The following is a 54705-nucleotide window of genomic DNA, read 5'->3' as shown; positions in this document are numbered from 1 at the left end:
AATAGGCCAGCCCGGCCTCTTCGACCTGCGTGGGTTCGTAGAGGTTGCGGCCGTCGAAGATCGCCGGCTCCTTCAGGGCAGCGCGGATGCGGGCGAAGTCCGGGCTGCGGAACGCCTTCCATTCGGTGACGATCGCCAGCACGTCGGCGCCCTCGAGCGCCTCGTACTTGCCCCCGCACAGCACCAGGTCGTCGCGCTCGCCGTAGAGGCGGCGAGTTTCCTCGCGCGCCTCCGGGTCGAAGGCGCGCACCTTGGCGCCAGCCTTCCACAGCGCCTCCATCAGGCGCCGGCTGGACGCCTCGCGCATGTCGTCGGTGTTCGGCTTGAAGGCCAGGCCCCACAGCGCCACCGTGCGCCCCTGCAACTCACCGCCGAAATGCCGCGCGATCAGGTCGTACAGGCGCGTCTTCTGGTCGAGGTTCACCGCCTCCACCGCGCCGAGCAGGCGCGCGTCGTAGCCGACGCCGCGCGCCGTGCGCTCCAGCGCCTGCACGTCCTTCGGGAAGCACGAGCCGCCGTAGCCCGCGCCCGGGTAGATGAAGTGGTAGCCGATGCGCGGGTCCGAACCGATGCCCTGGCGCACCAGTTCCACGTCGGCGCCCACGCGCTCGGCGATGTTGGCGATCTCGTTCATGAAGCTGATCTTGGTCGCCAGCATCGCGTTGGCCGCGTACTTGGTGAGCTCGGCCGAGCGCTCGTCCATCACCACGATGCGCTCGTGGTTGCGGTTGAACGGCGCGTACAGCTTGCGCAGCAGCGCCGTCGCGCGCTCGCTGGAACTGCCGATGACGATGCGGTCGGGACGCAGGCAGTCCTCCACCGCATCGCCTTCCTTGAGGAATTCGGGGTTGGAGACCACGTCGAACTCGAGCGCCGCGCCGCGCGCCGCCAACTCGCCCGCCACCGCCTCGCGCACGCGATCGGCGGTGCCCACCGGCACGGTGGATTTGTTCACCACCACGGTATAGCGGTCCAGGTGCTGGCCGATGGTGCGCGCCACGCCGAGCACGTACTTGAGGTCGGCGCTGCCGTCCTCGTCCGGCGGCGTGCCCACCGCGATGAAGAGGGTCTCGCCATGGGCGATGGCCGGCGCCGCCTCGGTGGTGAAGTCAAGCTGGCCGCTGGCGTGGTTGCGCCTGACGATCGGCTCCAGGCCCGGCTCGTAGATCGGAATCTCGCCGCGCTTGAGGCGTTCCACCTTGGCCGCGTCGATGTCGACGCAGACCACGTGGTTGCCCATCTCGGCCAGGCAGGCACCGGTGACCAGGCCGACATAGCCGGTGCCGAAAATGGTGACTTTCATGTCGATGCGGGTTCCGAAATCGGGTAATCGCCGATTCTAGCAGCGCCGCCGCGGACGGGCTGCAGCAGCGACGGGAAAAACGAAGGGGGCGAATCGCTTCGCCCCCTTCGCACGACCGATGGCGGAAAGCGCTTACTTGGCGCCGCCCTGCTGCGGCTGGCCGGCCGGGGTCGGGCCGGTCTTCACCAGGGTCACGTCGAAGATGATCGTCTGGTTCGGCGGGAAGCCGTTCTGCGGCTGCGCGCCGTAGGCCAGGTTCGACGGGATGAACAGCTTGTAGTGGCCGCCGGTCTGCATCAGCTGCAGGCCCTCGCGGAAGCCCGGGATGACGTTCGCCAGCGGGATCGGGGCCGGGCCGCCGCCCGGATGATCGGCCGAGGCGTCGAACTTCTCGCCGTTGATGAAGGTGCCGGTGTAGTTCACCTGCACGGTGTCGTTCGGGCCCGGGCGCGGGCCGGTGCCCTGGCTGATCACCTGGTACTGCAGGCCCGAGGCGGTGGTCTTCACGCCCGCCGCGCTCTTGTTCTTGGCGATGAAGGCGTCGCCCTCGGCCTTGTTCTTGGAGGCCGCCTGCGCGTACTCGGCCTTGGCACGAGCCTGCAACTGGGCCACGAAGGCCTCGCGCGTGGACTTGTACTCGGCCTCGCTCATGGTCGGCTTCTGGCCGGACAGGGCGGACTGCAGCGCGCGCGCCACGGTGGCCGGGTCCACTTCCTCGCGCACCAGCGGCGGCAGCGAGCTGGCCAGATCCCAACCGACCACGTAGCTGGCCTTGGCCTTGTCGACCGGAGCGGCCGCGGCACCCGACTTGGCGGCCTGGGCCTGAACGCCCGCGGCCATGCCCAGCGCGACAGCCATCGCGGCCGCCGTCAGCGTGGGACGAAGAACATGCTTCATTCGAAACTCCCTCGTGTTTGAATGTCCCGGCGAGGCCGGAGGTGGCCTCCCCTCGGAGGCAGGCAAGGCATTGTGAAGCCCTCTCCGTGTCTTTGGCAACGGCACCGGGATATGGGACAGCCCTTTGCGGCAAAGGTTCATCGACGCCGTCACGGAACGGCGCTTTCCGCGTCAAAACGTCCAGCGGGCTCATCAGGCATGGCCGTCGTGGGGGCTTCTGGGCTTATCCAGCGTGTCGCGCAAGGCCGCCTGCAGGCGCGCGTGCACCTGCACCAGCACCCGCCACAGCAGCCAGGTCAGCACCAGCCCGATCAGCACCAGCACGATCGCCACCTCGCGCGGCGGCAAGATGGTGGAGGCCAGCGCCGCCACCAGCAGCCCCAGCATCCACAGCACCGCCAGCGGGATGATGCGCGCCAGCACGCCGCGGATGCGGAAGTTGTACGTGCCGCCGATGCGCTCGGGAATGCCGAGCTCGGCCAGCACCATGCCCAGCGCGGCGGCCTTGCGGTAGGCGGCCACGATCATCGGCAGCGACAGCAGCGCGGCCAGCGACCAGGCCAGGCTGCGCCGTACCTGCGGATGCCCGTCCAGCACGTCGAACTGGAACATCCCGCGCCGGTGCAGGAAGGCCATGATGATGAACACCGCCACCACCAGCACCATGTTGATGATCACGTGCCACACCAGGCGGCGGATCATCTTCGCCACCGCCGCGCCCTGCCCGCTCAGGCTCAGGCTGCCCATCCAGTCGGTGTAGGCCCGCAGCGCACCGCCGACGCCGCGCGGCGTCGCCCGCCCCAACAGCCCGGCGAGAGGGTCCGAGAAACGGATCAGGTAGGGCGTGAGCAAGGTGGTGATCGAGGACACCGCCACCGCGACCGGATAGAGGAAATCCGAGGTGACCTTGAGGCTCAGGCCCAGCGAGGCGATCACGAAGGAGAACTCGCCGATCTGCGCCATGCCCATGCCCACCCGCAGCGACGTGCGCCCGTCGTTGCCGGAAACGAAGCTGCCGAAACTGCAGGTGACCACCTTGCCCAGCACCACGGCGACGGTCACCACCGTGATCGGCAGCGCGTAATCCACCAGCAGCCGGGGGTCGATCAGCATGCCGATGGCGACGAAGAAGATCGCGCTGAACATGTCGCGCACCGGCATCACGATGCGCTCGATGCGCACCAGGCTGTCCGCCTCGCCGACCATCGCGCCGATCATGAAGGCGCCCAGTGCCACGCTGTAGCCCAGCTCCGAGACCAGCAGGCAGAAGCCGAACAGCAAGCCCAGCACCGCCACCAGCAGCACGTCGTTGCGGCTGACCTTGGCGATGTAGTCCACCACCCGCGGCACCAGCAGCAGGCCCACCACCAGCGACACCACCAGGAACAGGGTCAGGCGGCCGACCGCGGCGAACGCCTGGCTGGCGTCCAGTCCGCCGGTGCTGGCGATGCCGGTGAGCAGCGCCATCAGCACGATGGCCAGCACGTCCTCCACGATCAGGATGCCGAAGATCAGCTGCGCGAAGCGTTCGCGCTTGAGGTCGAGCTCCTCCAGCGCCTTCATGATGATGGTGGTGGAGGAGATCGACAGCATCGCGCCGAGGAACAGCGCGTCCATCGGCCGCCAGCCGAAGAAGCGGCCGATCTCGTAGCCGAGCCACAGCATCAGCACGATCTCGCCGGTGGCCGCCACCAGCGCCGTGCTGCCCACCGCGCGCAGCTTCTTGATGCTGAACTCCAGGCCCAGCGCGAACAGCAGCAGGATCATGCCGAGTTCCGACAGCGTGCGGATGCTGTCCTCGTCGTGGATCGCCACCACCGGAAAGGTGTGCGGCCCGACCAGCACGCCCGCGATGATGTAGCCGAGCACCACCGGCTGGTGCAGGCGCTGGAAGATCACCGTGGTCAGGCCTGCAACCAGCATCACCGTGGCCAGGTCCTGGATGAATTGCAGCGCGTGCATGGGCGGCCCGCCGTGAATGGCATTCGGGACTATCAATAGCGCGAAGGCGGCCACGCTGCATCACGGCCCCGTGCAGATCGCTCCTTCGCCTCTGCCGAGCTCGCTCGCCGAGGAAGCCCGCATGCGCCGATGCGGAACCGGATCGATCAAAATTTTTGAAAATTTTCGCAACGAGCGCTTGACGGACCTGCAACCCCACCGTATTCTTTCGGGCTTCCAGAGGCACGGGGCCATAGCTCAGCTGGGAGAGCGCCTGCATGGCATGCAGGAGGTCGGCGGTTCGATCCCGCCTGGCTCCACCAATTAGACGTCCCCATCGTCTAGAGGCCTAGGACATCACCCTTTCACGGTGGCGACCGGGGTTCGAATCCCCGTGGGGACGCCAACATCGGAACATCGATGTCGGCAAGCTGGAACAACAATGCGGAGCGGTAGTTCAGCTGGTTAGAATGCTGGCCTGTCACGCCGGAGGTCGCGGGTTCGAGTCCCGTCCGCTCCGCCACTTTACGAAGGACCCGCGCAAGCGGGTTTTTTGTTGCCCGCGCGAAGCCGGCCAACACGACTCAGGGCTGGTCACGACTCAAGGCTGGTCGATCGCCCGGATCGCCGCCTCTTCCTCGCGCTCGAGCGTGCCGATCGAATGCCCCTGCTCGGCGAGGTATTCCAGCCAGCGCGAGAGAAAGCCGTTCATACGCAGCCGGTGCTGCAGCACGGTGTGCGCCGGCGGGAACGGCCCCAGCACCTGCCACAGGTGTCGCCCCGGATGGCAGTGCAACGCCTCGGCCACGTGCGCGTCCGTATACATGCGCAGCTGCGCCGACGGCGCACGCAGCCCGGTGTGCTCGTCCACCATGGCGTAGGTGAGTTCCAGCTCCAGCGTATAGGGATGGCGCTCCTGCACATGCAGATGTACGTCCAGCCCGTCGTCCACGCTCGACACGTAGCGCCCAGGCGCCAGCTGCGCCGGCGCGAACAGCCGCGCCAGCCGGTGGTAGTTCTCCGCGTACAGCCCCATCAGGAAACCGAAGCGGCCGGGCAACAGAGCACTGCGTTGGTCGAGCACGGCCCGCATGGACAGTCGCTGCCTCCTCAAACGAATAGGTTCAGAACATGGTCCGCTCGATGCCGAAGCGGTCGAGAATCTTGCTGGCGATTTCCTCGATCGACACGTGCGTGGTGTTGAGGCACGCAATCCCCGCCCGGCGCAACAGACGATCCGCCTGGTCCAACTCCCAGCGGCACTGCTGCAGCGTCGCATAACGGCTGCCCGGCCGCCGCTGTTCGCGGATCTGCGCCAGCCGTTCCGGGTCGATGGTGAGGCCGAACAGGCGATCCCGATAGGGGCGCAGGCGCGCTGGCAGTTCCAGCTTGTCGAGGTCATCGTCGGTCAGGGGATAGTTGGCGGCGCTCACCCCGTAATGCAAGGCCATGTACAGGCAGGTCGGCGTCTTGCCCGAGCGCGACACGCCGACCAGGATCAGGTCGGCCTGGGCATAGTCGACGTCGATGCCATCGTCGTGCGACAGCGCATAGTTGGTGGCGTTGATGCGCGCCTCGTACTTCTCGAAATCCACCAGCCCGTGCAGGCGGTTCACCGCGCCGGAGCGCTTGGTGCCGAGCTCTTCTTCCAGCCGGCCGATGAACGGCGCGAACACGTCCAGCATCAGCGCGCCGCTGGCGGCCACCGTCTCGCACAGGCCGCGGTCGGCCATGGTGTTGACCACGATCGGCCGCTCTCCGGTCTGGGCATAGCGGGTCTTGATGCGCAGGGCCGCGGCCTCCGCCTTCTGCACGGTGTCGATGAAGGGCAGCCGGTGACGGTCGAAGCCAACCAGGTCGAATTGCGCCAGGATGCTGTTCCCGATTGTCTCGGCGGTAATACCAGTGGAATCGGAGATGAAGAAGACCGTGCGCTGCATACGCTTTCCCAGCTGTCGGAATGGATTCCAGCTGCACCATAGCGCAACCGGAATGACCTGTCCTGGCTTGACTCTCGGCTGACTGGTATGCAGTTGGCACAGCTGCCGCACGCATTGGTCTTCTTGTGCCTTGCACCAGCGCAGGCGGACAATACCAATTTTCGCGGGCCTGATTTCCGGGCGCTTTCAGGCCGCCTCCCGCACGATTCATCACTACGCGTCTCCCGAAGGAGCTTCCCTTGAACGAGCTGGTGCTTTGGCTGGACCAATTGCGCATGACCGACCTGGGCAAGGTCGGCGGCAAGAACGCCTCGCTGGGCGAGATGATCGGCAACCTCGCCCGCTTGGGTGTCTCCGTGCCCGGCGGCTTCGCCACCACGGCCGAAGCCTTCCAGCACTACCTGGAGGAAAGCGGCCTGGCCCGGCGCATCGCCGGGCGGCTGGCGACGCTGGACGTCGATGACGTCGACGCCCTGGTCAAGGGCGGCAAGGAGATCCGTGGCTGGATCGTCGACACCGCCCTGCCCGCCGAACTGGAGCACGCGATCCGCGAGGCCTACGCCAAGCTGTGCCGCGATGCCGGCGCCGAGAACGTCGCCGTGGCAGTGCGCTCCTCCGCCACGGCAGAGGACCTGCCGGATGCGTCCTTCGCCGGCCAGCAGGAGACCTTCCTCAACGTGGTCGGCATCGAGGACGTGCTGCACAAGGTGAAGGAGGTCTTCGCCTCGCTGTACAACGACCGCGCCATCGCCTACCGCGTGCACCAGGGCTTCAAGCATGAGGATGTGTTCCTCTCCGCCGGCGTGCAGCTGATGGTGCGCTCGGACGTGGGCGCCGCCGGTGTGCTGTTCACGCTGGACACCGAATCGGGCTTCCGCGACGTGGTGTTCGTCACCGGCAGCTACGGCCTCGGCGAGATGGTCGTGCAGGGCGCGGTGAACCCGGACGAGTTCTACGTGTTCAAGCCCACGCTGAAGGCCGGCAAGCTGGCGGTGCTGCGCCGCAGCCTCGGCGCCAAGCAGCAGCGCATGGTGTATTCGGACCAGCCCGGCGAGCGCGTGAAGATCGAGGAGACGCCCGCCGCGGACCGCGGCCGCTTCTGCATCACCGACGAGGACGTGCAGGAGCTGTCCCGGCAGGCGCTCACCATCGAGCAGCACTACGGCCGCCCGATGGACATCGAATGGGCGAAGGACGGCCACACCGGCAAGCTCTACATCGTGCAGGCGCGCCCGGAGACGGTGAAGTCGCGCGCCCATGCCACCCAGCTCGAGCGCTTCCACCTCAGGCAGAAGGGCAAGGTGCTGGCCGAAGGCCGCGCGATCGGCCAGAAGATCGGCGCCGGCAAGGCGCGCCTGGTCAAATCGCTGGACCAGATGAACCAGTTCCAGCCCGGTGACGTGCTGGTGGCCGACATGACCGACCCCGACTGGGAGCCGATCATGAAACGCGCCTCGGCCATCGTCACCAACCGCGGCGGCCGCACCTGCCACGCCGCGATCATCGCCCGCGAGCTGGGCGTGCCGGCGGTGGTGGGCACCGGCAATGCGCTGCAGTCCATTCCGGACGGCGCCGAGGTCACCGTGTCCTGTGCCGAGGGCGACACCGGCTCGATCTACGAGGGCCGGCTCGACTTCGACCGCGTCACCGCCGACCTCGGCGCGATGCCCGAGGCCCCGCTCAAGATCATGATGAACGTGGCCAACCCGGACCGTGCCTTCGACTTCGGCCAGCTGCCCAACGCCGGCATCGGCCTGGCGCGGCTGGAGATGATCATCGCCAGCCACATCGGTGTGCACCCCAAGGCGCTGCTCGAATACGCCAAGCAGGATGCCGCCACCAAGGCCAGGATCGACGAGCGCATCGCCGGCTACGCCGACCCGGTGAGCTTCTACGTGGACCGCCTGGCCGAGGGCATCGCCACCATCGCCGCCTCGGTGTACCCCAAGCCCGTGATCGTGCGCCTGTCCGACTTCAAGTCGAACGAATACGCCAACCTGCTGGGTGGTGCACGCTACGAGCCGCACGAGGAGAACCCGATGATCGGCTACCGCGGCGCCAGCCGCTACGTCGACAAGGATTTCGCCGAGGCCTTCGCGCTGGAATGTCGCGCCACCAAGAAGGTGCGCGAGGCGATGGGCCTGGACAACGTGTGGGTGATGATCCCGTTCGTGCGCACCCTGGGCGAGGGCCGCAAGGTAATCGAGGCGCTGGCCAAGAACGGCCTCAAGCAGGGCGAGCGCGAGCTCAAGGTCATCATGATGTGCGAGGTGCCGTCCAACGCCCTGCTCGCCGACGAGTTCCTGGATATCTTCGACGGCTTCTCGATCGGCTCCAACGACCTCACCCAGCTCACCCTCGGCCTGGACCGCGATTCGAGCATCGTCGCCGGCCTGTTCGACGAGCGCGACCCGGCGGTGAAGAAACTGCTGGCGATGGCGATCAAGACCGCACGCGCCAGGGGCAAGTACGTGGGCATCTGCGGCCAGGGGCCGTCGGACCATCCGGACCTGGCCGAATGGCTGATGGAACAGGGCATCGAGTCGGTCTCGCTCAACCCCGACACGGTGGTCGACACCTGGCTGCGGCTGGCCAAGAAGAAGCTGGCGGCCTGAGCTTCCGGCGCGGCCTGCGGGGTGGAGCCACGCCACCCCGCGCCCCCCTCCCGCTTCCAGTTGTCACGGCCCTGCGCAGCACGTAGAATTGCCGGCTCGCGTGGACCACGCACCCTTTCGGAGAGGTGGCAGAGTGGTCGAATGTACCTGACTCGAAATCAGGCGTACGTGCAAGCGTACCGTGGGTTCGAATCCCACCCTCTCCGCCATTCAAGCAAAGCGCCCCCTCGGGGGCGTTTTGTTTAGGTGGAAACCCGTGCACCAGTCCGCCGGCATGGATGTGCAGGCCGGCACATCGCGCCTGACCTCGTCCGGCCAGCCTTCCTGCGGCACGCCGTACGTAAGGGCCGGTCGCCGGCATTCACTTTGCGCAACCCCGCCTCATCCATCATGCTGACCCGGCCCACCACTGCAAGCGCGTCATGATCGAATTCGGACACGGTACGCACGTCGGCCTGCGCCGCCAGCGCAACGAGGACACCTATTACGCCGACGCCTCGCTCGGCCTGTTCCTGGTCGCCGACGGCATGGGCGGCCACGAGCACGGCGAGCTGGCCTCGGCGCTGGCGCGCGACACGCTGGTGGAACTGGTGGCCCGTGGCCACGGCCTGGTCGAGGCCGTGCGCCGCGCCGACGAGCGCCTGATCGCCCACTCCCGCCAGGGCGACGACGCCCTGCCGATGGGCACCACGATCGCCGCGCTGCACGTGCAGGGCAACCGTTACGAGGTCGCCTGGGTGGGCGACAGCCGCGTGTATCTCTGGCACCGCGAGCTGCGCCAGGTCAGCCACGACCATTCGCTGGTGCAGTCGCTGGTGCAGTCGGGCCAGCTCGACCCCGCCCTGGCCTCGCACCATCCCCGGCGCAACGTGCTGACGCAGGCGCTGGGCATCACGCAGCCCGAAGCGCTGCACATCGGCATGGCGCGCGGCAGCTGCCAGCCCGGCATGACCTTCCTGCTGTGCAGCGACGGCCTCACCGGCCCGCTGGACGACGCCGCCATCGGCGGCATCGTCGCCCGCAGGGAACTGGCCGCGCAGGAATGCGTCGACCACCTCCTGCTGGGCGCGCTGGACCACGGCGCCGACGACAACGTGACGGCGGTGCTCGCCCGCTTCAGCTGACCGCGGCGGCCGGCTCCTCTTCCGTCCGCCGCCACAGGCTGCCGCCCGCCGCGGACTTGTCCAGCGCATCCAGCCGCGCCTCGTGCGCCGCCGTTTCCGCCTCGCTGGCCCGCAGCACACGCGGGCGGCGCGTCAGCACCGCCGGCATCACCACCGCCGTGGCCCGCTCTTCCGCCGCGCCCTCGAAGCCGAGGTCCAGCGCGACCTGGCCGGAGGTCATGGCCAGGTACACCTCGGCCAGCAGCTGGGCGTCGATCAGGCCGCCGTGCAGGTCGCGGGCGGAGTTGTCCACGCCCAGGCGCTTGCACAGCGCGTCCAGGTTGTTGCGCTGGCCGGGATAGCGCTCGCGCGCCATGGCCAGGGTGTCGAGCACGCTGCAGCGGTCGGCGATGCGGCCGGCATCGACGCGGCCCAGCTCGGCGTCGAGGAAGCCCACGTCGAAGCTCGCGTTGTGGATGATCAGCTCGGCGCCGTCGATGAAAGCGAGGAACTCCTCCACCACGTCGGCGAAGCGCGGCTTGTCGAGCAGGAACTCGTCCTCGATGCCGGTGACCTGCTTGGCACCCTCGTCGATCGCGCGGTCGGGGTTCAAGTAAGTCTGGTAGTGCCGCCCGGAAGGACGGCGCTCGATCATCTCGACGCAGGCGATTTCGATCAGGCGATGGCCCTGGCGCACTTCCAGGCCGGTGGTCTCGGTATCTAGGACGATCTGCCTCACGCCTTGCTCCTGTACTGTTCGGCCTGCGCGCGCGCGGCCTGGTCGACGCGCTCGTTCTCCGGGTGGCCATTGTGGCCGCGCACCCATTGCCAGCGCACCACATGCGGGTCGACCGCGGCGGCGAGGCGCTGCCACAGGTCCTGGTTCTTCACCGGCTTCTTGTCGGCGGTGCGCCAGCCGTTGGCGCGCCACTTGGGCACCCATTCCTCGATGCCCTGCATCACGTAGCGCGAATCGGTCACCAGCGACACGCGGCAGGGGCGCTTGAGCGCTTCCAGCGCGCCGATCGCCGCCATCAGCTCCATGCGGTTGTTGGTGGTCGCCGGCTCGCCGCCGGCCAGCATTCGCTCGACACCCTTGGATCGCAACAGGGCGGCCCAGCCGCCGGGGCCGGGATTGCCCAGGCAAGCCCCATCGGTAAACGCTTCGACTTCAGTCATGATTGCTCTTGCAGAAAAAAATCCATCGGCTCAGGCCGCGGCGCTGCGCCGCGCGCCCGGCGCGAGCCCGGCGCCGACCGGGTCGGGCACGGCCCTGGGCCGGATACGGATGAGCGGCCTCGCGAGCTGGCGCTTGCGCGCCAGTAGGAGGTAGGCGCCGCCGAGCGAGGACGCGGCAAAGCCGGGCCTTGCCGCGCCGGGCCAGCCGCGGCCGACGCGCTGCACGCGCTCGATCGAAAGATCGGCCCCGCGCAGCCAGCTCTCCAGCAGCAACGGCGCACGCAGGGTCGGACGGCGCGAACGGCTGCGCCACAGCCACCACGGCAACCAGCCGCTCAGGGGGTGCATGCCGGTCAGCACCAGAAGGCCGCCGGGCGCCAGCACCCGCGCCGCTTCCTCGAGCACCCGCTGCGGCGCCGGCACGACTTCCAGCACGTGGCGCAGCAGGATCAGGTCGAAGGTGTCGGGCAGGAACGGCAGCGGCTCGTCCAGGCGCGCGGCCAGGTCACCGCCGTAGCGCGTCGCCCCCACGTGCAGGTTCACCCAGCCGCGCAAGGTAGGCAGGCTCGGCGTCGGGTCCACGCTGGCGGCGGAGACCTGCAGGGCCCAGGTACCGGCGCTGCGGCGCAACTCCGGCGTCAACGCGGCGGTCTCGTCCGCCAGCAGCCTCCGCATGGGCTGGCTGGCGTAGATGTCGTGGTCGCGCTTGAGCATGTCGCGCCGAATCGTCCTTAAGGAACCTAAGGTGGCAGTGTAATCGCTATGGGCGCCACGTCGGTCACGCCGTGGCCGTGAACGCCCGCACGCGGTCTGAATGCCGCACCGCTATTAACGACCATCTAACGAACTCGCCACCCCCTCCCCCTATAGTCGGACAATTCGCGCACGCATGGATGCCTGCGTCAGTCGATACGAAAACGCTGCGGAGCGCTCCTTGCACGTCGTACCGGTACCGGCGCTAGCCGACAATTACATCTGGCTGCTGCACGACGATGGGGGCCACGCCATCGTGGTCGACCCCGGCGAGGCCGAGCCGGTCGAACGCGCACTGGCCGCCCGCGGACTCGCCCTGCGGGCGATCCTGCTCACCCATCATCACGCCGACCACATCGGCGGCGCCGCGGCCCTGCGCGCTCGCCACGGCGTGCCGGTCTACGCGCCGCACGACGAGCGCATCGCCATCGCCACGCACCCCGTCGTCGACGGCGAGCGCGTCCGCCTGGACGCGCCGAGGGCGCAGTTCGAGGTGCTCGCGGTGCCCGGCCACACGCTGAGCCACATCGCCTACGTCGGCGAGGGCGTGCTGCTCAGCGGCGACACCTTGTTCAGCCTCGGCTGCGGACGGCTGTTCGAAGGCACGCCGGCGCAGATGCTCGCCTCGCTCGACCGCCTGGCCGCCCTGCCCGGCGATACGCTGGTCTGCTGCGGCCACGAATACACCGCCGCCAACGGGCGCTTCGCCCTCACCGTCGAACCGGACAACCGCGCGCTGCAGGAGCGCCTGCAGCGCGTGGCCGAACTGCGTGCCAGGAACGCACCGAGCCTGCCGGTACCGCTGTCCAGCGAGCTGGACTGCAATCCTTTCCTCCGCACGGACAGCGAAGCCGTGACCGCATGGGCGCGCCGCCAGGGCGCCGATGACCGGGTCGCCCGCTTCGCCGCCGTCCGCGCCGCCAAGGATCAATTCCGATCATGAAGAAGACCGCCCGCCTGCTGCGCCCCGTGCCTTCCGCCCTCTCGGTCCTGCTGGTCGCCTGCGCGACCGCGCCGGTGCCGGCGCCGCAGAAGCCCAAGGTCGAACCGCCCGCCCAACCCATCGACGCGCCGCCGCCGATCGTCTCGGTCAGCAGCCCCGAGGTCGGCGACGACCTGTGGGGCCGCATGCGGGGCAGCTTCGCCATGCAGGGCTGCGAGGCGGATCCGGCGGTGCTGGCCTGGGCCCATCGCTACACCCGCGACCCGCAGCAGTTCGAACAGCAGATGGATCGCGTGCTGCCGCAGCTGGACTACGTGCAGCGCGCCGCCGCCGCCCACGGCGTGCCCGGCGAGTTCAGCCTGCTGCCCTGGGTGGAGAGCGACTTCCGGCCGGTCTCCAGCCGCCACAGCCATGCCGCCGGCATGTGGCAGATCGTCCCGCGCACGGCCAAGGCCATGGGCCTTAAGGTCGACCGCGAGTACGACGGCCGGCTCGACACGGCCGACGCCACTGACGCGGTGATGAAGATGCTGAGCCGCTACAACGACCAGTTCGGCGACTGGCGGCTCGCCGACTATGCCTACAACTCCGGCGAGTTCGCCCTGCGCCGGCTGATCGCCAAGCACGGCCAGCCGCCCCGGCAGCCGGTGGTTCCCCGCCTGCCGGTGCAGCGCCACACGCGCGAGCACTTGACCAAACTGCTCGCGCTCTCCTGCGTGATCCGCGAGCCGGAGCGCTTCGGCGTCAACCTGCCCAGGCTCTCGAACGAACGTGAACTCACGGCCATGCCGCTCGACAACCCGGCTTCGCTCGCGCAGATCGCGCGGCAGGCGGGCATCGCGCCCGATGCGCTGCACGAGCTCAACCCGGGCCACCACCGCATCACCGCCAGCCTGCGCCGCGACGAGCGGGTGCTGCTGCCCAAGCGTCACCTCGAGCAGTTCAGCCGGGCCATGCGCCAGCAGATCGACGGCAATGCCGGCACGCAGCTCGTCAGCCTCGACAATCCCCCGCGCCTGCCCGTACTCGACAGCGAGGCGCAGCCGCCCAGACAGCAGACCGAGGAAAACACGCCGGCCATCGCCTCCGCCAAGCGTCCGCACCACCGGCTGCGCACGCACGTCGTCCGCCACGGCGAGAGCCTGTGGCAGATCGCGCACTACTACGCCATCGGCGTGACCGAGCTGCAGCGCTGGAACCACCTCAAGAACACGCGCATCCTGCCCGGCCAGATGCTGCGCGTGGCGAACGCCAACTGAGGACCGCCGCGCAGCGCGCAGCCTGCGCGCTGCGATTCGCGCCGACGGCGCCCTGCTAGACTCCCGCTGTGCGCCCCTCGTTCGGGCGCCGGACGCTGGGAGGGAAGCCATGGGATTCCTGCACGGCAAGCGCGCCTTGATCGTCGGCATCGCCAGCCAGCGCTCGATCGCCTGGGGCATCGCCAGCGCGATGCACCGCGAAGGCGCGCAGCTCGCCTTCACCTACCAGAACGAGCGGCTGAAGGATCGCGTCGACGAGGCCGCCAACGAATTCGGCTCCAGCATCGCGCTCCCCTGCGACGTGGCCGACGACGTGCAGATCGAGCACCTGTTCCGGGAGCTGGGCACGCACTGGGACGGCTTCGACATCCTCGTGCACTCGGTCGGCTTCGCGCCGCGCGAGGCGCTGCAAGGCCAGTACCTGGACCATCTCACCCGCGAGAGCTTCGCCATCGCGCACGACGTCTCCAGCTACAGCCTCGCGGCGCTGGCCAAGGCCGCGCGGCCGATGATGGCAGGGCGCGGCGGCGCCATCCTCACGCTCACCTATCTCGGCGCCGAGCGTGCGCTCGCCCACTACAACGTGATGGGGCCGGCCAAGGCCAGCCTGGAGGCGAACGTGCGCTACCTCGCCCTCAACCTCGGCCCGGAAGGCACCCGCGTCAACGCGATCTCGGCCGGCCCGATCAAGACCCTGGCCGCAGCCGGCATCGCCGACTTCCGCAGGATGCTCGACCACGTGGAAGCGAACGCGCCGCTGCGCCGCAGCGTCGGCATCGATGAAGTCGGCAACGTCGGCGCCTTCCTCTGCTCGGACCTCGCTTCCGGCATCACCGGCGGCATCACCTATGTGGATGCCGGCTACCACATCCTCGGCATGAGCGGCCTCTGAGTCGTTGCGGCACGACGAAAAAGGGCGGCCTGGCGGCCGCCCTTCCTTCATCGTTCTCTACGCAACCAACGCGCTTACATGCGATCGCGCGCCACCGTGATCTCGGTGCGCTTGCGCAGCGCCTGGATGTAGCCCTCGGTGGCGATGCCGCCGTAGGCCTTGAGCATGCTCTGGCGCAGCGCATCGCGCTGTTCCTTGCTGATCTTGGACAGGTCGGCGTCCTGCACCTTGTCCACGGCGAGCAGCGCATAGGAGCCGCCCAGCATCGCCACGCTGTCGAACTGCGACTTGCCCTGCTCCGGGTGCGGCAGCAGGAACAGTGCATTGCGCACTGGCTCCGGCACGCCGTCCTGCACGCGCAGCGCCTCGTGCACGCTCTGCACGCCGCCGCCGACGGAGGCGGCGACCGCCGTCATGTCCTCGCCCTTGCGCAGGCGCTGCAGCAGGTCGCCCGCCTGCTTCTTCGCCACAGCTTCCACGCGCTCGTCGAGAACGCGCTGGCGGATCGCATCGCGCACCTGCGCCAGCGCGCGCGGCGCCGCCGGGGTGTGCTGGTCGATATGGATCACCACCGCGTGGCCGGGGCCGATTTCCAACAGGCCGGAGTTGTTGCCCTGGGCCAGCACGTCGTCGGAGAACGCCGCGGCGATCACCTTGGGATTGGCGGCGATTCCGCTGCCACCCTGGCGCGCGAACGGGCCGGCGTCCTTGATGGTCAGGCCGAGGGCCTGCGCCGCGGGCTCCAGCGACGAGGGGTTCTGGTAGGTCTTGTCGGCCAGCTTGCCGGCCAGCTCGTTGTACTGGCGATCGCGGGCCGTATTCGCCAGCTCCTGCCCCAGTTGGCCGCGCACTTCCTCGAACGGCTTCACGTCGCCGCTGCGCACGTCGCGCAGCCACAGGATGTGGTAGCCCTCGTCCGACAGCACCGGCTTGGAGACCTGGCCCTTCTGCAGGCCGAACAGCGCCTCGTCGAAGGCCGCGTTGGTGACGCCCTTCTCCAGCCAGCCCAGGTCGCCGCCCTGGCGCTTGGAGCCGAGGTCGTCCGAATCCTGCGCGGCGAGCTTGGCGAAGTTGTCCGGCCTGGCCTCGCCGGCGACCTGCTCGGCCTTGGCCAGCGCCGCCTTCTGCTGTGCCGGCGTGGCGTTCTTGGGTACGTTGATCAGGATATGCGAGACCAGGCGCTGCTCGGGCTGCACGAAGCGCTGCTTCTCCTCGGCGTAGCGCTTGCGCAGTTCGTCCTCGGTCGGCGGCGCGGGCGGCTTGAGCGCGCTGCCATCGACCTCGAGGTAGTTCACCGTGACCTGCTCGGGATTCATGAAGTCGGCCTGGTGCGCCTTGTAGTAGGCGTCGATGTCCGCGTCGGCGACCTTGCTGTCAGTGAGCGCCGGACGCGGCAGCGTGAAGTAGCGCAGGTCGCGGCGCTGCAGGCGCAGGTTGAGGAAGCGGTCCATGTCCGCCTCGGTGATCACGGTGCCGGCGGCGATCGCGTTCGGCAGCATCTGGATGGCCAGCGACGAGCGCACGTCGCTCTCGAACGAAGCCGGCGTCTGCCCCGCGCTGGCGAGCGCCGAGCGGTACGTGCCCGCATCGAACTGGCCGTTGACCTGGAACGCCGGGATGTTGGCGATCATGTCGCGCACCGCCTGGTCCGGCACCCTCATGCCGAGGTCGTCATTGGCCTTGGTGAGCAGCTGCTGGTCGATCATCGCGTCGAGCACGCGCTGCTTCATCGCCGGCTGCTCGTAGATGCTGGCGTCGAAGCTGTCGCCGAGCCGCGCGCTGTCGTCCTGGCGCAGGCGGTTCAGCCGCTCCTGGAGCTGCTGCTGGGAGATCTCATGCTTGCCGACCTTCGCCACGTAGGTATCGGCCTGCGACATGAAATACGACTCGATGCCGAAGAATGCGACGGCAAAGACGCAGATGCCGAGGACGACGATGGACGGCCATCCGTGGAGCTTGTTACGCAATGCCTGCAGCATGAACCCTTCCCGAAATCTGTTGTGGCGCAACGGATGCGCGAAGCATAAATGACAAGGGCGCCACGCGGGCGCCCTTGCTGACTAATGGCGGAGCGGACGGGACTCGAACCCGCGACCTCCGGCGTGACAGGCCAGCATTCTAACCGGCTGAACTACCGCTCCGCGTTTTTCTGGTGGGTGCTGTAGGGATCGAACCTACGACCCTCGCCTTGTAAGGGCGACGCTCTACCGCTGAGCTAAGCACCCGAAACCAAGCGGTGAGCCGCTCAGTTTAGGGCATCCTTGAGCGACTTGCCAGCCTTGAACGCCGGGACCTTCGAAGCCTTGATCTTGATCGTCTCGTTGGTGCGCGGGTTGCGACCGGTACGCGCCGCGCGCTTGCGCACGGTGAAGGTACCGAAGCCGACCACCGAGACGTCGTCGCCCTTCTTCAGCGACTTCTGCACGACCTCGAAGAAAGCCTCGAGCGCGCGGCCCGCGTCGGCCTTGGTGAGCTCAGCCTTCTCGGCGATGGCATTGATCAGATCGGTTTTATTCATTGAGACACTCCCTTATACGGTTTTTTGCGGCCCGCGTAGTCAGTCTGGGACGAGACGACGCCGCCACTGTAACTTGGCTCCTGGAAGGCGCCGCCTCGCAACCCCGCATCGCTGCGCCTGGACGCTGCGCCGGGACTGCGGTGCGGCCTTTATACCAGCGCCCTGTCAGACAGCGCAATACAAGCAATACCAAGGGTTTCGGCCGATTCACGAATGACTGCCGCCCCTTGCAAAATCGCTCGATTGCCTTTAAACGCGCGTCGCAAAAACGCGCTTGCGCGCATGCAAAACAAAAGCCGCCCGACGCATCGCCGGGCGGCCTCGATCGAGGACGCGAGAGCGCTTCGTCAGTGCGCCCGCGAACGCGTCTCCGCGGTTTCCTCCGCGGGGCTCTCCACCTTGGCGATCTCCTCGCCATCGCCATGCTCGGCGCTGGCCGGGCGCAGCGGGCTTTCCAGCGCGATGTCGAGCACCTCGTCGATCCAGCGCACCGGATGGATATCCAGCGAGGCGGTGACGTTATCCGGAATGTCAGCGAGATCCTTCTTGTTCTCTTCCGGAATGATCACCGTGGTGATGCCGCCGCGATGCGCAGCCAGCAGCTTCTCCTTGAGGCCACCGATCGGCAGCACGCGGCCGCGCAGCGTGATCTCGCCAGTCATCGCCACCTCCGAGCGCACCGGAATCTTGGTGAGCGCGGAAACCAGCGCCGTGCACATGGCGATGCCCGCGCTCGGACCATCCTTGGGCGTGGCGCCCTCGGGCACGTGGATGTGCACGTCGAGCTTCTGGTGGAACTCCGGATCGATGCCCAGCCGGTCCACGCGCGCGCGCACCACCGACATCGCGGCCTGGATCGACTCCTTCATCACGTCGCCGAGCTGGCCGGTATGCACCAGCCGGCCCTTGCCCGGGACGATCGAGGCCTCGATGCTGAGCAGGTCGCCACCGACCGAGGTCCAGGCCAGGCCGGTGACCAGACCGATCTCGTTCTGCTGCTCCTTGCGGCCGAAGTCGAAGCGGCGCACGCCCAGGTACTTCTCCAGGTTCGACGAATCCACCTTGATCCGCCCGCTCGCCTTTTTGGCCGTCTTTACGGCCGAAGCCTTGGCGCCGGGCTTGGCCTTCTTCACCTCGCCCAGGGTGATCTCCTTGACCACCTTGCGGCAGATCTTGGACACCTCGCGCTCCAGGTTGCGCACCCCGGACTCGCGCGTGTAGTAGCGCACGATGTCGCGCAGCGCATCCTCTCTCACGCTCAGCTCTTCGGGCTTCAGGCCATTGGCCTTGATCTGCTTGGGCAACAGGTACTTCTGCGCGATCGCCAGCTTCTCGTCCTCGGTGTAGCCGGGGATGCGGATCACCTCCATGCGGTCCAGCAGCGGGCCAGGGATGTTGAGCGAGTTGGCGGTGGCCACCCACATCACCTCCGACAGATCCAGGTCCACCTCGAGGTAATGGTCGTTGAAGGCGTGGTTCTGCTCGGGGTCGAGCACTTCCAGCAGCGCCGAGGACGGATCGCCGCGAAAGTCCATCGACATCTTGTCGATCTCGTCCAGCACGAACAGCGGGTTCTTGCTACCCACCTTGTTGAGGTTCTGCACGATGCGGCCGGGCATCGAGCCGATGTAGGTGCGGCGATGGCCGCGGATCTCGGCCTCGTCGCGCACTCCGCCCAGGCTCATGCGGATGAACTTGCGGTTGGTCGACTTGGCGATCGACTGGCCGAGCGAGGTCTTGCCCACGCCGGGCGGGCCGACCAGGCACAGGATCGGGCCCTTCATGGTGGAAACGCGCTGCTGCACCGCGAGGTATTCGAGAATGCGCTCCTTGACCTTCTCAAGGCCGAAGTGGTCCGCATCGAGCACCTCCTGGGCCAGAGCGAGGTCCTTGCGCACCTTGCTGCGCTTCTTCCACGGCACGCCGACCAGCCAGTCGAGGTAGTTGCGCACCACCGTGGCCTCGGCCGACATCGGCGACATCTGCTTGAGCTTGCCGAGCTCCTGCTTGGCCTTGGCCAGCACCACCTTGGGCATGCCGGCGGATTCGACCTTGCGCTGCAATTCTTCGAGCTCGTTGGGGCCTTCCTCACCCTCGCCCAGCTCGCGCTGGATCGCCTTCATCTGCTCGTTGAGGTAGTACTCGCGCTGGCTCTTCTCCATCTGCGACTTCACGCGGCCGCGGATGCGCTTCTCGACCTGCTGCAGGTCGATCTCGCCGTCGACCAGGCCGATCAGGAGCTCCAGCCGCTGGCCGACGTCGGCGGTCTCCAGCACCTTCTGCTTGTCGGCCAGGCGCACGGTGAGGTGCGCGGCGATCGAATCGGCCAGGCGCGAGGGGTCGTCGATGCCAGACAGGGTGGCCAGCACCTCGGGCGGCAGCTTGCGGCTCTGCTTGACCAGTTGCTCGAACAGCGACACCAGGGTGCGCGAGATCACGTCCAGTTCGCGCTCCTTGGTGCTGTACACCGGCTCGATGACGTGCGAGCGGGCGGTGAGCATGCCGGCGTCGTCGTGGTACTCGTCGATGGCGACGCGCGATTGGCCCTCGACCAGCACCTTCACGGTGCCGTCCGGGAGCTTGAGCAGTTGCAGCACGCCGGCCAGCGTGCCGACCTGGTGCAGGTCCTTGATCGCCGGGTCGTCGATGTCCGGGCTCTGCTGCGCCACCAGCAAGATCTGGCGCTCGCCTTCCATGGCGCGCTCAAGCGCGCGCATGGACTTGTCGCGGCCCACGAACAGCGGGATCACCATGTGCGGATAGACCACCACGTCGCGCAGCGGCAGTACCGGCAGGCTGTCGAGGGCGGCTCCCGTGGTTACGGACGATGTGGCGCTCTTTGCCATCGATGGGGTTCCTCGAATGATGGATCGGGCTCGCCTCCGACACTGCGCCGGAGGCCCTGGTACGTCAAGTGGAGGCGGCTTCCCGGCCGCTCAAGGCCGGCCGGGACGCGCAAAAACGAACGGCCCCGGCAAGGCCGGGGCCGTTCATGCGGCATAAGGCTTGCCGGGGGTCAGGCCGCGTCGCCACCCTCGCCCGCCGCCCGCGGCTGCTGCAAATTGCCGCGGTAGATCAGGTAGGGCTCGGCCTGGCCTTCGATGACGGCGTCGTCCACCACCACCTTGCTCACGTGCTCCAGTGACGGCAGCTCGTACATGGTCTCGAGCAGCACCTGCTCCAGGATGGTGCGCAGGCCGCGCGCGCCGGTCTTGCGCTTGAGCGCCTTGCGGGCCACCGCCTGCAGGGCCTCCGGGCGGAACTCCAGCTCCACGCCTTCCATCTCGAACAGCTTGCGGAACTGCTTGGTGATGGCGTTCTTCGGCTCGGTGAGGATCTTCACCAGGGCCGCCTCGTCCAGTTCATCCAGCGTGGCCACCACCGGCAGGCGCCCGACGAACTCCGGGATCAGGCCGTAGCGCACCAGGTCGGCCGGCTCCACGTCGGCCAGCACCTTGCCCAGGTTCTCGGTGCGCTCCTTGCTGCGCACCTCGGCCGAGAAGCCGATGCCGGTGGTCTCGGAACGCTGCTGGATCACCTTCTCCAGCCCCGCGAACGCGCCGCCGCAGATGAACAGGATGTTCTTGGTGTCCACCTGCAGGAATTCCTGCTGCGGATGCTTGCGCCCGCCCTGCGGCGGCACCGAGGCCAGCGTGCCCTCGATCAGCTTGAGCAGTGCCTGCTGCACGCCTTCGCCGGACACGTCGCGGGTGATCGACGGGTTTTCGCTCTTGCGCGAGATCTTGTCGATCTCGTCGATGTAGACGATGCCGGACTGCGCCTTGTCGACGTCGTAGTCGCACTTCTGCAGCAGCTTCTGGATGATGTTTTCCACATCCTCGCCCACGTAGCCCGCCTCGGTGAGCGTGGTGGCGTCGGCGATGGTGAACGGCACGTTGAGCAGGCGCGCCAGCGTCTCGGCCAGCAGCGTCTTGCCCGAGCCGGTCGGGCCGATCAGGAGGATGTTGGACTTGCCAAGCTCCACCTCCTCGCTCTTCTGGCGCGACTCCATGCGCTTGTAGTGGTTGTACACCGCCACCGCCAGCGCCTTCTTGGCCCGGGTCTGCCCGATCACGTACTGATCGAGCGTCTCCATGATTTCCTTGGGCTTGGGCAGCTGGCTGCGGCCGGAGGCGGCCTTCTCTTCAAGCTCCTCGCGGATGATGTCGTTGCAAAGCTCCACGCATTCATCGCAGATGAATACGGAGGGGCCCGCGATCAGCTTGCGCACTTCATGCTGGCTCTTGCCGCAGAAGGAGCAGTAGAGGATCTTGCCGCCGTCGTTGGAACGGCCCTGCCGCTCGTCGCTCATGCTGTAACCCTGCTGTAAATCAGTTGCGAAGCCAGAATAGCACAGGGCTCCACCCCTGCATCCAGAGGCGGAGTCCTCATTCTGGCCGGTTGGATCGGCGCCGGAATCAGGCCGATTTGACCGTCTCGCCCAGGCGACGGTCGAGCACCGAGTCGATCAGGCCGTACTCGCGGGCGGTTTCGGCGCTCATGAAACGGTCGCGCTCCATGTCCCGCTCGATCCGGTCCAGCGGCTGCCCGGTGTGCTCCACGTAGATGTCGTTCAGGCGACGGCGCAGGTACAGGATTTCCTGCGCCTGGATCTCGATGTCGGTGGCCTGGCCGCGGGCGCCGCCCGAGGGCTGGTGGATCATCACGCGCGAATTGGGCAGCGAGTAGCGCTTGCCCTTGGCGCCCGCCATCAGCAGCAGCGACGCCGCGCTGCAGGCCTGGCCGACGCACATGGTACTGACGTCCGGCTTGATGAACTGCATGGTGTCGTAGATCGCCAGGCCGGCCGTGACGGCGCCGCCCGGGCTGTTGATGTACAGATGGATGTCCTTGTCCGGGTTCTCGGACTCGAGGAACAGCATCTGCGCCACCAGCAGATTGGCCACCTGATCGTTCACTTCGCCGACCAGAAAGATCACCCGCTCCTTCAGCAGGCGCGAGTAGATGTCGTAGGAGCGCTCGCCGCGGGCGGTCTGCTCGACGACGATGGGCACCAGGTTGAGGTTCTGGATCGGGTCCATGGCCATGTTGCGGCTCTCCGGTGAATGGGCCTGATTGGGCGGCCCGACCGCAGCGGTCGGGCCAGGCTGGTCAGTACGGTGGCGGATGGATGTCCGCTCAGGCGCCGACCGGGCGCATCACCTCGTCGAAGCCCAGGTTGTGCACGGTGGTCTTGGCATGTTCCGCCACCCATTCCGCGACCTGGTCTTCCATCACGCGATTCTGCAGCCCGGACATCAATTGGGGATCGCCGTTGTAAAGTTCAATGACCTTCTCCGGCTCCTCATAGGTCGAGGCGATCGCCGCCAGCTGCTCGGCGAGGCGCTTGCGATCCAGCGTGAGCTCCTGCTTGCGGGCGATCTCGCCCATCAGCAGGCCGGCGATCACCCGCTTGCGGGCCACGGGCTGCGCCGCCTCGATCAGCTGCGGCGGCGGCTGCTGGCCGCGCGGCACGCTGCCGGCGGCGAGGTTCTGGGCTTCGGACTGCACCATCAGGTTCGGCACCTCGACGCCCGCATGGGCCTCGGCGAGCTTCTCGGCCACTTCCGACTTCAGGCGGGCCAGCAGGGCGGCCTTCAGCTCGCGCTCGAGGTTGGCGCGAACCTCCTTCCGGAAGGCCTCCAGGTCGCCGTCGGCGATGCCGAACAGCTTGGCGAAGTCGGCATCGATCTCCGGCAGCTTCGGCTCCTGCACCTTCACGATCGTGAAGCGGCACTGGGCGGTCTTGCCGGCCAGCTGGTCGTTGCGGAAGTCTTCCGGGAAGGCGATCTCGGCCTCGAACTCCTCGCCCGCCTTGCGGCCACTCAGGACCTCGTCCAGCGCCTTGAACAGGGTGCCCGAGCCGAGCACGCTGCCAGCGCGCTCCAGGCCCTCGGCCGGGAAGCGGTAGTCGCCGACCTGGGCGGCGTACTCGAACATCACGAAATCGCCCTCGGCCGAGGCGCGCTCCACCGGGTCGAAGCTGCGGCGCTGCTGGCGCAGGGTCTCGATCATCTTCTCGATGTCGGCGTCGGTGACCTCCGCCACCGGACGCTCGATTTCCAGCGCGGCGACGTCGACCTCCGGCAGCTCCGGCATCACCTCGAAGGTGGCGGTGTAGGAGATCTCGCCGTTCTCCGGCTGGCCGGTGGTGTCGATCGCCGGGTTGGCGACCGGGCGCAGCTTCTCCTGCTCGAACGCCTCGCGCAGGGTGTTGCCGATCAGGTCGGACAGCGCCTCGCCGCGCACCTGCGCGCCAAAGCGCTGCTGGATCACCGTGGTCGGCACCTTGCCCGGACGGAAGCCCTTCAGGCGGACCGTGCGCGCCATCTCGGCGATCCGCGCGCTCACCTGCGACTCCAGCCGCTCCGCCGGGAACTTCACCGTGAGCTTGCGCTCGAGCTTGCCGACGTTCTCAACCGAAAACTGCATGAGATCTCCTGAATCATTCTCGTAACAGGCCCGCTCGCGGAGCCGGCCATGGATGTACCCGTACATGGTGCGAAAGGAGGGACTCGAACCCTCACGGAGTTACCCGCCAGAACCTAAATCTGGTGCGTCTACCAGTTCCGCCACTTTCGCATCGCCGGCGCAAGCCCCCTGCTCCGGATCCGCCGCGCGCAGGCGCTGCAGGTCCGTCCGGGGTCACCGTCTAAGTGGATGATTCCCTTACGCCCAAGCGAGCCATTTTACGGTTGGCGCCGCGCCATGCACAAGCGCGGCGCGGCGACGCGGCAAAGCAAAGAAAAAGGGACCCGCGCTGCGGATCCCTTGAAGTGGTGGGCCGTGTAGGATTCGAACCTACGACCAATTGATTAAGAGTCAACTGCTCTACCAGCTGAGCTAACGGCCCTACTAACTTTTCGATATGGGGTGGACGATGGGACTCGAACCCACGACATCCGGAATCACAATCCGGTACTCTAACCAGCTGAGCTACGCCCACCATAAAACCGGTATTTGGCGCGCCCGACAGGAATCGAACCTGCAACCGTCGGCTTAGAAGGCCGATGCTCTATCCGGTTGAGCTACAGGCGCTTGAGTCAAGCATAGTGCCTGCTGGTCGGGGCAGAGGGATTCGAACCCCCGACATCCAGCTCCCAAAGCTGGCGCTCTACCAGACTGAGCTATACCCCGTATAGCAATTCCTACTTGCCGAAGCTTCGAAATGCTACGGGTGGCACCTCGTCCAGTCAATCCTTGTCGAAGCGCACCGAACTTCTTTCCGTCCGGCTCCGCAAGAGGAAAACCGCTTGCGGATGAGTCGCGATGCAAGCACCGCATCTCGTCAGTAAATGGCGCGCCCGGAGAGATTCGAACTCCCGACCACCAAGTTCGTAGCCTGGTACTCTATCCAACTGAGCTACGGGCGCGTGGTAAACCGACTTGCCTTGCCGCCGAACCACCGAAGTGGAAGGCGCCGAAGCGAGAAGCGGAATTATTCAGATATGGGGCACGCGCGTCAACACTTTTTGTGAATTTTTTTTCGCGATGACATCGCCGCGTGCCTGAAGCGCATCGCTCACGCCCCTGCATTTGGACGTCCAAACACAAACGAGACCACCGGCACGCCAACGAAAAAGGGCGGCCGCGGCCGCCCTCTTCCATGATGCGGAAACCGCCTTACGAGCCGCTGTAGCGGTTCTGCACGGCAGGGTCGCCGACCTTGGCCGAGCCCGCATCGCCGCGCGGCGGCGGAGGCGGCGGCACCGTGCCGCCGGAGGCGTTCTTCGACCAGTCCGCCGGCGGCCCCGGCACGCGGCCGGCCATGATGTCGTCGATCTGCTGCGCGTCGATGGTCTCGTACTGCAGCAGCGCGTCGGCCATCACGTGCAGCTTGTCGATGTTGTCGGTGAGCAGCTGCCGCGTGCGTCCATAGGCGCGGTCGAGAATGTTGCGCACCACCTCGTCGATCTTGCGCGCCGTCTCGTTGGACACGTTCTTGTGCTGCGTGACCGAACGACCGAGGAACACCTCGTCCTCGTCCTCGCCGTAGGTGACCGGGCCGAGTTCGTCGGACAGCCCCCACTTGGTCGCCATGTTGCGCGCCATCTTGGTGGCCCGCTCGATGTCGTTGGAGGCGCCCGTGGTGACCTTGTCGGCGCCGAAGATCAGCTCCTCGGCCACGCGCCCGCCGTACAGCGAGCACAGCTGCGACTCGATCGCCACGCGGTTGATGCTGTACTTGTCGCCTTCCGGCAGGTACATGGTGACGCCCAGCGCGCGGCCGCGCGGGATGATGGTGACCTTGTAGACCGGGTCGTGCTCGGGCACCAGGCGGCCGACGATGGCATGGCCGGCCTCGTGGTAGGCGGTGAGCTTCTTCTCGTCCTCGCTCATCGCCATCGAGCGGCGCTCGGTGCCCATCAGGATCTTGTCGCGCGCCTTGTCGAGGTGGCTCATGCGCACCTCGCGCGCGTTCTCGCGCGCGGCGAACAGCGCCGCCTCGTTGACCAGGTTGGCGAGGTCCGCGCCGGAGAAGCCGGGCGTGCCGCGCGCGATCACCATCGGGTTGACGTCGCTGGCCACCGGCACCTTGCGCAGGTGCACCTTGAGGATCTGCTCGCGGCCCTTCACGTCCGGCAGGCCCACCACCACCTGGCGATCGAAGCGGCCCGGGCGCAGCAGCGCCGGATCCAGCACGTCGGGGCGGTTGGTGGCGGCGATCACGATGATGCCCTCGCTGCCCTCGAAGCCGTCCATCTCCACCAGCAACTGGTTGAGCGTCTGCTCGCGCTCGTCGTGGCCGCCGCCGAGGCCGGCGCCGCGGTGGCGGCCCACCGCGTCGATCTCATCGATGAAGATGATGCACGGCGCGTGCTTCTTGGCCTGTTCGAACATGTCGCGCACGCGGCTGGCGCCGACGCCCACGAACATCTCCACGAAATCGGAGCCGGAGATCGCGAAGAACGGCACCTTGGCCTCGCCGGCGATCGCCTTGGCGAGCAGCGTCTTGCCGGTGCCGGGCGGGCCGACCATCAGCACGCCGCGGGGGATCTTGCCGCCCAGGCGCTGGAACTTGCCCGGGTCGCGCAGGAACTCGACCAGTTCGCCGACCTCTTCCTTGGCCTCGTCGCAACCGGCCACGTCGGTGAAGTTGACCTTGATCTGGTCCTCGCCCTGCAGCTTGGCGCGTGAGCGGCCGAAGCTCATCGCCCCGCGCCCGCCGGCACCGGCCTGCATCTGCCGCATGAACCAGATGAACACGCCCACCATCAGGATGATCGGCAGCCAGCTGATCAAGAGGTTGAGCAGGGAGAAATTGTTGGGCGGCTCCTGGCTCACCACCACGCCCTTGGTCTGCATCTGCTTGACCACGTCGTTGGTGGAGAAGCCGAGCACGGGCGCCACGGTGCGGAAGCTGCTGCCGTCCTTGAGCTTGCCGGTGATGGTGGCGGGGTTGTCGGCGGCGATGTTCACGCTGGCGACGTTGCCGTTGTCCACGCTCTGCACGAAGCTGCTGTACGGCAGGTCGGACGAGCCCCCGTGCGGATTGAAGCTCTGGAACACGGTGAGCAACACCACCGCGATGATCAGCCAGAGCAACAGGTTTTTCGCCATTTCATTCATGCACGGTTCTCGCCGGTTGACCCGCCGCGGCCCTGCGGCCCGTGGCGAGTGCGTACACCTCCCGCGAACGCGCGCGGGAGGCCTTGGGTTTACGCATAGTTACGCGCGAAAACTCGGCGCGCAAGCTACGCAGGTAATCGTCGAAGCCGGCGCCCTGGAACAGCTTGATCAGGAAAGCGCCGCCCGGCTTGAGCCACTGCCGGGAAAAATCGAGCGCCAACTCGGCCAGGTCCATCGCCCGGATCTGGTCGGAAAGCGCCACACCACTCATATTGGGGGCCATGTCCGACAGCACAAGATCGACCAGTTGGCCGTCGAGACGGCGCTCCAACTCTTGCAGCACGCTCTCTTCGCGGAAGTCGCCCTGCAGGAAATCCACCCCCGCGATGCCCTGCATCGGCAGGATGTCCAGCGCCACCACGGTACCGCGCTCGCCCAGCCGCTGGCGCACCAGCTGCGACCAGCCGCCCGGAGCGGCACCGAGGTCGACCACGCGCATGCCGGGCTTGAGCAGGCGATCGCGCTCGATCAGCTCCTCGAGCTTGAACACCGCCCGCGAACGCAGCCCTTCGGCCTGCGCCTTCTTCACATAGACGTCATCGAAGTGCTCCCGCAGCCAACGGGAACTGCTTTTGCTGCGAGACATGGTCGACCACAAGGCAGGCTGAAGATAGGTGCATGATAACCTTTGCGTCCCAGCCATCGCGAATCCCGGACTGAACGCATGCCTCTCTCGCCCTCGCAGCGCCGCTACCTGCGCAGCCTCGCCCATGACCTCAACCCGGTCATCCTGCTCGGTGCCAAGGGCGCCACGGAAGCGGTGGTGAAGGAGCTGGACCTGGCGCTGTCCCACCACGAACTGGTGAAAGTGAAGCTTTCCGGCGGTGACAAGGAGGAACGCGAGGCGCAGATCGCCACCCTGGCCGACGGCACCGGCGCCGAGAGCGTGCAGCAGATCGGCCACATCGTGGTGTTGTTCCGCCGCAACGAGGACGAGCCCAAGCTCGCCCTGCCCCGCTGAGGCCGCCATGGATCTCACGCTCGACCGCCCCGGCGACTACCTGTTCGTGCGCCGCGTGGACGAGCGCCGCATCACGGTGGTGGACCGCGAGCTGGCCCGCAGCTTCCTGCTGGCGCCGGACCGGGTGATCGAAGACTGGCCGGTGACCAGCGCCCAGGCGCTGGACGCGCCCCACGTCGAGGACATCCTCGCCCTGCAGCCGGAACTGGTGCTGCTCGGCACCGGCGCGCGGCAGCAGTTTCCCGCCGCCGCCTTCCTGGCCGGCTTCCTGCGCCGCGGCGTGGGCATCGAGGTGATGGACAACGCCGCCGCGGCCCGCACCTACGGCCTGCTCGCCGGCGAGGGGCGCCGGGTGGTGGCGGCCTTCATCCTGCCCGCCGACTGAGCCGCGCGGCGGCCTCGCCGGGCCTGGGCGAGGGCCGCATGCTCCGGCGAATCCGGCATGTTGCTGCGCGCCTCGCCCACCGGCGCGGCGCGCGCGTCACCGCGCCGGCAGGTAATCCAGCGGATTGACCGGATTGCCATCGCGGCGGATCTGGAACTGCAGCTCGACCCGCGCCGCGCCGGTATCGCCCATGGCGGCGATCTGCTGGCCGGCGCTCACGCGCTGGCCTTCCTTCACCAGCCGCTGGCGGTTGTGGCCGTAGGCCGAGAGGAAGCTGTCGTTGTGCTTGATGATGATGAGCTCGCCGTAGCCGACCAGGCCGTTGCCGCTGTACACCACCACGCCGTCGGCGGCGGCGCGCACCGGGTCGCCCGACTTGCCGGTCAGCTCGATGCCGGGGATGGCGTCGCCGCTCTGGTAGCCCTTGATCAGCTTGCCGTCGGCCGGCCAGCGCCAGGCCACGCCGCCGGCCGCGCGCGTCGCGCCGCTCGGCACCGCGGCGGGCGGCACGGGCGCCGGAGCCGGCGGCTTGGCGGCGGTCTCGCCCGCCACCGGCACCACGGTGGTGGCCGCGACGGACGGCATGGCGGCACTGCCGCCATGCGCCGGCGATGACACCGGCGAAGGCGCCGCCGGCGTCGCGTGGCTCGCAGAAGCCGCAGCCACAGGCGCGGTGGCGGGCGCCGCGGGAGCGGGCGTCGGTGCCGGCTCGAACACCGGCGCCGCGCCGGCGGTGGAGGAGGAACGCGCCACCGTGGTCGCGCCGGGCGCCGCATGCGGCGAAGGCGTCGCGGCGACGACGCGCGCCGCCGGCTTCGCCCCGCTAGCGGGCGGCGACAGGCGCAGCGTCTGGCCCGGCCAGATCGTGTAGGGCACCGCGATGCCGTTCCATTGCGCCAGGTCGCGGAAATCGACGCCGTTGCGGAAGGCGATCGAATACAGCGTGTCGCCGTGCACCACGGTGTAGCTGCCGCCCGGCGCGACATGCCCACGCGCATGATCCGGACGCACGCTGCCGCCGCCGTGCCCCGACGCCGGCTCGACCACCACCGCACTGCGCGTGGTGCCGCAGGCGGCCAGCACCAGCACCCCCGCACAGACGGCCAGCCACCGGAACAGTTCCTTCATGTTCGCCAGCATACCCAGACACTCCCGACGTTATTACGGACGGCGCTTCGTGCACGGCGCCTAGCGCGACCAGAGCCACCAGGCCAGCAACAGCGCCAGCACGGCCAGCGCCGCCCAGCCGATGCGGTCGACGTGCCGGTGCAGGATACGCTGGGCCTTCTCGCCGAACAGGCGCACCAGCAGGGCCAGCAGCCACACGCGCTTGCCGCGTCCCACCGCCATGCAGGCGAGGAACGGCACCACCGGCACGCCGACGATGCCGGCAGCCCAGGTCACGAACTTCATCGGGATCACCGGCTGCAGCGCGGCCAGCATCAGCGCGCCCAGCATGGCGACCCAGTGCTGGTTCATGTCGTTGCGCAGGTTGCCCACCCAGGTGCCGATGGTCGCCTGCATGTGCGGGCCGAGCAGCGGCCGCACGCCCTCGTAGGCCCAGTGGCCCAGCGCGTAGCCAACCAGCGAGCCGAGCAGCGAAAACAGCAGGCTCCAGTTGGCATAGGAGAACGCCTTCTGCGGCCGCGCCAGCATCATCGGCGCCAGCATCACCTCGGGCATCACCGGGAAGATGAAGGCCTCGACGAAGCTCAGCCCCGCCAGGTAAGGCACCGCCCTGGGATGGCGCGCCCAGCCGAGGGCGCGCTCGTAGAGCTTTCCGAACAGACGCATCAGGCGCTTCCTTGACGGGGGATGCGCGGCATCAGCCGATGCCGCCGAGCAGCGGCACGAAGCTCACCGCACCGAGTTCTTCCTGGATGAAGTCGCCCTCCCCGTCGCCGCGCAGGCGCACCAGGGTCTGGCTGCTGGGCGAGCCGACCGGCGCCACCAGCACGCCGGTGGGCGTGAGCTGGTCGAGGATAGGCGTGGGAATGGCGTCGCCCGCGGCGGTCAGGATGATGGCGTCGAACGGGCCCTCGTCGGCCCAGCCCAGCTTGCCGTCGTCGTGGCGCGAGCGGATGTTGGCCAGGCCGAGCTGGCGGAAGCGCCGGCGCGCCTGGCGCAGCAGCTCCTCGATCCGCTCGACGGTGTAGACCTGCGGCACCAGGGTGGCCAGCACCACCGCCTGGTAGCCCGAGCCGGTGCCGATCTCCAGCACCTTCTGCGGCATGCCGAATTCGAGCAGCGCCTCGGTCATGCGCGCCACCACCCACGGCTGGGAGATGGTCTGGCCGTGGCCGATCGGCAGCGCGGTGTTCTCGTAGGCGCGCGAGTGCAGCGCCTGGTCGATGAAGTGGTGGCGCGGAATGGTGCGGATCGCCTCGACCACGTCCGGGTTGCGGATGCCGGCCTCCTTGAGCAGCCTAGCCAGGCGGTCGCGCGCGCGCTGCGAGGTCAGCCCCTCGCCCTTGAACGCCGACGGCGGCAGCGGATGCACGTTCATCGCTCAGGCCGCCTTGTCGCTCTGTCCGTCGGCCATCGCCTGCACCCAGCCGCTGACCTTCTCCAGCGCCTGGTAGCGGGTGAGATCGACGTGGATCGGGGTGATCGACACGTAGCCGCGCTGCACCGCGTTGAAATCGGTGCCGGGGCCGTCGTCCTCGACGCCGCCGGCCGGGCCGATCCACCAGATCGGACGGCCGCGCGGATCGCGCTGCGCGATGCACGGCGCGGAGCGGTGGCGCTTGCCCAGCCGGGTGACCTCGAAGCCGCGGATCTCGCTCCACGGCCGGTCCGGCACGTTGACGTTGAGGATGGTGTCGGCGGGCAGCGGGTCGACCAGCAGGCGCTGCATCAGCCGCAGCACGGCCTGGGCGGCGGAGTCGTAGTGCACGCCGTCGTGGTCGCGGCTGACCAGCGACACGGCGATCGCCGGCAGGCCCAGGAAGCGCCCTTCCATCGCCGCCGAGACGGTGCCCGAGTAGATCACGTCGTCGCCGAGGTTGGCGGAGTTGTTGATGCCGGAGACCACGATGTCCGGCTCGTGCTCGAGCAGGCCGGCCAGCGCCAGGTGCACGCAGTCGGTGGGCGTGCCGGCTACGCGGTAGTAGCCGTTGTCCATCCGGTGCACGCGGATCGGCGCGTCGAGGGTGAGGGAATTGCTGGCGCCGGAGCGGTCGCGGTCGGGCGCCACCACCGTCACTTCGCCGACCGCGCCGAGCCGTTCGGCCAATACGCGGATGCCGGGTGCATCCACGCCGTCGTCATTGCTAACCAGGACTCGCATCGTGATCCGTTCAGAACCCATGGCGGCACGCCCCAAGGAAATCGCGTGCCGGAGACCCCGAAGTCTACCCAACCAGACGGGCGGTTTCACACGGCGGCGTCCACAAACCGCACCGGCGTGGCCGCGCGCCATCGTTGCTAGCATGGGAACCATGAAACACCGCCCGCCGCCCGCCATCGACGAGGAGGACGCCCGCCTGTTCCGCGAAGCGGTCGGGCCGGTGCGCGAGTTCACGCCCACCGAGGCGCCGCCGCAGGCGCCCCGTCCCGCGCCGCATCCGCACATGCTGGAAGCCGACGAGGCCGCCGTGCCCGGCGAGCTGCTGGACATGGCCTTCGACCCCGGCCTGATGGAAGTGGGCGAGGAGCTCTCCTACCTGCGCGACGGCTACCCGCCCAAGCTGCTGCGCGCGCTCAAGCGCGGCCAGTACAGCATCCAGGACGAGATCGACCTGCACCACATGAACGCCGCGGCCGCGCAGGCCACTATCGCCGGCTTCCTGGCCGAGGCGAAGCGGCACGGCCTGCGCTGCGTGCGCATCGTGCACGGCAAGGGGTTGCGCTCGAAGGCGAGCGGCCCGGTGCTGAAGGTGCTCACCGACCGCCTGCTGCGCCGGCGCGGCGACGTGGTGGCCTTCGCCTCGGCGCGGCCGATGCAGGGCGGCACCGGGGCGGTGGTGGTGCTGCTCAAGCGGGCTTGAGCGCCTGATGATCTTGTCGCCGAAACGCGCTACAGCGGCGGCATACCAGGAGAGGAGATCGTAAACAGGCGCTGGATGCGGCTACCGGCCTGTTTGCATTGCGCCACCACGCGAGGGCGCGAGCGCCGCGCGGGCCTTGCCGCTCAGTCCGGATCGGTCAGCCGCGTGATGACGGCCGCGTGCTGCGGGAAGCGCGTCAGCAGTTCGGCGCGGGTGGGCAGCACCATGTCCTCCATCTCCCAGCCGGGCGCGACCACCTCGCTCACCAGCCCGTACTCGCCCTGCGGCAGCTCGGCCGCCTTCCACACGCCGCCGCGCACCGCCAGCTGCAGCACGTGGCCATGGGCCAGGTCCGGGCCAAGCACCACCGCCTCGTAGCGGCCGTCCGGGTGAATCAGGTGGTAGGTCACCGGCGCGCCCAGGTGGAAGAACTGGATGCCCTCGGAGGCTTTGGTGTGGAACAGGTCGCGCGGCGAGTCGCCGGTGAGCATGTAGTAGATCGCGGTCATCGTGGTGCGCGCCCCGCGCGGGGTCGGGATGCGCTCGCGGTGATCGGTCTTGTAGGTCTGACGGAAATAGCCACCCTCGAAGTGGCCGTCGAGGCCGAGCCGTTCGATCAGTTCGCGCTTGCCGGGTAGCGCATCGGTCATGCCGGAGTCTCCGTGGAAGAGGCCTGAGCGGCCAGCTCGCGCACCACGGTGGTGGCGTACGCGCCGGCCGGCAGTTCGAAGGCGAGCTCCAGCGCGCCGTCGCCCAGCCAGCGCCAGCGCAGCTCAGCGGGCAGCAGGCGCAGCGGGCGGCGCTCCTGCTCCAGGCGCGCGGCGGCCAGGCCTTCGGCCAGGTCGGCATAGGCTGCGGCCACCTCGCGCTCCAGCGCGCCGGCCTCGCCCTGGGCCGGCGTGTCGCCCTGCCCCCACAGCGGGCCGGAGGGATGGATGTCGGCGCGGGCGAGCCGCTCGGCCAGGGCGGCGTCGAACGGCTCGGGGCCGAACCACGAGCGCGAGCCGGCCAGCGACCAGATCTCGCCTTCGAGCGGGCGGTCCCACGCGGCGCGCTCCACGCGGGCGGCGAGCACCGCGTTGAAGATCTGCGAGCGCGCGGCCGAGAGCAGGATCGAGCGCTTGTCGCGGTCCACCCGGCGCCCGGCGAACATCGCCCGCGCCTGCGCCACGTTGCCGCCCTCGCGGCCGAAGCGCTGCTCGCCGAAGTAGTTCGGCACGCCCCGCGCGGCAAGTGCCGCGAGCACCCGCTCGGCGGCCTCGCGCTCCCCCTGCACCTCGCGCAGCACCAGCACGAAGCGGTTGCCGCGCAGCGCGCCGCGCTTGAGCTTGCGCCGGTGGCGGGTGGCGGCCAGCACCTTCACCTCGGCATGCGGGAAGGCCACCCAGTCCGGCTCGGGCTTGCCGGCCAACTGCACGGAGAAGGCCTGCCGCGTCACCGCATGGCGATCCTTCAGCCCCGCATAACCCACGCCCAGCGGCGGCACGCCGGCGTGGCGCGCCAGCTCGCGCGCCACCCAGTCGGTGTTGGCGCCGCGCTTCTCCACCCACAGCAGGGCGTGCTCGCCCTCGCCGTCCGCGTCGTAGCCGAGGATTTCCTCGACCTGGAAATCCTCCGGCGCGCTGCGCAGGCGGGCGATGAGCGGCGGGCCGCCGTGGGCGTAGGGAAGTTCGGTCATGGATGCATGAGTCTCGTGTCGGAACCGGCGTGGGCAGCCGGATGCGGAAGGCCGGCTCGCGCCGCCTTACATCAGGAACAGCGTCGCCAGCCCCAGGAAGATGAAGAAGCCGCCGCTGTCGGTCATCGCGGTGATCATCACGCTGGAGCCCATCGCCGGATCGCGCCCGTAGCGCGTCATCAGGATCGGGATGCCCACCCCGGCGAAGGCGGCCAGCAGCAGGTTGAGCGTCATCGCCGCGGTCATCACCAGGCCCAGCGCCACGTTGCGGTAGAGCAGGTAGGCCACGATGCCGATCACCCCGCCCCATACCAGGCCGTTGAACAGGGCCACGCCCAGCTCCTTGCGCCACAGCCGCTGGGCGCTGGCGGGCGTGATCTGGCCCAGCGCCAACGCGCGCACGATCATGGTGATGGTCTGGTTGCCGGAGTTGCCGCCGATGCCGGCCACGATCGGCATCAGCGCGGCCAGCGCCACCAGCTTCTGGATCGAGCCCTCGAACAGGCCGATCACGCGCGAGGCCACGAAGGCGGTGACCAGGTTGATCGCCAGCCACGACCAGCGGTTGCGCACCGAGGCCCACACCGAGGCGAAGATGTCTTCCTCCTCGCGCAGGCCGCCGCGGTTCAGCGCCTCGCTTTCGCCCTTCTCGCGGATCACGTCGACGATGGCGTCGATGGTGACGCGGCCGATCAGGCGGCCGCCCTCGTCCACCACCGGCGCGGTCACCAGGTCGTAGCGCTCGAAGGCCTGCGCCACCTCGTACACGTCGTCGCCGGGGTGGAAGGTGTTGACGTCCGGCGCCATCACCGCGCTCACCATCTTCTCCGGCGGGTTCACCAGCAGCCAGTGCAGCGGCAGCACGCCGGTGAGCAGGTTGCCCTGGTTGACCACGAACAGCTTGTCGGTCTGCGGCGGCAGCTCCTCGAAGCGGCGCAGGTAGCGCAGCACGGCTTCCAGGCTGACCTCCTCGCGGATGGTGACCATCTCGAAATCCATCACCGCGCCGAGCTGGTCCTCCTGCCACGACAGTGCCGACTGCACCCGCTCGCGCTGCTCGGCGTCGAGGCTGGCCATCAGCTCGGGCAGCACCTCGGTGGGCAGGTCCTCGACCAGGTCGGCCAGCTCGTCCGCGTCCAGCGGCTCCACCGCGGCGAGGATCTCGCCCTGGTCCATGTCCGCGATCAGCGATTCGCGCACCGCGTCGGACACTTCCAACAGGATCTCGCCGTCGCGCTCGGCCTTGACCAGCTGCCAGACGGCGAGGCGGTCGTCGCGCGGCAGCGCTTCGAGGATGTAGGCGATGTCGGCCGGGTGCAGCGCCTCCAGGTGCTGCTGCAGCACGGCCTGGTTCCGTCGGTGCACCAGCGAGTCCACCAGATCCTGGTGCGGGCCATGCTGGCTGTGCGCGACCTGCTCCACCAGCTTCTGCCGGCGCAGCAGCTCGACGATGGCCTCCAGCTGCTCGTGCAGCCGTTGCGAGGCGCCGCGGGTCTCCGCCTCGCTCATGCGCGCTCCAGCAGCACGCAGGCCTGGGCCGCGATGCCTTCGCCGCGGCCGGTGAAGCCGAGCTTTTCGGTGGTGGTGGCCTTGACGCTGATGCGGCCGAGCTCGCACTCGAGGTCGGCGGCGAGGTTCTCGCGCATGGCCTGCGCGTGCGGGCCGACCTTGGGCGCCTCGGCGATCACGGTGACGTCCGCGTTGCCCAGCGCATAGCCGTGCTGCGCCATCAGCAGCGCCGCGTGGCGCAGGAAGTGGCGGCTGTCGGCGCCGCGCCAGCGCTCGTCCGAGGGCGGGAAGTGGCGGCCGATGTCGCCCAGCGCCAGCGCGCCGAAGATGGCGTCGCACAGCGCATGGATCACCACGTCGCCGTCCGAGTGCGCCAGCACGCCGCGCACATGCGGCACGCGCACGCCGCCCAGCACCACATGGTCGCCCTCGCCGAAGGCATGCACGTCGAAGCCGGTGCCGATACGCATCAGGGGGTGCTCACGCATGGGGAAGAAGTCCGCAACAGTGTAAGTGTATGTGCTCGTGTGAAGCCCGGATGACGCCATGGCGCCTCGCGGCACGCGCGCGGCGAAGGCACCTGTCTCCATCGCCGGCCTCCGCCCCGCCCCCGCCTGGCCGGCGAAGCGGCGCTCAGCCGGTCCGCGGCAGCAGGAACTCGGCCAGGGCGAAATCCGCGGCCGTGGTCACCTTGAGGTTGTCCTCGGCCCCCTCGACCAGCAGCGGCGCGAAGCCGGCCAGCTCCATCGCCATCGCCTCGTCGGTGACCTTGACCCCGCGACCGGCCGCCTCGCGCAGCGCCGCGGCCAGCTCGCCGCGGCGGAACATCTGCGGCGTGAAGGCGCGCCAGCGCCGCTCGCGCGGCTCGGTGAGCTCACTGCGCCCCAGCTCGTCGGCGCGCTTGAGCGTGTCGCGCAGCGGCGCGCCGAGCAGGCCGCCGTCGGTGCGCGAGGCCTGCTCGATCAGCTGGCCGATGTCGGCCAGCCGCACGCAGGGGCGCGCGGCGTCGTGCACCAGCACGAAGTCGACATCGGCCACTTCGGCCGGCAAGGCGTCGAGCCCGGCCAGCACCGAATCGCTGCGCTCCGCGCCGCCCACCGCCGTACGCACCGGCTTGCCGCCGAGTTCGGCCAGCCCCGGCCACTGCGGATCGCTGGCGGCCAGCACCACCAGCAGGCCGGCGATGCGCGGCTGCGCGGCCAGCCGCTCCAGCGTGTGCAGGATCAGCGGCCGCCCGGCCAGCGGCAGGTACTGCTTGGGGCAGTCGCCGCCGACGCGCAGGCCGCGCCCGGCCGCGGGCACCACGCACCACAAGCCGGCCATGCTCAGTGCCCGCCGTCGCCGGAGGGCGCCGGCGCCGGCGCGCTGGCCGCGGCCGCCGGCGGTTCGACCACCTGGTAGAACGTCTCGCCCTGTTTGACCAGGCCGAGCTCGGCGCGCGCGCGCGCCTCCACCGCCTGCTCGCCGGTCTTGAGGTCGTCGACGTCGGCGCCGAGCGCCTCGTTGCGCCGGCGCAGGCGGTCGTTCTCCTCGCCCTGCTTCTTCACCGCCGCGCGCAGGGCCTCCACTTCATGCATGCCGCCGCTGCCGGTCCACAGTTTCATCTGCAGACCGATCAGTGCGAGCAGCAGGATCAGCGCGACCCAGCGCAGCATGCGGCCCCGCTCAACCCGGCAGCTTGCCGAGGCTGGGGAAGGCGTCGCGGCCGGCGTAGCGTGCCGCCGAACCCAGCGCCTCCTCGATGCGCAGCAGCTGGTTGTACTTCGCCACGCGGTCGGTGCGGCACAGGGAACCGGTCTTGATCTGGGTGGCCGTGGTCGCCACCGCGATGTCGGCGATGGTGGTGTCCTCGGTCTCGCCCGAGCGGTGCGAGACGATCGCGGCGTACTTGGCCGCGTCGGCCATGGCGATCGCCTCCAGCGTCTCGGACAGCGTGCCGATCTGGTTCACCTTGATCAGGATGGCGTTGGCGATGTGCTTGTCGATGCCCTCCTTGAAGATCGACGGGTTGGTCACGAACAGGTCGTCGCCGACCAGCTGCACCTTGCTGCCGATGGCCTCGGTGAGCAGCTTCCAGCCATCCCAGTCGCCCTCGGCCATGCCGTCCTCGATGGTGACGATCGGGTACTGCCTGGCCCAGCTCGCCAGCAGGTCGACGAACTCGGCCGGCGCATAGGCCTTGCCCTCGCCTTCCAGGTCGTACTTGCCGTCCTTGAAGAACTCCGAGCTGGCCACGTCGAGGCCGAGCAGGATGTCGTGGCCGACCTTGTAGCCGGTCTTGCCGACCGCCTCGAGGATGGTGTCGAGCGCCTCCACGTTGGAACGCAGGTTCGGCGCGAAGCCGCCCTCGTCGCCCACCGCGGTGTTGAGTCCCTTGCCTTTGAGCACGCTCTTGAGCGCGTGGAAGATCTCCGCGCCGGCGCGCAGCGCCTCGGCGAAGTTCGCCGCGCCCACCGGCAGCACCATGAACTCCTGCACGTCGACGTTGTTGTCGGCATGGGCGCCGCCGTTGATGATGTTCATCATCGGCACCGGCAGCGCGCCGGGCTCGCCGGTGGTGCCGTTGATGGTGGCGAGGTATTGCCACAGCGGCTGGCGGTTCTGCGCGGCCACGGCGTGCGCGGCGGCCAGCGACACGCCGAGGATGGCGTTGGCGCCCAGCTTGCCCTTGTTGGGGGTGCCGTCGAGGTTGATCAGCTTGGCGTCCAGGCCGCCCTGGTCGGCGGCGTCGAAGCCCTTGAGCGCGCTGGCGATGGCGCCGTTGACGTTGCCCACCGCGTGCTTCACGCCCTTGCCGAGGTAGCGCGACTTGTCGCCGTCGCGCAGCTCCACCGCCTCGCGCGAGCCGGTGGAGGCGCCGCTCGGCACCGCCGCGCGGCCGAAGCCGCCGCCGCTCAGGGTGACTTCGGCTTCCAGGGTGGGGTTGCCGCGCGAATCGAGGATCTCGCGGGCGTGGATGCGGGTGATCTGAGTGCTCATGCGTTTCCTTCGAAATTAGGTAGAACCGAACCGGACCATCAGACATGCCAGGGCCAGGAACAGGAGGTTGACCACCGCCCCCAGCCGGCCGTAGAGCTTGCGCCGCCGCGTCTGCCAGCCGGCGAGCAGCCCCGTCAAGAAACCGAGTGCCGCCAGCGGCGTGAACAGCTCCACGCCGAGCGCCACGTGTTGCAGCCCTTCGCCGGGGCTGCCCTCGGCCAGCCCCGCTTCCGCGCCGGGCACGTGCCGGGAGGAGGATTCGAACAAGGCGAACAGCAAGGGTGCGACGAACGCGGCGACGCCCAGCGCGAACGAGGCGATGCCCAGCCGCGAATGGCCGGAAGGCGGTGCCGGTGTCGCTGCGTTTTCCGCCTCAAGCATCGAAACTCCTCGATCGAACCGTCCCACCCTGCGAACCGCTCCGTCGCGCCGGCCGCCCGGCCGCCCGGCCGCCCGGATGATAGTCACTGCACGGGCTTGCGCATCAAGTTCTGGTAACGCTGGTCGGCCTGGCAGATGCCGCCGGTCACCTGGGCCACGTAGTAGCGGGCCACCGCCTTGCTCGACAGCGCGCGCCCGAGCGAGGCGCTGGCGTTGTTCTCGGCCGACTCCGGCAGCTGCGCGGTCATCAGCGAAAGCAGCGTATCGGCGGCGAGCTTGGCCTGCCGGTCGGCCTGGGCCGCCGAGGGCTGCGTCCACTGCTCGCGCAACGGCGAGGCGGCGTCGAGCAGGCGCAGCGCGTCCGCGCGCAGCGCGCCAGCCTTGCCGAGCAGCACCAGCCGCTGGCCCACGCCGAGGCTGTTGAGGCTGGCGCTGTTCATGTAGCGATCCTCGCACTGCGCCAGGGTCTGGTAGGCGTCGTACAGCTCGCGCCATTCGGCCTGGCTGTAGGGCGCATACTCGTTGGCCGGCGCCGGCGTGATCGGCGCCGCGGTGCTGGCCGCCGCCGGCGCCGAAGCGGCCGGAGCCGGCGCCGGAGCCGGCGCTTCCGCGGCCGGCGCCGGCTGCCGGTGGCGATGCCACGGCAGCCACGAACACCCGGCCATGGCCGGCACGATCAGCAGCAGCGCGCAGAGCCGGCCCGCACGCCTCATGCCTGCTCCAGGAAGCCGTGGCGCTTGGTCACCTGGTCCAGCTCCTGCAGGGTTTCCAGCAGCGCCTCCATCTTGCCCAGCGGCCAGGCGTTGGGGCCGTCGCTGAGCGCCTTGTCCGGGTCCGGATGGGTCTCGGCGAACAGGCCCGCGATGCCCACGGCCACCGCCGCGCGTGCCAGCACCGGCACGAACTCGCGCTGGCCGCCCGAGCTGGTGCCCTGCCCGCCCGGCAGCTGCACCGAATGGGTGGCGTCGAACACCACCGGGCAGCCGGTGTCGCGCATCGCGCTCAGCGAGCGCATGTCCGAGACCAGATTGTTGTAGCCGAAGCTCGCGCCGCGCTCGCAGACCAGGATGTCGTCGTTGCCGACCGCCTTGGCCTTCTCGACCACGTTCTTCATGTCCCACGGTGCGAGGAACTGGCCCTTCTTGATGTTCACCGGCTTGCCGGCGCGGGCCACCGCCTGGATGAAATCGGTCTGGCGGCACAGGAAGGCCGGCGTCTGCAGCACGTCCACCACCGAGGCCACCTCGGCGAAGGGCGTGTACTCGTGCACGTCGGTGAGCACCGGCACGCCGACCTGGCGCTTCACCTCGCCCAGGATGCGCAGGCCTTCTTCCATCCCCAGGCCGCGGAAGCTCTTGCCGGAGGAACGGTTGGCCTTGTCGAAGCTGGACTTGAAGATGAAGTGGATGCCCAGCCGCCCGGTGATCTCCTTCAGCGTGCCGGCGGTGTCCACCTGCAGCTGCTCGGATTCGACCACACAGGGGCCGGCGATCAGGAACAGCGGCCTGTTCAGGCCGACCTCGAAACCGCACAGCTTCATGCCGCGGTCTCCCGCACCGTCGCCAGCCGCTCGCCCTCGCGCACGGCCTTGAACTCGCGCGCGGCGCGCACGAAGCCGATGAACAGCGGGTGGCCGTCCCGCGGCGTGGAGGTGAATTCCGGATGCGCCTGGCAGGCCAGGAACCACGGATGCTGCTGCCGGGGCAGCTCGACCATCTCCACCAGCAGGTCGTCCATCGACTTGCCGGAGATCACCAGCCCCAGGTCCTCGAAGGACTGGCGGTAGCGGTTGTTGAACTCGTAGCGGTGGCGATGGCGCTCGCGCACCACCTCCTGGCCGTACAGCTCGCGCGCCAGCGTGCCGGCCTTGAGGCGGCACTCCTGCGCGCCCAGGCGCATGGTGCCGCCCAGGTCCGAGCGCTCGGTACGCTGCTCCACCTCGCCGCTGGAGGTGGTCCACTCGGTGATCAGCGCGATCACCGGGTCGGGCGTGTTGCGGTCGTTCTCGCTGGAATCGGCCGCGGGCAGCCCGGCCACGTGGCGGGCGAAATCCACCACCGCCGCGTGCATGCCGTAGCAGATGCCGAAGTACGGCACGCCGTGCTCGCGGGCGTAGCGGGCGGCCAGGATCTTGCCCTCGAAGCCGCGCTTGCCGAAGCCGCCCGGCACCAGGATCGCGTCGGCCTCGCCCAGCACCGCCTGGGCGCCGTCGGCCTCGATCTGCTCGGAGTCGATCCACTTCAGGTTGACGCGGGCCTGCTGCTTGATGCCGCCGTGGCGCAGCGCCTCGCCGAGCGACTTGTAGGCGTCCTTGTGCTCGACGTACTTGCCGACGATGGCGACGGTGACCTCGTCCTTCGGGTGCTCCACCGCGTCCACGGTACGCTGCCAGGAGGAAAGGTCGGCCGGCTTGGCGTCCAGGCCGAGGCGCTTGACCACGATCTCGTCCAGGCCCTGCTGGTGCAGCCACAACGGCTGCTTGTAGATGATGTCCACGTCCGCCGCGCTGATCACGGCGTTCTCCGCCACGTTAGTGAACAGCGCGATCTTGCGGCGCTCGCCGTCGGGCAGCGGCTGCTCGCAGCGGCACAGCAGCACGTCCGGCTGGATGCCGATGGAGCGCAGCTCCTTCACCGAGTGCTGGGTGGGCTTGGTCTTGATCTCGCCGGCGGCCTTGATGTACGGCACCAGGGTCAGGTGCATGAACAGACACTTCTCGGGGCCGTGCTCGATGCGCAGCTGGCGGATGGCTTCGAGGAACGGCAGCGACTCGATGTCGCCCACCGTGCCGCCGATCTCCACCAGCGCCACGTCGAAGCCGCGGGTAGCCTCGTGGATGCAGTGCTTGATCTCGTCGGTGATGTGCGGGATCACCTGCACGGTGGCGCCGAGGTAGTCGCCGCGGCGCTCCTTGCGGATCACCGATTCGTAGATCTTGCCGGTGGTGATGGAGTTCTTGCCGGTGAGGCGGGTGTTGACGAAGCGCTCGTAGTGGCCGAGGTCGAGGTCGGTCTCCGCGCCGTCGTCGGTCACGTAGACCTCGCCGTGCTGGAAGGGACTCATGGTGCCCGGATCCACATTGATATAGGGATCGAGCTTCATCATGGTGACCGAAAGACCGCGCGCTTCCAGGATGGACGCAAGCGACGCCGCGGCGATGCCCTTGCCAAGCGAGGACACCACACCGCCGGTGACGAAAATCAGGGGGGTCATGGGAAGCACCGTGCCGGAAATTAGGAATTCTAACGGCTGCGCGCCGCAGGGGCGAGTGGGCGCGGCAGGATTTTCCGTCCTTCGTACAGGCGGGAGTCGAAAAAACGCGGCGGCCGGCGGCGCGGCCGCTGCTAGCATGCACGCATGAACCAAGCCACGCCCGTCCCCTCCCGCCTGGCCGCCCTGCGCCAGGCCATGCACCGGCACGGCATCGCCGCCTGCCTGGTGCCCACCGCCGACCCGCACCTGTCCGAATACCTGCCGCGACATTGGGCCGCGCGCGAATGGCTGTCCGGCTTTACCGGCTCGGCCGGCCTCTTGCTGGTGACCGCCACCGAGGCCGGCCTGTGGACCGACTCGCGCTACTTCGCGCAGGCCGAACGCGAGCTCGCCGACAGCGGCATCGCGCTGATGAAGCAGCGCTCGGCCGCGGTGCCCGAGCACATCCACTGGCTGCAGCCGCATCTCAAGCGCGGTGACGTGGTGGCGGTGGCCGGCGACAGCCTGTCGGTGGCCGCGCGGCGGCAGATCGAGCGCCTGCTCGGCGAGGCAGGTGCCGGCCTGCGCATCGACCTGGATCTGCCCGCCGCGATCTGGCCCGAACGGCCGCCGCTGCCGAAGTCGCCGGTGTTGGAGCACGCCGCCGGCTTCGCGGGCGCCTCGCGCGCGGACAAGCTCGAGCGCCTGCGCACCGCGCTGCGCAAGCTCGGCGCCACGCACCACGTCGTCTCCAGCCTCGACGACGTGGCCTGGCTCACCAACCTGCGTGGCAGCGACGTGGAGTGCAACCCGGTCTTCCTCGCCCACCTGCTGGTAGCGGCCGAGGGGCCCGCCACGCTGTTCGTCGACCGCGGCAAGCTGTCCGACGCCCTGGTCGCGGCGCTGGCGGCCGACGAGGTGCACCTGGCCGACTACGCGACGCTCGTCGATGCGCTGGCCGAGCTGGGCCCGAACGACCGGCTGCTGCTCGATCCCGCCCGCGTGGTCTGCGCGGTGGCGGCCTCGATCCCGGCCTCGACGCCCGTCATCGAGGCCGCCAACCCCTCCACCCTGTTCAAGGCGCGCAAGAGCAGCGACGAGCTCGATCACGTGCGCGAGGTGATGCGCCGCGACGGCGCCGCCCTGGTGCGCGCCTTCCGCCGCCTGGAAGACCGCCTCGCCGCCGGCATGGCGCAGACCGAGCTGGACGTGGACGCGCTGCTGCGCGAGGAGCGCGCCGCGCAACCGGACTTCGTCGGCGAGAGCTTCGCCACCATCGCCGGCTACGAGGCCAACGGCGCGCTGCCGCACTACCGCGCCACGCCCGAGGCGCACAGCGCCCTGCAACGCCACGGCCTGCTGCTGGTGGACTCCGGCGGCCAGTATCTGGGCGGCACCACCGACATCACCCGCGTGCTGGCGCTCGGCCCCACCAGCGCCGAGCAGCGCCGCGACGCCACCCTGGTACTCAAGGGCATGATCGCGCTCTCCCGCGCCCGCTTCCCCAAGGGCGCCAGCGGCCCGCAGCTCGACGCGCTGGCGCGCGCGCCGCTATGGGCCGCCGGCCTGGACTTCGGCCACGGCACCGGCCACGGCGTGGGCTACTTCCTCAACGTGCACGAGGGCCCGCAGGGCATCCGCCCGCCGGTGAGCGGCGGCGCGCTGGTGCCGCTGGACCCGGGCATGATCACCTCGATCGAGCCGGGCCTGTACAAGCCGGCGCGGCACGGCATCCGCCACGAGAACCTCGCCGTGGTGGTCGAGGCCGACCGCACCGAGTTCGGCGAGTTCTACGCCTTCGAGACGCTCACCCTGTGCCCGTTCGACCGCCGCGCGCTGGAGCCGGGCCTGCTCAATCCGGAGGAGCGCGCCTGGCTGGACGACTACCACGCCGGCGTGCGCGCCGCGCTGGCGCCCTTGCTGGAGGATGCCGACCTGGCATGGCTCGAACGCCACTGTGCCCCACTGTGAATAACGCGCCTGCGCGCGACCGCGCCTTAGCCTTTCCGGTCCCGGTGAAGGCAACGGCAGCAAGGTGGTCGCGCACAGGCGCGCTTCTACCAGGGCTCCGATCACGCCTTGCGGCCAGCCTTGACCTTCCCGCCCCCGCAACCCATCCTCCCGCGCTTGTCTTAGAGTCGAACCGCCACGCATGAGCAGTCGCTACAACGCCGCCGATATCGAAGTCCTCTCCGGCCTTGATCCCGTCAAGCGCCGCCCGGGCATGTATACCGACACCTCGCGCCCGAACCACCTCGTGCAGGAAGTGGTCGACAACTCGGTGGACGAGGCGCTCGCCGGCCACGCCAAATCCATCGAGGTAGTCGTGCACGGCGACGGCTCGGTGGAAGTGAGCGACGACGGCCGCGGCATGCCGGTGGACATCCACCCGGAGGAAGGCATCCCGGGCGTGGAGCTGATCCTCACCCGCCTGCATGCGGGCGGCAAATTCTCCGGCAAGAACTACAACTTCTCCGGTGGCCTGCACGGCGTGGGCGTATCGGTGGTCAATGCGCTGTCGCACCGTGTGGACGTGACCATCCGCCGCGACGGCAGCGAATACCGCATGAGCTTCGCCGACGGCGACCGCGCCAGCGAGCTGGCGGTGATCGGCTCGGTGCCCAAGCGGCGCACCGGCACCACCGTGCACTTCTGGCCCGATCCGAAGTACTTCGACTCGCCGAAGATCTCCATCTCCAAGCTCAAGCACCTGCTGCGCGCCAAGGCGGTGCTGTGCGCGGGCCTCAACGTGAAGCTGGTCGACGAGGCCAGCGGCGAGACCACCGAGTGGCACTACGAGGACGGCCTGGCCGACTACCTGCGCAGCGAGCTGCCCAACGCCGAGTGCCTGCCGGCCAACTTCTTCGTGCACCACGTGGCGCGCGAGACCGAGGCGCTGGACGTGGCCCTGGCCTGGCTGCCGGAGGGCGAGCTGGTGCAGGAGAGCTACGTCAACCTGATCCCCACCGCGCAGGGCGGCACCCACGTCAACGGCCTGCGCTCGGGCCTCACCAACGCCATCCGCGAGTTCTGCGACATCCGCAACCTGCTGCCGCGCGGCGTGAAGCTCGCGCCCGAGGACGTGTGGGAGCGCCTGGCCTTCGTGCTCTCGGCCAAGTTGCAGGACCCGCAGTTCGCCGGCCAGACCAAGGAGCGGCTGTCCTCGCGCAACGCCGCCGGCATGGTGGAGGGCGTGGTGCACGACGCCTTCAGCCTGTGGCTCAACCAGAACGTGGAGCTGGGCGAGCGCATCGCCCAGCTCGCCATCGAGCGCGCCAGCGCGCGGCTCAAGGCCGCCAAGCAGGTGGTGCGCAAGAAGATCACCCAGGGCCCCGCCCTGCCCGGCAAGCTGGCCGACTGCTCGGCCACCGACCTGACCCGCACCGAGTTGTTCCTGGTCGAGGGCGATTCGGCCGGCGGCAGCGCCAAGCAGGCGCGCGACAAGGACTTCCAGGCCATCCTTCCGCTGCGCGGCAAGATCCTCAACACCTGGGAAGTGGAATCCACTTCCGTGCTGGCCTCCGAGGAGGTGCACAACCTCGCCGTGGCGATCGGCTGCGACCCCGGCAAGGACGACCTCACCGGCCTGCGCTACGGCAAGGTGGTCATCCTGGCCGACGCCGACTCCGACGGCCTGCACATCGCCACCCTGCTCTCCGCGCTGTTCCTGCGCCACTTCCCCACGCTGGTGAGCGAAGGCCACGTGTTCGTGGCGATGCCGCCGCTGTTCCGCGTGGACGTGGGCAAGCAGGTGTTCTACTGCCTGGACGAGAACGAAAAGGCCGCCATGCTGCAGCGGATCGAGCGCGAGAAGATGCGCGGCCAGGTCAGCGTGACCCGCTTCAAGGGCCTGGGCGAGATGAACCCCTCGCAGCTGCGCGAATCGACCATCCACCCCGACACCCGCCGCCTGGTGCAGCTCACCGTGGACGACGGCGACGGCACCGCCAAGTTGATGGACATGCTGCTGGCCAAGAAGCGCGCGAGCGACCGCAAGAGCTGGCTGGAGGAGAAGGGCGACCTGGCGACGCTGGAGGTTTGAGGGCCGGGAATCGGGAATCGGGAATCGGGAAAAGCATGGGCTAAGAAGGCTGGCGCATACTGTCCACCCTTCCCCGTTCATCCGCTGCCGCCATGTCCCTGCTGCCGCCCCTCGACCTCAAGCGCTGGATCGACGAGCACCGCCACCTGCTCAAGCCGCCGGTGGGCAACAAGTGCATCGTCGACGGCGACTTCATCGTGATGATCGTCGGCGGGCCCAACGCGCGCACCGACTACCACTACGACGAAGGCCCGGAGTTCTTCTACCAGCTCGAAGGCGAGATGGTGCTCAAGGTGCAGGACGAGGGCGCGGCGCGCGACATCCCGATCCGCGCCGGGGAGCTGTTCTACCTGCCGCCGCGCGTGCCGCATTCGCCGCAGCGCCTGCCCGAATCGATCGGCCTGGTGATCGAGCGCCGCCGCCTGCCGCACGAGCAGGACGGCCTGCTGTGGTTCTGCGAGCGCTGCAACCACAAGCTGTACGAGGAGTACTTCACGCTGCAGAGCATCGAGCACGATTTCCCGCCGGTGTTCGAACGCTTCTACCGTTCGCGCGAGGCGCGCACCTGCGGGGCCTGCGGGCACCTGAACCCGGCGCCGGCGAAGTACGAGCTGGGCTGACGGCCTGTTCGCACTGCTTCATCGGCAAGGCGAGACCCATCCCGGAGCGCGCCTTGCGCGCGACCGCAGTGTGGAGCCAACCTGGCTGGTCGCGCGCAAGGCGCGCTCCTACACCCAGCGTCCGATGCGTTTCGGCGGCAAGGAGGGCGGGCTGCGCGACGCCGTGCATGCCGGCGAGCGTTTCCGCATCGGCACGGCGCTTCGCTTTCGCGCAGCTTCTTAAGTGCATCGGTGAGGCGATCGGTGCCGATCGGCCGGCTACGCGCCGGACAGCCCCTCGCGCGCCAGCCACTTGCGCGCCATCCGCTGCAGCGATGCGTCGGCCGAGCCGTCGTTGGCGATCTCGTGGATCGGCTTCCAGGCCAACGCCAGCGACTCCTCGCTGACCACGAAGGACTCGTCGGCGCCGGCATGCACTACGTAGCGCACGTCGTAGTGCCAGTGGCCCGGGTCCGTGCCGCGCGCGGGAATCCAGTGGCGGTCGAGGTCGAAGATCGCCGGCGCCACCACGAGGCCGGCGAGGCCCGACTCCTCCTCCGCCTCGCGCAACGCCACGCGCGGGAGTTCGGCGTCGCCGTCGGCATGGCCGCCCAGCTGCAGCCAGCGGCCGAGCTTGCGGTGATGGGTCAGCAGCACGCGCTCGCCGTCTGCGCTCACCAGCCAGGCCGAGCCGGTGAAGTGGCCGGGCGCGTGGCCGCGCTCGAACACGTCCGGGTGCGAGGCGGGGAAGGCCAGGAAGGGGGCGGTGCGCTCGGCATCCTCCGGCACGCGCTGCAGGTAGTCGTCGAAGGCGGCGCGCAGGGCCGCGAAGTGTGGGGGCATGACTTGTGACACGGGCGTCTGGCGAAACGCGCCATGATAGCCGCAGTGCGTCTTGTTCCCCTACCGGCGCTCGGCTAAGGTTCGGGGCTTATGCGCCCGTCGGCGCCGCGCGCGATGCGTCACGCGCTCCGACAAGAACAGCAGTCCCGAAGGGGGAGCCACATGTTGAAACAGCTTTTCGCGACGCATTCGATCTCGGCGTCGCCGCACGTCGATGCCGGCACCATGCCGCACGACGACCTGGCCGGCGAACCCACGCTCAAGCGCGTGCTGACCGCCCGCCACCTGGTCACGCTCGGCATCGGCGCGGTGATCGGCGCGGGCATCTTCGTGATCACCGGCCAGGCCGCCGCCGAGCACGCGGGCCCGGCGCTGGTCATCAGCTTCATCGTGGCCGCCGTCGCCTGCGCGCTGGCCGGCCTGTGCTACGCCGAGTTCGCGGCGATGATCCCGGTCTCCGGCAGCGCCTACGCCTATTCCTACGCCACCCTCGGCGAGATCGTGGCCTGGTTCATCGGCTGGAACCTGGTGCTGGAATACCTGTTCGCGGTGGCCACCGTGGCGGCCGGCTGGTCGGGCTATTTCAACGAGTGCCTGTCGGTGCTCGGCCAATGGTTCGGCATGTCGCTGGCGCTGCCGGACTACCTCGCCTCGGCGCCGCTCAAGTTCGTCGAGGGCCACCACATCGTGACGACCGGCACCCTGCTCAACCTGCCGGCGGTGATCATCGTGACCGCGCTGACCGTCCTCTGCTACATCGGCATCACGCAGTCCTCCTTCGTCAACGCGGTCATCGTCTCGATCAAGCTGATCGTGATCTTCCTGTTCCTGATCTTCGCCTTCCGCTTCATCAACCCGGCCAACTGGCACCCCTTCATCCCGCCGGAGCAGGGCCCGGGCCAGTTCGGCACCAGCGGCATCTTCCGCGCCGCGGTGCTGGTGTTCTTCTCCTACGTGGGCTTCGACGCCGTCTCCACCGCCGCCGGCGAGGCCAAGAACCCGCAGCGCGACATGCCGATCGGCATCCTGGGCTCGCTGTTCATCTGCACCGTGCTCTACATCGCCATGGCGCTGACCCTCACCGGCATCGCCTCCTACACCAAGCTGGGCACGCCCGAGCCAGTGGCCACGGCGCTCAGCTTCTATCCGCAGCTCACCTGGCTCAAGGCCATCGTCTCCTTCGGCGCGCTGGCGGGCCTGTCCTCGGTGATCCTGGTGATGCTGCTGGGCACCTCGCGCATCTTCTTCAGCATGTCCAAGGACGGCCTGCTGCCGAAGCCGATGGGCTTCGTGCATCCCAAGCGCCGCACGCCGTCGGTGGCCACCGTGGTGTCGGGCCTGGCGGCAGGCGTCACCGCCGCGCTGTTCCCGGTCAGCATCCTGGGCGAGCTGGTGTCGATGGGCACCCTGCTCGCCTTCACCACCGTGTGCATCGGCGTGCTGATCCTGCGCTACACCCGCCCGGAACTGCCGCGCACCTTCCGCGTGCCGGGCGGCATGGCCGGCATCTGGGTGGTCAGCGTGCTGGGCGCCCTGATCTGCTTGTACCTGTTCTGGCAGTCCTTCCGCGCCAACTGGCCGCTGATGGTGGGCTGGACCGCCATCGGCATGGCGATCTACTTCGGCTACGGGCACTGGCACAGCAAGCTGCGCGGAGCCGTCGACAAGGCCTGACCGCCTCTCCACGGGCCCGGGCCGCGCGGTCCGGGCCACGCCGCCCACCGACGGCCACCCGCCCCGCCCGACTCCAGGTTGCCCATGCTCAAGCAGCTGTTCGCCCGCAAGACCGATTTCTCCGACGCCGACGACAGCAGCGGCCCCAGCCTGCGCCGCACGCTGGGGCCATGGGGTGTCACCGCGCTCGGCATCGGCGCGGTGATCGGCACCGGCATCTTCGTGGTCACCGGGCAGGCCGCCGCCGAGCATGCGGGGCCGGCGGTGCTGATCTCCTTCATCCTGGCGGCGATCTGCAGCGGCTTCACCGCGCTGTGCTACGCCGAGTTCGCCACGCTGATCCCGATCTCGGGCAGCTCCTATTCCTACGCCTACGCCACGCTGGGCGAACTGGCGGCCTGGTTCATCGGCTGGAACATGGTGCTCGAATACGGCATCTCGGCCGCCGCGGTGGCGGCGAGCTGGACCGGCTATTTCACCAGCCTGCTCGACCACGTGGGCCTCCACCTGCCGATCGCGCTCACCGAGGCGCCGCTGGCCTACACCGACGGTCGCCTGGTGACCACCGGCCACCTGCTGAACCTGCCCGCAGTGGCGATCGTGCTGGCGCTGACCTGGCTCTGCTACGTCGGCATCCGCGAGTCCGCGGGCATCAACTTCCTGATGGTGCTGCTCAAGGTCGGCCTGATCGTGGTAGTGGTGGTCGCCGGCTACCGCTACATCAACCCGGAGAACTGGCACCCCTTCGTGCCGCCGGCCGAGGGGCACGCCAAGTACGGCTGGTCCGGCATCATGCGCGGCGCCGCCATGGTGTTCTTCGCCTACATCGGCTTCGAGGCCACCTCCACCGCCGCGCAGGAGTGCAAGAACCCGCAGCGCGACCTGCCCTTCGGCACCCTCGTCTCGCTGGTGATCTGCACCGTGCTCTACCTCGCCATGGCCACCGTGCTGACCGGCCTGGTGCCCTACACGGAGCTCGGCACCAACGAGCCGGTGGTGACGGCGATCCGCGCCCATCCGGAGCTGGGCTGGCTGCGCCTGGTGGTGGAGGTGGGCGCGATGATCGGCCTGTCCTCGGTGATCCTGGTGATGATCATCGCGCAGCCGCGCATCTTCATGATCATGTCGCGCGACGGCCTGATGCCGCAGGTGTTCAACCGCATCCACCCGCGCTACCGCACGCCGCACCTCAACACCCTGATCACCGGCGGCTGCATCGCCGTGCTCGCCGCGGTGTTCCCGCTCGACCTGCTCGCCAACCTCACCTCGATGGGCACGCTGATCGCCTTCGTCGCGGTCTGCGCCGGCGTGCTGATCCTGCGCTACACCGCCCCGCAGCTGCCGCGCCTGTTCCGGGTGCCGTGGGCCTGGTTCGTGTGCACCGCCGGCGTGCTGAGCTGCATCGCCCTGCTCGGCGCGATGGACTGGTTCAACTGGCTGCTGATGATCCTGTGGACGGTGATCGGCCTCGCCATTTATTTCGGCTACGGCCTGCGCCACAGCCGGCTGCGGCGGACGAACGCGCTGGCGGCAGAATCGTAACTGGCGACAACTTCGCCGAATTTCATCGAACGCCACATTCCACCGCTTCCAGGCGGAGTGTGCGCCCCTTCGCATCCCTGCCTGAAAATTGCTATGTAATACTTTGATTCGAAAGGAATTAACGTTTCCTTTTCGAGAAATCCCGCGCCCCTGGCCGCCCAATCCGGCCGCGCCGGAGTATGATCCTCAGTCCGCGGGTTGATCACTTGGCAGTGGACCCCGGATCGTCACCCGGCGCGCCAGGCGGGTCAGCTCCTCAGTCTGGCGCGCCTGGGTGACACCTTTCCCGCCCGCGCCCGTTCCCCCTCTCCCGTCGCGATGCGCGCCTCCACGGCGCGGGGACTTCCATTGCCTTCCGGCAACGAAAAGGCCGGCACAAGGCCGGCCCGATATAAATCGATCTCATATAAGCGGCGGCGACCGCCGCGCGCGTCACGCCTTCGGCGTGTGCGACACGCACCAGCCCTTCGCGTTGACCGACTTGCCCGGGAACAGCTGGCAGGGGCCGTAGCCGCCGCTGCCGGCGGAATAGAACTGGCAGTTGCTGCACACGTCACCCGGCTTGCGCTTGGGGTTGCCGCTCTTGCCGGCGTCCTCGACGTAGCCGAGCGCCTTGGCGGTCGGGTCGCTCTCGGACACGTGCGGCAGATCGGCCGCACGGGCGAAACGCGGCAGCGAACCGGCCACGACGGCGACAGCGGCGGTACCGGCGGCGGCTTTCAGGAAACGGCGACGCGACGCCAGATCTTTCTCGTGGGACATGGACTTCTATCTCTCCGTCTGGACATGCCGCCGCAACCGGCGGGCGGCTTATAACCGATGCTACAACAGCGTTTGAAGCCCGACGAGAATGGCTCGCATCTTCCGGCGGACCTGCGTTCGCGCATGGTATAGTCGGCCTCCGTTTGGACGTCCAAATCATCATGCCACAGGTTTTTCCCGACTCCGTCGCAGCGGACGATTTCAACCGCTGCGCCGATGCGATCGCCGAGGCGGCGCGCGAACTTGCCGCGCTCGGCTGGACACCGGCCACCAGCAGCAACTTCTCCATGCGCGTGGATGCCGCGCACGCGGCCATCACCATTTCCGGCCGCGACAAGGGCCGGCTCGGGCGCGACGACCTCATGCTGATCGACCTCGACGGCAAAGCGGTCGGCACCGACGCGCACCCCAGCGCCGAGACCGCCCTGCACACCCAGGCCTACCGCCGCTGGCCCGACGCGCGCGTGGTGCTGCACACCCACTCGCGCACGCAGAGCGTGGCCTCGCGGCTGTTCGCCCGCCAGGGTGCGATCCGGCTGGAAGGCTGGGAGCTGCAGAAAGCCATCACCGGCTACACCACGCACGAGAGCGTGCTGGAAATTCCCGTATTCCCCAACACCCAGCACATGCCCGAACTGGTGGCGCGGGTGGAGACCTGGCTCGACGCCTGCAAGCCGCTGCACGCCTACTTGATCGACGGCCACGGCATCTATACGTGGGGCAGAGACATGGCGGAAGCCCGCCGCCATCTCGAGGCGCTGGAATTCCTGCTGGGCTGCGAACTGGACCTGAGGAGGCTGTCGGCATGAGCCGTCTACGCATTTTCGACGAGAACCGCCCGGACGCGCCGCTGTCCGTGCACACCGACGGCGCCGGCATCGCCCACGAACTGGACAAGGTCGGCGTGCGCTTCGAGCGCTGGCAGGCCGGCCAGTCCATCGCCCCCGGCGCCAGCCAGGACGAGGTGATCGCCGCCTACCGCGGCGACATCGACCGCCTGATCCGCGAGGAGGGCTACCAGTCGGTCGACGTGGTCAGCCTCACGCCCGACCACCCGGACCGCGCCGCGCTGCGCCAGAAGTTCCTGAGCGAGCACACCCACAGCGAGGACGAGGTGCGCTTCTTCGTCGCCGGCGCCGGGCAGTTCACCCTGCACATCGGCGAGAAGGTCTACGACGTGCTGTGCGAGCAGGGCGACCTGATCGGCGTGCCCGACGGCACCCGCCACTGGTTCGACATGAGCGAGGCGCCCTACTTCGTGGCGATCCGCCTGTTCACCAGCAAGGAAGGCTGGGTGGCCCGCTTCACCGGCACGGACATCGCCGACAGCTTCCCGCGCATGGTGCCGCACGCCTCGGCCAAGGCGGCGTAAGAGCGCCCGCGCGCGACCGGCGCAGCGGCCTTGCCGACGCCCGGCCATCCGCGCAGACGCCGCGCTTCCGAACCCTCGCCCTAGTAAGCTTGCCTCCCCCTCACGGCCGGATCGCCGCCGCATGACCACCCTCCGCGCCATCGTCACCGACATCGAAGGCACCACCAGCTCGATCAGCTTCGTCAAGGACGTGCTGTTCCCCTACGCGCGCAAGCGCCTGCCCGCCTTCGTCGAGACCCACGCCGACACGCCCGAGGTGCAGCACTGGCTGCACGAGGCGGCCAAGGAGGCCGGCCTGGTCGAGGCCAGCCGGCAGGAGGTCATCGCGCTGCTGCAGCGCTGGATCGACGAGGACCGCAAGTCCACCGCGCTCAAGGCGCTGCAGGGCATGATCTGGAAGGAAGGCTACGAGGCCGGCGACTACCGCGCCCACGTCTACCCGGAAGTCTCCGCGCGGCTGCACGCCTGGCGTGCCGACGGGCTGCACCTGTACGTATATTCCTCCGGTTCCGTGCAGGCGCAGAAGCTGTTCTTCCGCTACAGCGAGGCGGGCGACCTCACGCCCCTGTTCGCCGGCTATTTCGACACCGGGACCGGCCCCAAGCGCGAGCGCGTCTCCTACGAGCGCATCGCCGAGGCGATCGGCGAGCGGCCCGAGCACGTGCTGTTTCTCTCCGACGTGGTGGAGGAACTGGACGCCGCCCGCGCCGCCGGCCTGCGCACCGGCTGGCTGCTGCGCCCGCCGCTGGCGGTGCCGGAAGCGCCGCGCCACCCGGCCTGGGCCGACTTCGACGCCGTCACACTCTGAGCCCCCGCGCCATGCGCGCCATCCTGACCGCCCTGCTCGCCTTCGCCGCCGGCGTCCTGCTGATGCTGGCGCTGCCGCGCACGCCGGATCGCACGACGCCCCTCCCCGCCCCCGCGCCGTCCGCCACGGCAAGCGCGTCCTCCACGCTGCCCGGCGACGGCAATCCGGTTCCCGGCGGCGACAACCAGAACGCCGACTGGCCGGAGCAGGCGCCCTCGCCCGAGCAGGTGCTCTACGACCAGCCGCAACAGGTGCGGCGCGCGCTCGCCGCGCTGACCCCGCGCGTGCCGGGCCGCCCCAACCTCTACCTGCTCGCCTTCGCCGGCGACGGCTCGGAGGACGTATTCCGCAACGAGGCCGAGTACGCGGCCCAGCTCTTCACCCGCCGCTTCGGCCCCAGCGCCCACGCGCTGGTGCTGGAGAACAACCCCGACACGCTGGCGAAGCGCCCGCTGGCCAGTTGGAGCAACCTGGAAAGCGCACTCGACGGCCTCGCCAAGGCGATGAAGCCGGAGGAAGACATCCTGCTGCTCTACCTCACCACCCACGGCAGCGAGGACCACTACCTGCTGGTGGACATGGACCCGCTGCCGCTCGACCAGATCGGCACCGACGACCTCGCCGGCATCCTCGGGCAGCGGCCGTTCAAGTGGAAGGTGGTGGTGGTCAACGCCTGCTACTCGGGCGGCTTCGTGCCCGCGCTGCGCAGCCCCGGCACGCTGGTGCTCACCGCCGCCCGCAGCGACCGCAGCTCGTTCGGCTGCGGCAACGACTCCGACGCCACCTATTTCGGCCGCGCCTGGCTGGTGGACGCGCTCAACCGCACGGGCGACTTCATCGACGCCTACCGCCAGGCCAGCGGCGAGATCACCCAATGGGAGCGCAAGGACCATCTGCTGCCCTCCGAGCCGCAGATCGACGTCGGCGCCGGCATCGCCGACCGCCTGGCGGCCTGGCGCAGGAACCTCACGCCCGGCCCGGCTCTGCCGTTCCAGCCGCCGCGGCCGCAGCGCACC

51 protein-coding genes and 12 tRNA genes (2 of these 63 running past the window's edge) are annotated in these 54705 nt (G+C 68.9%); 22 read left to right on the top strand and 41 right to left on the bottom strand.

Going from position 1 to position 54705, the window contains the following annotated elements:
• From ACH65_RS05045 to ACH65_RS05035, 3 genes are all read right to left on the bottom strand, one after another.
• Window positions 1-1303, bottom strand: partial view of a UDP-glucose dehydrogenase family protein gene (locus ACH65_RS05045; protein WP_049621483.1) — the 5' portion only. Its footprint begins 35 nt before the window's first position; 1303 of the gene's 1338 nt are visible here — the first part of the coding sequence; the start codon lies at window positions 1301-1303; its stop codon lies beyond the left edge, outside the window.
• Window positions 1304-1435: 132 nt separating this feature from the next.
• Entirely contained in the window at window positions 1436-2200 is a 765-nt protein-coding gene (locus tag ACH65_RS05040) for an FKBP-type peptidyl-prolyl cis-trans isomerase (RefSeq protein WP_049621482.1), read from the bottom strand.
• A 192-nt stretch (window positions 2201-2392) separates the two neighbouring features.
• Window positions 2393-4162: a cation:proton antiporter gene (locus ACH65_RS05035; protein WP_049621481.1), complete on the bottom strand. Its 1770-nt coding sequence runs from the start codon at window positions 4160-4162 to the stop codon at window positions 2393-2395.
• A 226-nt stretch (window positions 4163-4388) separates the two neighbouring features.
• Here ACH65_RS05035 and ACH65_RS05030 point away from each other — a divergent pair.
• From ACH65_RS05030 to ACH65_RS05020, 3 genes are all read left to right on the top strand, one after another.
• Window positions 4389-4464 (top strand) — tRNA-Ala (locus tag ACH65_RS05030).
• Window positions 4465-4471: 7 nt separating this feature from the next.
• A tRNA-Glu gene (locus ACH65_RS05025) sits at window positions 4472-4547 on the top strand.
• A gap of 40 nt (window positions 4548-4587) precedes the next feature.
• A tRNA-Asp gene (locus ACH65_RS05020) sits at window positions 4588-4664 on the top strand.
• A gap of 78 nt (window positions 4665-4742) precedes the next feature.
• Here ACH65_RS05020 and ACH65_RS05015 read toward each other — a convergent pair.
• Both ACH65_RS05015 and ppsR read right to left on the bottom strand, forming a co-directional pair.
• A complete protein-coding gene (locus ACH65_RS05015; RefSeq protein ID WP_049621480.1) occupies window positions 4743-5234 on the bottom strand; it encodes a DUF1249 domain-containing protein in 492 nt (163 codons plus the stop codon).
• A 31-nt stretch (window positions 5235-5265) separates the two neighbouring features.
• Window positions 5266-6081 (bottom strand): posphoenolpyruvate synthetase regulatory kinase/phosphorylase PpsR, encoded by an 816-nt coding sequence (gene ppsR, locus ACH65_RS05010; protein WP_049621479.1) that lies wholly within the window; start codon window positions 6079-6081, stop codon window positions 5266-5268.
• A 239-nt stretch (window positions 6082-6320) separates the two neighbouring features.
• Between ppsR and ppsA the strand changes: the two genes are divergently transcribed.
• The 3 genes from ppsA to ACH65_RS04995 all read left to right on the top strand — a co-directional run bounded on the left by ppsA (window position 6321) and on the right by ACH65_RS04995 (window position 9820).
• On the top strand, window positions 6321-8696 hold the full coding sequence (gene ppsA / locus ACH65_RS05005; protein WP_049621478.1) for a phosphoenolpyruvate synthase: 2376 nt from the start codon (window positions 6321-6323) through the stop codon (window positions 8694-8696).
• 119 nt (window positions 8697-8815) lie between these two features.
• Window positions 8816-8905, top strand: a tRNA-Ser gene (locus ACH65_RS05000).
• Between the two features lie 213 nt (window positions 8906-9118).
• Window positions 9119-9820, top strand: a complete 702-nt coding sequence (locus ACH65_RS04995) for a PP2C family protein-serine/threonine phosphatase (RefSeq protein ID WP_049621477.1) — start codon at window positions 9119-9121, stop codon at window positions 9818-9820.
• On the opposite strand, the gene dnaQ is transcribed toward ACH65_RS04995, so the two are convergent.
• From dnaQ to ACH65_RS04980, 3 genes are read right to left on the bottom strand one after another with little or no spacing between them, the layout of a single operon-like run.
• Window positions 9813-10538: a DNA polymerase III subunit epsilon gene (gene dnaQ / locus ACH65_RS04990; protein WP_049621476.1), complete on the bottom strand. Its 726-nt coding sequence runs from the start codon at window positions 10536-10538 to the stop codon at window positions 9813-9815. The two genes, ACH65_RS04995 and dnaQ, sit on opposite strands and share 8 nt — an antisense overlap.
• Window positions 10535-10978: a ribonuclease HI gene (rnhA, locus tag ACH65_RS04985; protein ID WP_049621475.1), complete on the bottom strand. Its 444-nt coding sequence runs from the start codon at window positions 10976-10978 to the stop codon at window positions 10535-10537. The genes dnaQ and rnhA overlap by 4 nt, the downstream gene beginning before the upstream one ends.
• 30 nt (window positions 10979-11008) lie before the next feature.
• Window positions 11009-11692, bottom strand: a complete 684-nt coding sequence (locus ACH65_RS04980) for a class I SAM-dependent methyltransferase (protein WP_049621474.1) — start codon at window positions 11690-11692, stop codon at window positions 11009-11011.
• Window positions 11693-11912: 220 nt separating this feature from the next.
• Between ACH65_RS04980 and gloB the strand changes: the two genes are divergently transcribed.
• The 3 genes from gloB to ACH65_RS04965 all read left to right on the top strand — a co-directional run bounded on the left by gloB (window position 11913) and on the right by ACH65_RS04965 (window position 14825).
• Window positions 11913-12674, top strand: a complete 762-nt coding sequence (gene gloB, locus ACH65_RS04975) for a hydroxyacylglutathione hydrolase (RefSeq protein WP_049621473.1) — start codon at window positions 11913-11915, stop codon at window positions 12672-12674.
• The gene (locus ACH65_RS04970; RefSeq protein ID WP_237561445.1) at window positions 12671-13933 is read left to right on the top strand and encodes a transglycosylase SLT domain-containing protein; all 1263 of its coding nucleotides are present in this window, start codon (window positions 12671-12673) and stop codon (window positions 13931-13933) included. Before gloB ends, ACH65_RS04970 begins: the two co-directional genes overlap by 4 nt.
• 109 nt (window positions 13934-14042) lie before the next feature.
• A complete protein-coding gene (locus tag ACH65_RS04965) occupies window positions 14043-14825 on the top strand; it encodes an enoyl-ACP reductase FabI (protein WP_049621472.1) in 783 nt (260 codons plus the stop codon).
• A gap of 74 nt (window positions 14826-14899) precedes the next feature.
• Here ACH65_RS04965 and ACH65_RS04960 read toward each other — a convergent pair whose 3' ends face one another.
• The 16 genes from ACH65_RS04960 to rlmE form a co-directional block, all read right to left on the bottom strand.
• Window positions 14900-16804, bottom strand: a complete 1905-nt coding sequence (locus ACH65_RS04960) for a SurA N-terminal domain-containing protein (protein ID WP_049621471.1) — start codon at window positions 16802-16804, stop codon at window positions 14900-14902.
• Window positions 16805-16889: 85 nt separating this feature from the next.
• Window positions 16890-16966 (bottom strand) — tRNA-Asp (locus ACH65_RS04955).
• A gap of 9 nt (window positions 16967-16975) precedes the next feature.
• Window positions 16976-17050 (bottom strand) — tRNA-Val (locus tag ACH65_RS04950).
• 20 nt (window positions 17051-17070) lie between these two features.
• Window positions 17071-17343 carry an HU family DNA-binding protein gene (locus tag ACH65_RS04945; RefSeq protein ID WP_049621470.1) on the bottom strand — a complete coding sequence of 91 codons (273 nt, stop codon included), beginning with the start codon at window positions 17341-17343 and terminating at the stop codon, window positions 17071-17073.
• Between the two features lie 347 nt (window positions 17344-17690).
• Window positions 17691-20189, bottom strand: coding sequence for an endopeptidase La (gene lon / locus ACH65_RS04940; RefSeq protein ID WP_049621469.1), 2499 nt, complete (start codon window positions 20187-20189; stop codon window positions 17691-17693).
• Window positions 20190-20359: 170 nt separating this feature from the next.
• The gene (gene clpX / locus ACH65_RS04935; protein ID WP_049621468.1) at window positions 20360-21655 is read right to left on the bottom strand and encodes an ATP-dependent Clp protease ATP-binding subunit ClpX; all 1296 of its coding nucleotides are present in this window, start codon (window positions 21653-21655) and stop codon (window positions 20360-20362) included.
• A 106-nt stretch (window positions 21656-21761) separates the two neighbouring features.
• Window positions 21762-22391 (bottom strand): ATP-dependent Clp endopeptidase proteolytic subunit ClpP, encoded by a 630-nt coding sequence (gene clpP / locus ACH65_RS04930; RefSeq protein ID WP_049621467.1) that lies wholly within the window; start codon window positions 22389-22391, stop codon window positions 21762-21764.
• Window positions 22392-22482: 91 nt separating this feature from the next.
• Window positions 22483-23775: a trigger factor gene (gene tig / locus ACH65_RS04925; protein WP_049621466.1), complete on the bottom strand. Its 1293-nt coding sequence runs from the start codon at window positions 23773-23775 to the stop codon at window positions 22483-22485.
• A gap of 65 nt (window positions 23776-23840) precedes the next feature.
• Window positions 23841-23925, bottom strand: a tRNA-Leu gene (locus ACH65_RS04920).
• Window positions 23926-24120: 195 nt separating this feature from the next.
• A tRNA-Lys gene (locus ACH65_RS04915) sits at window positions 24121-24196 on the bottom strand.
• Window positions 24197-24212: 16 nt separating this feature from the next.
• Window positions 24213-24289: transfer RNA gene (locus tag ACH65_RS04910), tRNA-His, on the bottom strand.
• Window positions 24290-24304: 15 nt separating this feature from the next.
• Window positions 24305-24381: transfer RNA gene (locus tag ACH65_RS04905), tRNA-Arg, on the bottom strand.
• A gap of 22 nt (window positions 24382-24403) precedes the next feature.
• Window positions 24404-24480, bottom strand: a tRNA-Pro gene (locus tag ACH65_RS04900).
• 159 nt (window positions 24481-24639) lie between these two features.
• Window positions 24640-24716, bottom strand: a tRNA-Arg gene (locus tag ACH65_RS04895).
• Window positions 24717-24966: 250 nt separating this feature from the next.
• A complete protein-coding gene (gene ftsH, locus ACH65_RS04890; protein WP_202594146.1) occupies window positions 24967-26913 on the bottom strand; it encodes an ATP-dependent zinc metalloprotease FtsH in 1947 nt (648 codons plus the stop codon).
• Window positions 26906-27559: a 23S rRNA (uridine(2552)-2'-O)-methyltransferase RlmE gene (rlmE, locus tag ACH65_RS04885; RefSeq protein ID WP_049621493.1), complete on the bottom strand. Its 654-nt coding sequence runs from the start codon at window positions 27557-27559 to the stop codon at window positions 26906-26908. Before rlmE ends, ftsH begins: the two co-directional genes overlap by 8 nt.
• Window positions 27560-27637: 78 nt before the next feature.
• Here rlmE and yhbY point away from each other — a divergent pair, with 78 nt between their 5' ends.
• Window positions 27638-27934 (top strand): ribosome assembly RNA-binding protein YhbY, encoded by a 297-nt coding sequence (yhbY, locus tag ACH65_RS04880; RefSeq protein ID WP_049621465.1) that lies wholly within the window; start codon window positions 27638-27640, stop codon window positions 27932-27934.
• Between the two features lie 7 nt (window positions 27935-27941).
• Entirely contained in the window at window positions 27942-28319 is a 378-nt protein-coding gene (locus ACH65_RS04875; RefSeq protein ID WP_049621464.1) for an Mth938-like domain-containing protein, read from the top strand.
• Window positions 28320-28415: 96 nt separating this feature from the next.
• Here the strand turns inward: ACH65_RS04875 and ACH65_RS04870 are convergent, their stop codons facing one another.
• The 4 genes from ACH65_RS04870 to surE are packed head-to-tail and all read right to left on the bottom strand — an operon-like array spanning window position 28416 to window position 31608.
• Window positions 28416-29459: a peptidoglycan DD-metalloendopeptidase family protein gene (locus ACH65_RS04870; RefSeq protein WP_049621463.1), complete on the bottom strand. Its 1044-nt coding sequence runs from the start codon at window positions 29457-29459 to the stop codon at window positions 28416-28418.
• A 48-nt stretch (window positions 29460-29507) separates the two neighbouring features.
• Window positions 29508-30113 carry a YqaA family protein gene (locus tag ACH65_RS04865; RefSeq protein WP_049621462.1) on the bottom strand — a complete coding sequence of 202 codons (606 nt, stop codon included), beginning with the start codon at window positions 30111-30113 and terminating at the stop codon, window positions 29508-29510.
• 31 nt (window positions 30114-30144) lie between these two features.
• Window positions 30145-30825, bottom strand: a complete 681-nt coding sequence (locus tag ACH65_RS04860; RefSeq protein ID WP_049621461.1) for a protein-L-isoaspartate(D-aspartate) O-methyltransferase — start codon at window positions 30823-30825, stop codon at window positions 30145-30147.
• Between the two features lie 3 nt (window positions 30826-30828).
• Window positions 30829-31608, bottom strand: a complete 780-nt coding sequence (surE, locus tag ACH65_RS04855; RefSeq protein ID WP_049621460.1) for a 5'/3'-nucleotidase SurE — start codon at window positions 31606-31608, stop codon at window positions 30829-30831.
• A gap of 151 nt (window positions 31609-31759) precedes the next feature.
• Between surE and ACH65_RS04850 the strand changes: the two genes are divergently transcribed.
• Window positions 31760-32308 (top strand): Smr/MutS family protein, encoded by a 549-nt coding sequence (locus ACH65_RS04850; RefSeq protein WP_049621459.1) that lies wholly within the window; start codon window positions 31760-31762, stop codon window positions 32306-32308.
• Between the two features lie 143 nt (window positions 32309-32451).
• On the opposite strand, the gene ACH65_RS04845 is transcribed toward ACH65_RS04850, so the two are convergent.
• The 11 genes from ACH65_RS04845 to pyrG form a co-directional block, all read right to left on the bottom strand.
• On the bottom strand, window positions 32452-32958 hold the full coding sequence (locus tag ACH65_RS04845; protein WP_049621458.1) for a cupin domain-containing protein: 507 nt from the start codon (window positions 32956-32958) through the stop codon (window positions 32452-32454).
• On the bottom strand, window positions 32955-33986 hold the full coding sequence (gene truD, locus ACH65_RS04840; RefSeq protein WP_049621457.1) for a tRNA pseudouridine(13) synthase TruD: 1032 nt from the start codon (window positions 33984-33986) through the stop codon (window positions 32955-32957). Before truD ends, ACH65_RS04845 begins: the two co-directional genes overlap by 4 nt.
• Window positions 33987-34052: 66 nt before the next feature.
• Window positions 34053-35495 (bottom strand): magnesium transporter, encoded by a 1443-nt coding sequence (mgtE, locus tag ACH65_RS04835; RefSeq protein WP_049621456.1) that lies wholly within the window; start codon window positions 35493-35495, stop codon window positions 34053-34055.
• Complete coding sequence (ispF, locus tag ACH65_RS04830; protein ID WP_049621492.1) at window positions 35492-35965, bottom strand: 2-C-methyl-D-erythritol 2,4-cyclodiphosphate synthase; 474 nt, start codon at window positions 35963-35965, stop codon at window positions 35492-35494. Before ispF ends, mgtE begins: the two co-directional genes overlap by 4 nt.
• Before the next feature lie 163 nt (window positions 35966-36128).
• Window positions 36129-36824 (bottom strand): 2-C-methyl-D-erythritol 4-phosphate cytidylyltransferase, encoded by a 696-nt coding sequence (gene ispD, locus ACH65_RS04825; protein WP_049621455.1) that lies wholly within the window; start codon window positions 36822-36824, stop codon window positions 36129-36131.
• Window positions 36821-37150: a cell division protein FtsB gene (gene ftsB / locus ACH65_RS04820; protein WP_049621454.1), complete on the bottom strand. Its 330-nt coding sequence runs from the start codon at window positions 37148-37150 to the stop codon at window positions 36821-36823. The genes ispD and ftsB overlap by 4 nt, the downstream gene beginning before the upstream one ends.
• Window positions 37151-37160: 10 nt before the next feature.
• A complete protein-coding gene (gene eno, locus ACH65_RS04815; RefSeq protein ID WP_049621453.1) occupies window positions 37161-38474 on the bottom strand; it encodes a phosphopyruvate hydratase in 1314 nt (437 codons plus the stop codon).
• Between the two features lie 15 nt (window positions 38475-38489).
• Complete coding sequence (locus tag ACH65_RS04810; RefSeq protein WP_049621452.1) at window positions 38490-38855, bottom strand: hypothetical protein; 366 nt, start codon at window positions 38853-38855, stop codon at window positions 38490-38492.
• 83 nt (window positions 38856-38938) lie between these two features.
• On the bottom strand, window positions 38939-39568 hold the full coding sequence (locus ACH65_RS04805) for a hypothetical protein (RefSeq protein WP_049621451.1): 630 nt from the start codon (window positions 39566-39568) through the stop codon (window positions 38939-38941).
• Window positions 39565-40395, bottom strand: a complete 831-nt coding sequence (kdsA, locus tag ACH65_RS04800) for a 3-deoxy-8-phosphooctulonate synthase (RefSeq protein WP_049621450.1) — start codon at window positions 40393-40395, stop codon at window positions 39565-39567. Before kdsA ends, ACH65_RS04805 begins: the two co-directional genes overlap by 4 nt.
• On the bottom strand, window positions 40392-42068 hold the full coding sequence (gene pyrG, locus ACH65_RS04795) for a CTP synthase (RefSeq protein WP_049621449.1): 1677 nt from the start codon (window positions 42066-42068) through the stop codon (window positions 40392-40394). Before pyrG ends, kdsA begins: the two co-directional genes overlap by 4 nt.
• A gap of 144 nt (window positions 42069-42212) precedes the next feature.
• Between pyrG and ACH65_RS04790 the strand changes: the two genes are divergently transcribed.
• The 4 genes from ACH65_RS04790 to ACH65_RS19690 all read left to right on the top strand — a co-directional run bounded on the left by ACH65_RS04790 (window position 42213) and on the right by ACH65_RS19690 (window position 46932).
• Window positions 42213-44018, top strand: coding sequence for an aminopeptidase P family protein (locus ACH65_RS04790; RefSeq protein ID WP_049621448.1), 1806 nt, complete (start codon window positions 42213-42215; stop codon window positions 44016-44018).
• A gap of 181 nt (window positions 44019-44199) precedes the next feature.
• Complete coding sequence (gene parE / locus ACH65_RS04785) at window positions 44200-46089, top strand: DNA topoisomerase IV subunit B (protein WP_049621447.1); 1890 nt, start codon at window positions 44200-44202, stop codon at window positions 46087-46089.
• Between the two features lie 92 nt (window positions 46090-46181).
• Entirely contained in the window at window positions 46182-46709 is a 528-nt protein-coding gene (locus ACH65_RS04780; protein ID WP_049621446.1) for a 3-hydroxyanthranilate 3,4-dioxygenase, read from the top strand.
• 70 nt (window positions 46710-46779) lie between these two features.
• Entirely contained in the window at window positions 46780-46932 is a 153-nt protein-coding gene (locus ACH65_RS19690; RefSeq protein WP_153242488.1) for a hypothetical protein, read from the top strand.
• Window positions 46933-46967: 35 nt separating this feature from the next.
• On the opposite strand, the gene ACH65_RS04775 is transcribed toward ACH65_RS19690, so the two are convergent.
• On the bottom strand, window positions 46968-47531 hold the full coding sequence (locus ACH65_RS04775) for an NUDIX hydrolase (protein ID WP_049621445.1): 564 nt from the start codon (window positions 47529-47531) through the stop codon (window positions 46968-46970).
• A 162-nt stretch (window positions 47532-47693) separates the two neighbouring features.
• Here ACH65_RS04775 and ACH65_RS04770 point away from each other — a divergent pair, with 162 nt between their 5' ends.
• A complete protein-coding gene (locus ACH65_RS04770; RefSeq protein WP_049621444.1) occupies window positions 47694-49205 on the top strand; it encodes an amino acid permease in 1512 nt (503 codons plus the stop codon).
• 84 nt (window positions 49206-49289) lie between these two features.
• The gene (locus tag ACH65_RS04765; RefSeq protein ID WP_049621443.1) at window positions 49290-50747 is read left to right on the top strand and encodes an amino acid permease; all 1458 of its coding nucleotides are present in this window, start codon (window positions 49290-49292) and stop codon (window positions 50745-50747) included.
• Between the two features lie 432 nt (window positions 50748-51179).
• Here the strand turns inward: ACH65_RS04765 and ACH65_RS04760 are convergent, their stop codons facing one another.
• On the bottom strand, window positions 51180-51509 hold the full coding sequence (locus tag ACH65_RS04760; RefSeq protein WP_049621442.1) for a high-potential iron-sulfur protein: 330 nt from the start codon (window positions 51507-51509) through the stop codon (window positions 51180-51182).
• 161 nt (window positions 51510-51670) lie between these two features.
• On the opposite strand from ACH65_RS04760, the gene ACH65_RS04755 reads away from it, so the two are divergent.
• The 4 genes from ACH65_RS04755 to ACH65_RS04740 form a co-directional block, all read left to right on the top strand.
• The gene (locus ACH65_RS04755; protein ID WP_049621441.1) at window positions 51671-52318 is read left to right on the top strand and encodes a methylthioribulose 1-phosphate dehydratase; all 648 of its coding nucleotides are present in this window, start codon (window positions 51671-51673) and stop codon (window positions 52316-52318) included.
• Window positions 52315-52881 (top strand): 1,2-dihydroxy-3-keto-5-methylthiopentene dioxygenase, encoded by a 567-nt coding sequence (locus ACH65_RS04750; RefSeq protein WP_049621440.1) that lies wholly within the window; start codon window positions 52315-52317, stop codon window positions 52879-52881. The genes ACH65_RS04755 and ACH65_RS04750 overlap by 4 nt, the downstream gene beginning before the upstream one ends.
• Before the next feature lie 121 nt (window positions 52882-53002).
• Entirely contained in the window at window positions 53003-53689 is a 687-nt protein-coding gene (gene mtnC, locus ACH65_RS04745; protein ID WP_049621439.1) for an acireductone synthase, read from the top strand.
• A gap of 11 nt (window positions 53690-53700) precedes the next feature.
• Window positions 53701-54705: the 5' portion of a C13 family peptidase gene (locus ACH65_RS04740; RefSeq protein WP_049621438.1), read on the top strand. The gene runs 21 nt beyond the window's last position; 1005 of the gene's 1026 nt are visible here — the first part of the coding sequence; the start codon lies at window positions 53701-53703; its stop codon lies beyond the right edge, outside the window.

The organism is Frateuria defendens (assembly GCF_001182895.1).
GTDB classification, from domain to species: Bacteria; Pseudomonadota; Gammaproteobacteria; order Xanthomonadales; family Rhodanobacteraceae; genus Frateuria_B; species Frateuria_B defendens.
This window is presented reverse-complemented; position numbering and strand designations above follow the sequence as displayed.

What these genes read in the sequence shown, in the direction of transcription:
- ACH65_RS05040 (WP_049621482.1), bottom strand. Translation starts at nt 2,200, where the DNA reads ATGAAGCATGTTCTTCGTCCCACGCTGACGGCGGCCGCGATGGCTGTC.
- ACH65_RS05035 (WP_049621481.1), bottom strand. Translation starts at nt 4,162, where the DNA reads ATGCACGCGCTGCAATTCATCCAGGACCTGGCCACGGTGATGCTGGTT.
- ACH65_RS05015 (WP_049621480.1), bottom strand. Translation starts at nt 5,234, where the DNA reads ATGCGGGCCGTGCTCGACCAACGCAGTGCTCTGTTGCCCGGCCGCTTC.
- ppsR (WP_049621479.1), bottom strand. Translation starts at nt 6,081, where the DNA reads ATGCAGCGCACGGTCTTCTTCATCTCCGATTCCACTGGTATTACCGCC.
- ACH65_RS04995 (WP_049621477.1), top strand. Translation starts at nt 9,119, where the DNA reads ATGATCGAATTCGGACACGGTACGCACGTCGGCCTGCGCCGCCAGCGC.
- rnhA (WP_049621475.1), bottom strand. Translation starts at nt 10,978, where the DNA reads ATGACTGAAGTCGAAGCGTTTACCGATGGGGCTTGCCTGGGCAATCCC.
- ACH65_RS04980 (WP_049621474.1), bottom strand. Translation starts at nt 11,692, where the DNA reads ATGCTCAAGCGCGACCACGACATCTACGCCAGCCAGCCCATGCGGAGG.
- ACH65_RS04970 (WP_237561445.1), top strand. Translation starts at nt 12,671, where the DNA reads ATGAAGAAGACCGCCCGCCTGCTGCGCCCCGTGCCTTCCGCCCTCTCG.
- ACH65_RS04965 (WP_049621472.1), top strand. Translation starts at nt 14,043, where the DNA reads ATGGGATTCCTGCACGGCAAGCGCGCCTTGATCGTCGGCATCGCCAGC.
- ACH65_RS04960 (WP_049621471.1), bottom strand. Translation starts at nt 16,804, where the DNA reads ATGCTGCAGGCATTGCGTAACAAGCTCCACGGATGGCCGTCCATCGTC.
- ACH65_RS04945 (WP_049621470.1), bottom strand. Translation starts at nt 17,343, where the DNA reads ATGAATAAAACCGATCTGATCAATGCCATCGCCGAGAAGGCTGAGCTC.
- lon (WP_049621469.1), bottom strand. Translation starts at nt 20,189, where the DNA reads ATGGCAAAGAGCGCCACATCGTCCGTAACCACGGGAGCCGCCCTCGAC.
- clpX (WP_049621468.1), bottom strand. Translation starts at nt 21,655, where the DNA reads ATGAGCGACGAGCGGCAGGGCCGTTCCAACGACGGCGGCAAGATCCTC.
- clpP (WP_049621467.1), bottom strand. Translation starts at nt 22,391, where the DNA reads ATGGCCATGGACCCGATCCAGAACCTCAACCTGGTGCCCATCGTCGTC.
- tig (WP_049621466.1), bottom strand. Translation starts at nt 23,775, where the DNA reads ATGCAGTTTTCGGTTGAGAACGTCGGCAAGCTCGAGCGCAAGCTCACG.
- ftsH (WP_202594146.1), bottom strand. Translation starts at nt 26,913, where the DNA reads ATGAATGAAATGGCGAAAAACCTGTTGCTCTGGCTGATCATCGCGGTG.
- rlmE (WP_049621493.1), bottom strand. Translation starts at nt 27,559, where the DNA reads ATGTCTCGCAGCAAAAGCAGTTCCCGTTGGCTGCGGGAGCACTTCGAT.
- yhbY (WP_049621465.1), top strand. Translation starts at nt 27,638, where the DNA reads ATGCCTCTCTCGCCCTCGCAGCGCCGCTACCTGCGCAGCCTCGCCCAT.
- ACH65_RS04875 (WP_049621464.1), top strand. Translation starts at nt 27,942, where the DNA reads ATGGATCTCACGCTCGACCGCCCCGGCGACTACCTGTTCGTGCGCCGC.
- ACH65_RS04870 (WP_049621463.1), bottom strand. Translation starts at nt 29,459, where the DNA reads ATGCTGGCGAACATGAAGGAACTGTTCCGGTGGCTGGCCGTCTGTGCG.
- ACH65_RS04865 (WP_049621462.1), bottom strand. Translation starts at nt 30,113, where the DNA reads ATGCGTCTGTTCGGAAAGCTCTACGAGCGCGCCCTCGGCTGGGCGCGC.
- ACH65_RS04860 (WP_049621461.1), bottom strand. Translation starts at nt 30,825, where the DNA reads ATGAACGTGCATCCGCTGCCGCCGTCGGCGTTCAAGGGCGAGGGGCTG.
- surE (WP_049621460.1), bottom strand. Translation starts at nt 31,608, where the DNA reads ATGCGAGTCCTGGTTAGCAATGACGACGGCGTGGATGCACCCGGCATC.
- ACH65_RS04850 (WP_049621459.1), top strand. Translation starts at nt 31,760, where the DNA reads ATGAAACACCGCCCGCCGCCCGCCATCGACGAGGAGGACGCCCGCCTG.
- ACH65_RS04845 (WP_049621458.1), bottom strand. Translation starts at nt 32,958, where the DNA reads ATGACCGATGCGCTACCCGGCAAGCGCGAACTGATCGAACGGCTCGGC.
- truD (WP_049621457.1), bottom strand. Translation starts at nt 33,986, where the DNA reads ATGACCGAACTTCCCTACGCCCACGGCGGCCCGCCGCTCATCGCCCGC.
- mgtE (WP_049621456.1), bottom strand. Translation starts at nt 35,495, where the DNA reads ATGAGCGAGGCGGAGACCCGCGGCGCCTCGCAACGGCTGCACGAGCAG.
- ispF (WP_049621492.1), bottom strand. Translation starts at nt 35,965, where the DNA reads ATGCGTATCGGCACCGGCTTCGACGTGCATGCCTTCGGCGAGGGCGAC.
- ftsB (WP_049621454.1), bottom strand. Translation starts at nt 37,150, where the DNA reads ATGCTGCGCTGGGTCGCGCTGATCCTGCTGCTCGCACTGATCGGTCTG.
- eno (WP_049621453.1), bottom strand. Translation starts at nt 38,474, where the DNA reads ATGAGCACTCAGATCACCCGCATCCACGCCCGCGAGATCCTCGATTCG.
- ACH65_RS04810 (WP_049621452.1), bottom strand. Translation starts at nt 38,855, where the DNA reads ATGCTTGAGGCGGAAAACGCAGCGACACCGGCACCGCCTTCCGGCCAT.
- ACH65_RS04805 (WP_049621451.1), bottom strand. Translation starts at nt 39,568, where the DNA reads ATGAGGCGTGCGGGCCGGCTCTGCGCGCTGCTGCTGATCGTGCCGGCC.
- kdsA (WP_049621450.1), bottom strand. Translation starts at nt 40,395, where the DNA reads ATGAAGCTGTGCGGTTTCGAGGTCGGCCTGAACAGGCCGCTGTTCCTG.
- pyrG (WP_049621449.1), bottom strand. Translation starts at nt 42,068, where the DNA reads ATGACCCCCCTGATTTTCGTCACCGGCGGTGTGGTGTCCTCGCTTGGC.
- ACH65_RS04790 (WP_049621448.1), top strand. Translation starts at nt 42,213, where the DNA reads ATGAACCAAGCCACGCCCGTCCCCTCCCGCCTGGCCGCCCTGCGCCAG.
- parE (WP_049621447.1), top strand. Translation starts at nt 44,200, where the DNA reads ATGAGCAGTCGCTACAACGCCGCCGATATCGAAGTCCTCTCCGGCCTT.
- ACH65_RS04780 (WP_049621446.1), top strand. Translation starts at nt 46,182, where the DNA reads ATGTCCCTGCTGCCGCCCCTCGACCTCAAGCGCTGGATCGACGAGCAC.
- ACH65_RS04775 (WP_049621445.1), bottom strand. Translation starts at nt 47,531, where the DNA reads ATGCCCCCACACTTCGCGGCCCTGCGCGCCGCCTTCGACGACTACCTG.
- ACH65_RS04770 (WP_049621444.1), top strand. Translation starts at nt 47,694, where the DNA reads ATGTTGAAACAGCTTTTCGCGACGCATTCGATCTCGGCGTCGCCGCAC.
- ACH65_RS04765 (WP_049621443.1), top strand. Translation starts at nt 49,290, where the DNA reads ATGCTCAAGCAGCTGTTCGCCCGCAAGACCGATTTCTCCGACGCCGAC.
- ACH65_RS04760 (WP_049621442.1), bottom strand. Translation starts at nt 51,509, where the DNA reads ATGTCCCACGAGAAAGATCTGGCGTCGCGTCGCCGTTTCCTGAAAGCC.
- ACH65_RS04755 (WP_049621441.1), top strand. Translation starts at nt 51,671, where the DNA reads ATGCCACAGGTTTTTCCCGACTCCGTCGCAGCGGACGATTTCAACCGC.
- ACH65_RS04750 (WP_049621440.1), top strand. Translation starts at nt 52,315, where the DNA reads ATGAGCCGTCTACGCATTTTCGACGAGAACCGCCCGGACGCGCCGCTG.
- mtnC (WP_049621439.1), top strand. Translation starts at nt 53,003, where the DNA reads ATGACCACCCTCCGCGCCATCGTCACCGACATCGAAGGCACCACCAGC.